This window comes from Stenotrophomonas sp. 22LJNL06-5-1 (genome assembly GCF_056861455.1).
Genome location: NZ_JBSPUE010000011.1, coordinates 1 through 51,480, shown reverse-complemented (window position 1 = coordinate 51,480; position 51,480 = coordinate 1). Strand labels below are relative to the sequence as shown.

The 51,480-nt window shown below is 66.0% G+C and carries 63 protein-coding genes, 4 tRNA genes and 1 riboswitch (1 of these 68 only partly in view); of the genes, 28 read left to right on the top strand and 39 right to left on the bottom strand.

Features of this window, described 5'->3' with window-relative positions; all coding sequences use genetic code 11:
* The 10 genes from truD to AC13GF_RS19755 form a co-directional block, all read right to left on the bottom strand.
* Positions 1 to 422: the 5' portion of a tRNA pseudouridine(13) synthase TruD gene (truD, locus tag AC13GF_RS19800; RefSeq protein WP_483005741.1), read on the bottom strand. It extends 610 nt beyond the left edge of the window; the window shows 422 of its 1,032 coding nt (coding positions 1–422); its start codon is at positions 420 to 422; its stop codon lies beyond the left edge, outside the window.
* Entirely contained in the window at positions 419 to 916 is a 498-nt protein-coding gene (gene ispF / locus AC13GF_RS19795) for a 2-C-methyl-D-erythritol 2,4-cyclodiphosphate synthase (RefSeq protein ID WP_005409005.1), read from the bottom strand. Before ispF ends, truD begins: the two co-directional genes overlap by 4 nt.
* A gap of 34 nt (positions 917 to 950) precedes the next feature.
* Positions 951 to 1,649 carry a 2-C-methyl-D-erythritol 4-phosphate cytidylyltransferase gene (ispD, locus tag AC13GF_RS19790; protein ID WP_014036741.1) on the bottom strand — a complete coding sequence of 233 codons (699 nt, stop codon included), beginning with the start codon at positions 1,647 to 1,649 and terminating at the stop codon, positions 951 to 953.
* On the bottom strand, positions 1,646 to 1,999 hold the full coding sequence (gene ftsB, locus AC13GF_RS19785; RefSeq protein ID WP_032130117.1) for a cell division protein FtsB: 354 nt from the start codon (positions 1,997 to 1,999) through the stop codon (positions 1,646 to 1,648). Before ftsB ends, ispD begins: the two co-directional genes overlap by 4 nt.
* Before the next feature lie 4 nt (positions 2,000 to 2,003).
* Positions 2,004 to 3,296, bottom strand: a complete 1,293-nt coding sequence (eno, locus tag AC13GF_RS19780; protein ID WP_107233103.1) for a phosphopyruvate hydratase — start codon at positions 3,294 to 3,296, stop codon at positions 2,004 to 2,006.
* Between the two features lie 95 nt (positions 3,297 to 3,391).
* A complete protein-coding gene (locus AC13GF_RS19775) occupies positions 3,392 to 3,721 on the bottom strand; it encodes a hypothetical protein (RefSeq protein WP_126927819.1) in 330 nt (109 codons plus the stop codon).
* Complete coding sequence (locus AC13GF_RS19770) at positions 3,721 to 4,068, bottom strand: hypothetical protein (RefSeq protein ID WP_483005740.1); 348 nt, start codon at positions 4,066 to 4,068, stop codon at positions 3,721 to 3,723. Before AC13GF_RS19770 ends, AC13GF_RS19775 begins: the two co-directional genes overlap by 1 nt.
* Positions 4,065 to 4,895, bottom strand: coding sequence for a 3-deoxy-8-phosphooctulonate synthase (gene kdsA, locus AC13GF_RS19765; RefSeq protein ID WP_014036736.1), 831 nt, complete (start codon positions 4,893 to 4,895; stop codon positions 4,065 to 4,067). The genes AC13GF_RS19770 and kdsA overlap by 4 nt, the downstream gene beginning before the upstream one ends.
* A gap of 89 nt (positions 4,896 to 4,984) precedes the next feature.
* A complete protein-coding gene (locus tag AC13GF_RS19760; RefSeq protein ID WP_032130113.1) occupies positions 4,985 to 6,649 on the bottom strand; it encodes a CTP synthase in 1,665 nt (554 codons plus the stop codon).
* Between the two features lie 400 nt (positions 6,650 to 7,049).
* Positions 7,050 to 7,283 carry a hypothetical protein gene (locus AC13GF_RS19755; protein ID WP_005416022.1) on the bottom strand — a complete coding sequence of 78 codons (234 nt, stop codon included), beginning with the start codon at positions 7,281 to 7,283 and terminating at the stop codon, positions 7,050 to 7,052.
* 172 nt (positions 7,284 to 7,455) lie between these two features.
* Between AC13GF_RS19755 and parE the strand changes: the two genes are divergently transcribed.
* From parE to AC13GF_RS19740, 3 genes are all read left to right on the top strand, one after another.
* Complete coding sequence (parE, locus tag AC13GF_RS19750; RefSeq protein ID WP_019338185.1) at positions 7,456 to 9,345, top strand: DNA topoisomerase IV subunit B; 1,890 nt, start codon at positions 7,456 to 7,458, stop codon at positions 9,343 to 9,345.
* A 226-nt stretch (positions 9,346 to 9,571) separates the two neighbouring features.
* Positions 9,572 to 10,150, top strand: coding sequence for a GNAT family N-acetyltransferase (locus tag AC13GF_RS19745; protein ID WP_049421510.1), 579 nt, complete (start codon positions 9,572 to 9,574; stop codon positions 10,148 to 10,150).
* Between the two features lie 109 nt (positions 10,151 to 10,259).
* Positions 10,260 to 11,756: a S10 family peptidase gene (locus tag AC13GF_RS19740; RefSeq protein WP_483005739.1), complete on the top strand. Its 1,497-nt coding sequence runs from the start codon at positions 10,260 to 10,262 to the stop codon at positions 11,754 to 11,756.
* Between the two features lie 372 nt (positions 11,757 to 12,128).
* Here AC13GF_RS19740 and AC13GF_RS19735 read toward each other — a convergent pair whose 3' ends face one another.
* On the bottom strand, positions 12,129 to 13,250 hold the full coding sequence (locus AC13GF_RS19735; RefSeq protein ID WP_006431323.1) for an inorganic phosphate transporter: 1,122 nt from the start codon (positions 13,248 to 13,250) through the stop codon (positions 12,129 to 12,131).
* Positions 13,251 to 13,263: 13 nt separating this feature from the next.
* Entirely contained in the window at positions 13,264 to 13,890 is a 627-nt protein-coding gene (locus AC13GF_RS19730; protein ID WP_004152833.1) for a DUF47 domain-containing protein, read from the bottom strand.
* A gap of 292 nt (positions 13,891 to 14,182) precedes the next feature.
* Between AC13GF_RS19730 and AC13GF_RS19725 the strand changes: the two genes are divergently transcribed.
* Positions 14,183 to 15,487, top strand: a complete 1,305-nt coding sequence (locus tag AC13GF_RS19725; RefSeq protein ID WP_295558195.1) for a hemolysin family protein — start codon at positions 14,183 to 14,185, stop codon at positions 15,485 to 15,487.
* Positions 15,471 to 16,130: an exopolysaccharide biosynthesis protein gene (locus AC13GF_RS19720; protein WP_483005738.1), complete on the top strand. Its 660-nt coding sequence runs from the start codon at positions 15,471 to 15,473 to the stop codon at positions 16,128 to 16,130. Before AC13GF_RS19725 ends, AC13GF_RS19720 begins: the two co-directional genes overlap by 17 nt.
* A 102-nt stretch (positions 16,131 to 16,232) precedes the next feature.
* Here AC13GF_RS19720 and AC13GF_RS19715 read toward each other — a convergent pair whose 3' ends face one another.
* From AC13GF_RS19715 to AC13GF_RS19700, 4 genes are all read right to left on the bottom strand, one after another.
* A complete protein-coding gene (locus AC13GF_RS19715) occupies positions 16,233 to 16,730 on the bottom strand; it encodes a pyridoxamine 5'-phosphate oxidase family protein (RefSeq protein WP_483005737.1) in 498 nt (165 codons plus the stop codon).
* Positions 16,731 to 16,798: 68 nt separating this feature from the next.
* Positions 16,799 to 17,794: an MsnO8 family LLM class oxidoreductase gene (locus AC13GF_RS19710; RefSeq protein WP_197646853.1), complete on the bottom strand. Its 996-nt coding sequence runs from the start codon at positions 17,792 to 17,794 to the stop codon at positions 16,799 to 16,801.
* 191 nt (positions 17,795 to 17,985) lie between these two features.
* A complete protein-coding gene (locus AC13GF_RS19705; RefSeq protein WP_483005736.1) occupies positions 17,986 to 18,753 on the bottom strand; it encodes a sulfurtransferase in 768 nt (255 codons plus the stop codon).
* 360 nt (positions 18,754 to 19,113) lie between these two features.
* The gene (locus AC13GF_RS19700) at positions 19,114 to 19,479 is read right to left on the bottom strand and encodes a DUF6164 family protein (protein WP_483005735.1); all 366 of its coding nucleotides are present in this window, start codon (positions 19,477 to 19,479) and stop codon (positions 19,114 to 19,116) included.
* 70 nt (positions 19,480 to 19,549) lie between these two features.
* Here AC13GF_RS19700 and AC13GF_RS19695 point away from each other — a divergent pair, with 70 nt between their 5' ends.
* Both AC13GF_RS19695 and AC13GF_RS19690 read left to right on the top strand, forming a co-directional pair.
* Complete coding sequence (locus AC13GF_RS19695) at positions 19,550 to 19,984, top strand: FKBP-type peptidyl-prolyl cis-trans isomerase (RefSeq protein WP_049421508.1); 435 nt, start codon at positions 19,550 to 19,552, stop codon at positions 19,982 to 19,984.
* The gene (locus AC13GF_RS19690) at positions 19,971 to 21,218 is read left to right on the top strand and encodes a TIGR03862 family flavoprotein (protein WP_483005734.1); all 1,248 of its coding nucleotides are present in this window, start codon (positions 19,971 to 19,973) and stop codon (positions 21,216 to 21,218) included. Before AC13GF_RS19695 ends, AC13GF_RS19690 begins: the two co-directional genes overlap by 14 nt.
* 66 nt (positions 21,219 to 21,284) lie before the next feature.
* Here the strand turns inward: AC13GF_RS19690 and AC13GF_RS19685 are convergent, their stop codons facing one another.
* The 4 genes from AC13GF_RS19685 to AC13GF_RS19670 form a co-directional block, all read right to left on the bottom strand.
* Entirely contained in the window at positions 21,285 to 21,746 is a 462-nt protein-coding gene (locus AC13GF_RS19685; protein WP_483005733.1) for a GNAT family N-acetyltransferase, read from the bottom strand.
* A gap of 103 nt (positions 21,747 to 21,849) precedes the next feature.
* Positions 21,850 to 23,472 carry an FMN-binding glutamate synthase family protein gene (locus tag AC13GF_RS19680; RefSeq protein WP_483005732.1) on the bottom strand — a complete coding sequence of 541 codons (1,623 nt, stop codon included), beginning with the start codon at positions 23,470 to 23,472 and terminating at the stop codon, positions 21,850 to 21,852.
* A gap of 55 nt (positions 23,473 to 23,527) precedes the next feature.
* Positions 23,528 to 24,814, bottom strand: coding sequence for a nucleotide sugar dehydrogenase (locus AC13GF_RS19675; RefSeq protein WP_483005731.1), 1,287 nt, complete (start codon positions 24,812 to 24,814; stop codon positions 23,528 to 23,530).
* Between the two features lie 142 nt (positions 24,815 to 24,956).
* A complete protein-coding gene (locus AC13GF_RS19670; protein ID WP_032128935.1) occupies positions 24,957 to 25,391 on the bottom strand; it encodes a BLUF domain-containing protein in 435 nt (144 codons plus the stop codon).
* Between the two features lie 131 nt (positions 25,392 to 25,522).
* Between AC13GF_RS19670 and AC13GF_RS19665 the strand changes: the two genes are divergently transcribed.
* Positions 25,523 to 25,609 (top strand) — tRNA-Leu (locus tag AC13GF_RS19665).
* Between the two features lie 23 nt (positions 25,610 to 25,632).
* On the opposite strand, the gene hemN is transcribed toward AC13GF_RS19665, so the two are convergent.
* Together hemN and AC13GF_RS19655 are read right to left on the bottom strand one after the other, a co-directional pair.
* Complete coding sequence (gene hemN / locus AC13GF_RS19660; protein ID WP_483005730.1) at positions 25,633 to 27,042, bottom strand: oxygen-independent coproporphyrinogen III oxidase; 1,410 nt, start codon at positions 27,040 to 27,042, stop codon at positions 25,633 to 25,635.
* A gap of 44 nt (positions 27,043 to 27,086) precedes the next feature.
* A complete protein-coding gene (locus tag AC13GF_RS19655) occupies positions 27,087 to 27,527 on the bottom strand; it encodes a group III truncated hemoglobin (protein WP_483005729.1) in 441 nt (146 codons plus the stop codon).
* Between the two features lie 179 nt (positions 27,528 to 27,706).
* On the opposite strand from AC13GF_RS19655, the gene AC13GF_RS19650 reads away from it, so the two are divergent.
* Together AC13GF_RS19650 and AC13GF_RS19645 are read left to right on the top strand one after the other, a co-directional pair.
* Positions 27,707 to 27,994 carry a hypothetical protein gene (locus AC13GF_RS19650; protein ID WP_483005728.1) on the top strand — a complete coding sequence of 96 codons (288 nt, stop codon included), beginning with the start codon at positions 27,707 to 27,709 and terminating at the stop codon, positions 27,992 to 27,994.
* On the top strand, positions 27,991 to 29,037 hold the full coding sequence (locus tag AC13GF_RS19645; RefSeq protein ID WP_483005727.1) for a 4Fe-4S dicluster domain-containing protein: 1,047 nt from the start codon (positions 27,991 to 27,993) through the stop codon (positions 29,035 to 29,037). Before AC13GF_RS19650 ends, AC13GF_RS19645 begins: the two co-directional genes overlap by 4 nt.
* A gap of 1 nt (position 29,038) precedes the next feature.
* Here AC13GF_RS19645 and AC13GF_RS19640 read toward each other — a convergent pair whose 3' ends face one another.
* Both AC13GF_RS19640 and AC13GF_RS19635 read right to left on the bottom strand, forming a co-directional pair.
* Positions 29,039 to 29,275 (bottom strand): hypothetical protein, encoded by a 237-nt coding sequence (locus AC13GF_RS19640; protein ID WP_088025582.1) that lies wholly within the window; start codon positions 29,273 to 29,275, stop codon positions 29,039 to 29,041.
* 353 nt (positions 29,276 to 29,628) lie between these two features.
* Entirely contained in the window at positions 29,629 to 29,838 is a 210-nt protein-coding gene (locus AC13GF_RS19635; RefSeq protein ID WP_010486042.1) for a helix-turn-helix domain-containing protein, read from the bottom strand.
* A 111-nt stretch (positions 29,839 to 29,949) separates the two neighbouring features.
* Here AC13GF_RS19635 and AC13GF_RS19630 point away from each other — a divergent pair, with 111 nt between their 5' ends.
* Both AC13GF_RS19630 and crcB read left to right on the top strand, forming a co-directional pair.
* Positions 29,950 to 30,351: an XRE family transcriptional regulator gene (locus AC13GF_RS19630; RefSeq protein WP_049447507.1), complete on the top strand. Its 402-nt coding sequence runs from the start codon at positions 29,950 to 29,952 to the stop codon at positions 30,349 to 30,351.
* Between the two features lie 22 nt (positions 30,352 to 30,373).
* Positions 30,374 to 30,437, top strand: a riboswitch (Fluoride riboswitch).
* An 82-nt stretch (positions 30,438 to 30,519) separates the two neighbouring features.
* Positions 30,520 to 30,912 carry a fluoride efflux transporter CrcB gene (gene crcB / locus AC13GF_RS19625; RefSeq protein ID WP_005412844.1) on the top strand — a complete coding sequence of 131 codons (393 nt, stop codon included), beginning with the start codon at positions 30,520 to 30,522 and terminating at the stop codon, positions 30,910 to 30,912.
* A 3-nt stretch (positions 30,913 to 30,915) separates the two neighbouring features.
* Here the strand turns inward: crcB and AC13GF_RS19620 are convergent, their stop codons facing one another.
* Positions 30,916 to 31,749, bottom strand: coding sequence for an AraC family transcriptional regulator (locus tag AC13GF_RS19620; protein WP_126927798.1), 834 nt, complete (start codon positions 31,747 to 31,749; stop codon positions 30,916 to 30,918).
* Positions 31,750 to 31,883: 134 nt separating this feature from the next.
* Here AC13GF_RS19620 and AC13GF_RS19615 point away from each other — a divergent pair, with 134 nt between their 5' ends.
* Complete coding sequence (locus tag AC13GF_RS19615) at positions 31,884 to 32,378, top strand: DUF6265 family protein (protein WP_483005726.1); 495 nt, start codon at positions 31,884 to 31,886, stop codon at positions 32,376 to 32,378.
* Between the two features lie 58 nt (positions 32,379 to 32,436).
* Here AC13GF_RS19615 and AC13GF_RS19610 read toward each other — a convergent pair whose 3' ends face one another.
* Both AC13GF_RS19610 and AC13GF_RS19605 read right to left on the bottom strand, forming a co-directional pair.
* Positions 32,437 to 32,847, bottom strand: coding sequence for an SRPBCC family protein (locus AC13GF_RS19610; protein ID WP_126927796.1), 411 nt, complete (start codon positions 32,845 to 32,847; stop codon positions 32,437 to 32,439).
* A gap of 19 nt (positions 32,848 to 32,866) precedes the next feature.
* Positions 32,867 to 33,886 carry an aldo/keto reductase gene (locus AC13GF_RS19605; protein ID WP_126927795.1) on the bottom strand — a complete coding sequence of 340 codons (1,020 nt, stop codon included), beginning with the start codon at positions 33,884 to 33,886 and terminating at the stop codon, positions 32,867 to 32,869.
* Between the two features lie 103 nt (positions 33,887 to 33,989).
* On the opposite strand from AC13GF_RS19605, the gene AC13GF_RS19600 reads away from it, so the two are divergent.
* Entirely contained in the window at positions 33,990 to 34,907 is a 918-nt protein-coding gene (locus tag AC13GF_RS19600; RefSeq protein ID WP_483005725.1) for a LysR family transcriptional regulator, read from the top strand.
* Between the two features lie 10 nt (positions 34,908 to 34,917).
* On the opposite strand, the gene AC13GF_RS19595 is transcribed toward AC13GF_RS19600, so the two are convergent.
* On the bottom strand, positions 34,918 to 35,436 hold the full coding sequence (locus AC13GF_RS19595) for a P-loop nucleotide/nucleoside kinase family protein (protein WP_483005724.1): 519 nt from the start codon (positions 35,434 to 35,436) through the stop codon (positions 34,918 to 34,920).
* 261 nt (positions 35,437 to 35,697) lie between these two features.
* Here AC13GF_RS19595 and AC13GF_RS19590 point away from each other — a divergent pair, with 261 nt between their 5' ends.
* The 3 genes from AC13GF_RS19590 to AC13GF_RS19580 all read left to right on the top strand — a co-directional run bounded on the left by AC13GF_RS19590 (position 35,698) and on the right by AC13GF_RS19580 (position 37,946).
* Positions 35,698 to 36,774 (top strand): alpha/beta hydrolase family protein, encoded by a 1,077-nt coding sequence (locus AC13GF_RS19590; RefSeq protein WP_483005723.1) that lies wholly within the window; start codon positions 35,698 to 35,700, stop codon positions 36,772 to 36,774.
* An 88-nt stretch (positions 36,775 to 36,862) separates the two neighbouring features.
* The gene (locus tag AC13GF_RS19585; protein ID WP_483005722.1) at positions 36,863 to 37,063 is read left to right on the top strand and encodes a hypothetical protein; all 201 of its coding nucleotides are present in this window, start codon (positions 36,863 to 36,865) and stop codon (positions 37,061 to 37,063) included.
* A gap of 118 nt (positions 37,064 to 37,181) precedes the next feature.
* Complete coding sequence (locus tag AC13GF_RS19580; RefSeq protein WP_483005721.1) at positions 37,182 to 37,946, top strand: thioesterase family protein; 765 nt, start codon at positions 37,182 to 37,184, stop codon at positions 37,944 to 37,946.
* A gap of 15 nt (positions 37,947 to 37,961) precedes the next feature.
* Here the strand turns inward: AC13GF_RS19580 and AC13GF_RS19575 are convergent, their stop codons facing one another.
* Entirely contained in the window at positions 37,962 to 38,231 is a 270-nt protein-coding gene (locus AC13GF_RS19575) for a hypothetical protein (RefSeq protein ID WP_029380059.1), read from the bottom strand.
* 154 nt (positions 38,232 to 38,385) lie between these two features.
* Between AC13GF_RS19575 and AC13GF_RS19570 the strand changes: the two genes are divergently transcribed.
* Together AC13GF_RS19570 and AC13GF_RS19565 are read left to right on the top strand one after the other, a co-directional pair.
* Positions 38,386 to 38,853: a MarR family winged helix-turn-helix transcriptional regulator gene (locus AC13GF_RS19570; RefSeq protein ID WP_483005720.1), complete on the top strand. Its 468-nt coding sequence runs from the start codon at positions 38,386 to 38,388 to the stop codon at positions 38,851 to 38,853.
* Positions 38,850 to 39,593: a class I SAM-dependent methyltransferase gene (locus tag AC13GF_RS19565; RefSeq protein ID WP_483005719.1), complete on the top strand. Its 744-nt coding sequence runs from the start codon at positions 38,850 to 38,852 to the stop codon at positions 39,591 to 39,593. The genes AC13GF_RS19570 and AC13GF_RS19565 overlap by 4 nt, the downstream gene beginning before the upstream one ends.
* Positions 39,594 to 39,686: 93 nt before the next feature.
* On the opposite strand, the gene AC13GF_RS19560 is transcribed toward AC13GF_RS19565, so the two are convergent.
* Entirely contained in the window at positions 39,687 to 40,400 is a 714-nt protein-coding gene (locus AC13GF_RS19560) for an ArsR/SmtB family transcription factor (protein WP_483005718.1), read from the bottom strand.
* 177 nt (positions 40,401 to 40,577) lie between these two features.
* Here AC13GF_RS19560 and AC13GF_RS19555 point away from each other — a divergent pair, with 177 nt between their 5' ends.
* Positions 40,578 to 41,147: a flavin reductase family protein gene (locus AC13GF_RS19555; protein WP_483005767.1), complete on the top strand. Its 570-nt coding sequence runs from the start codon at positions 40,578 to 40,580 to the stop codon at positions 41,145 to 41,147.
* A 4-nt stretch (positions 41,148 to 41,151) separates the two neighbouring features.
* Here AC13GF_RS19555 and AC13GF_RS19550 read toward each other — a convergent pair whose 3' ends face one another.
* Together AC13GF_RS19550 and AC13GF_RS19545 are read right to left on the bottom strand one after the other, a co-directional pair.
* The gene (locus AC13GF_RS19550) at positions 41,152 to 41,715 is read right to left on the bottom strand and encodes a GNAT family N-acetyltransferase (RefSeq protein WP_483005717.1); all 564 of its coding nucleotides are present in this window, start codon (positions 41,713 to 41,715) and stop codon (positions 41,152 to 41,154) included.
* A gap of 27 nt (positions 41,716 to 41,742) precedes the next feature.
* A complete protein-coding gene (locus tag AC13GF_RS19545; protein WP_483005716.1) occupies positions 41,743 to 42,240 on the bottom strand; it encodes a GNAT family N-acetyltransferase in 498 nt (165 codons plus the stop codon).
* A gap of 107 nt (positions 42,241 to 42,347) precedes the next feature.
* Between AC13GF_RS19545 and AC13GF_RS19540 the strand changes: the two genes are divergently transcribed.
* The 5 genes from AC13GF_RS19540 to AC13GF_RS19520 all read left to right on the top strand — a co-directional run bounded on the left by AC13GF_RS19540 (position 42,348) and on the right by AC13GF_RS19520 (position 44,889).
* On the top strand, positions 42,348 to 42,752 hold the full coding sequence (locus AC13GF_RS19540) for an NUDIX hydrolase (RefSeq protein ID WP_126927784.1): 405 nt from the start codon (positions 42,348 to 42,350) through the stop codon (positions 42,750 to 42,752).
* A 225-nt stretch (positions 42,753 to 42,977) separates the two neighbouring features.
* Positions 42,978 to 43,304 carry an ArsR/SmtB family transcription factor gene (locus AC13GF_RS19535; RefSeq protein ID WP_126927783.1) on the top strand — a complete coding sequence of 109 codons (327 nt, stop codon included), beginning with the start codon at positions 42,978 to 42,980 and terminating at the stop codon, positions 43,302 to 43,304.
* Positions 43,301 to 43,741: an SRPBCC family protein gene (locus AC13GF_RS19530; RefSeq protein ID WP_126927782.1), complete on the top strand. Its 441-nt coding sequence runs from the start codon at positions 43,301 to 43,303 to the stop codon at positions 43,739 to 43,741. The genes AC13GF_RS19535 and AC13GF_RS19530 overlap by 4 nt, the downstream gene beginning before the upstream one ends.
* A gap of 105 nt (positions 43,742 to 43,846) precedes the next feature.
* Positions 43,847 to 44,452: a flavodoxin family protein gene (locus AC13GF_RS19525; RefSeq protein WP_126927781.1), complete on the top strand. Its 606-nt coding sequence runs from the start codon at positions 43,847 to 43,849 to the stop codon at positions 44,450 to 44,452.
* A 38-nt stretch (positions 44,453 to 44,490) separates the two neighbouring features.
* Complete coding sequence (locus AC13GF_RS19520) at positions 44,491 to 44,889, top strand: YybH family protein (protein WP_483005715.1); 399 nt, start codon at positions 44,491 to 44,493, stop codon at positions 44,887 to 44,889.
* A gap of 262 nt (positions 44,890 to 45,151) precedes the next feature.
* Here AC13GF_RS19520 and AC13GF_RS19515 read toward each other — a convergent pair.
* The 3 genes from AC13GF_RS19515 to AC13GF_RS19505 all read right to left on the bottom strand — a co-directional run bounded on the left by AC13GF_RS19515 (position 45,152) and on the right by AC13GF_RS19505 (position 45,585).
* Positions 45,152 to 45,225: transfer RNA gene (locus AC13GF_RS19515), tRNA-Cys, on the bottom strand.
* Positions 45,226 to 45,291: 66 nt separating this feature from the next.
* A tRNA-Gly gene (locus AC13GF_RS19510) sits at positions 45,292 to 45,367 on the bottom strand.
* A gap of 142 nt (positions 45,368 to 45,509) precedes the next feature.
* A tRNA-Gly gene (locus AC13GF_RS19505) sits at positions 45,510 to 45,585 on the bottom strand.
* 130 nt (positions 45,586 to 45,715) lie between these two features.
* Here AC13GF_RS19505 and AC13GF_RS19500 point away from each other — a divergent pair.
* Entirely contained in the window at positions 45,716 to 46,117 is a 402-nt protein-coding gene (locus tag AC13GF_RS19500; protein ID WP_483005714.1) for a hypothetical protein, read from the top strand.
* Positions 46,110 to 46,559 carry a hypothetical protein gene (locus tag AC13GF_RS19495; RefSeq protein ID WP_483005713.1) on the top strand — a complete coding sequence of 150 codons (450 nt, stop codon included), beginning with the start codon at positions 46,110 to 46,112 and terminating at the stop codon, positions 46,557 to 46,559. The genes AC13GF_RS19500 and AC13GF_RS19495 overlap by 8 nt, the downstream gene beginning before the upstream one ends.
* A gap of 2 nt (positions 46,560 to 46,561) precedes the next feature.
* Here the strand turns inward: AC13GF_RS19495 and AC13GF_RS19490 are convergent, their stop codons facing one another.
* Genes AC13GF_RS19490 through AC13GF_RS19475 form a run of 4 tightly spaced genes read right to left on the bottom strand, consistent with a single transcriptional unit; the run spans position 46,562 to position 50,817 of the window.
* Positions 46,562 to 47,482, bottom strand: a complete 921-nt coding sequence (locus tag AC13GF_RS19490; protein WP_483005712.1) for an HlyD family secretion protein — start codon at positions 47,480 to 47,482, stop codon at positions 46,562 to 46,564.
* Positions 47,479 to 48,207 (bottom strand): ABC transporter ATP-binding protein, encoded by a 729-nt coding sequence (locus AC13GF_RS19485; protein WP_483005711.1) that lies wholly within the window; start codon positions 48,205 to 48,207, stop codon positions 47,479 to 47,481. Before AC13GF_RS19485 ends, AC13GF_RS19490 begins: the two co-directional genes overlap by 4 nt.
* A gap of 10 nt (positions 48,208 to 48,217) precedes the next feature.
* Complete coding sequence (locus tag AC13GF_RS19480) at positions 48,218 to 49,357, bottom strand: ABC transporter permease (RefSeq protein ID WP_483005710.1); 1,140 nt, start codon at positions 49,355 to 49,357, stop codon at positions 48,218 to 48,220.
* Complete coding sequence (locus AC13GF_RS19475) at positions 49,354 to 50,817, bottom strand: efflux transporter outer membrane subunit (RefSeq protein WP_483005709.1); 1,464 nt, start codon at positions 50,815 to 50,817, stop codon at positions 49,354 to 49,356. The genes AC13GF_RS19480 and AC13GF_RS19475 overlap by 4 nt, the downstream gene beginning before the upstream one ends.
* A gap of 247 nt (positions 50,818 to 51,064) precedes the next feature.
* Between AC13GF_RS19475 and AC13GF_RS19470 the strand changes: the two genes are divergently transcribed.
* The gene (locus AC13GF_RS19470; protein ID WP_483005708.1) at positions 51,065 to 51,355 is read left to right on the top strand and encodes a hypothetical protein; all 291 of its coding nucleotides are present in this window, start codon (positions 51,065 to 51,067) and stop codon (positions 51,353 to 51,355) included.
* Positions 51,356 to 51,480: the final 125 nt, after the last annotated feature.

Below are 51,480 nucleotides of genomic sequence, written 5' to 3'. Positions count from 1 at the left end.
GCTGCAGCATCGCCCTGCACCTCGCGCAGCACCAGCTTGAAACGGTTGCCGGCCAGTGCGCCACGCTGCAGCTTGCGGTTGTGCCAGGTGGCTTCGAGCACTTCGATCTCGTCACTGGCCAGTTCGGCCAGATCCGGCGCGACGCGCTTGGGCAGGTGCACGCTGAAACGCTGGGTGGTGACCGCATGGCGATCCTTCATGCCGGCGTAGCTCACCGCCATTTCCGGCAGGCCCGCCCACTTGGCCAGCACCTTGGCCACATGCACGGTATTGGCACCGCGCTTGCGGATGTGCAGCAGCAGGTGCTCGCCTTCGCCGGTGGCCTCGAACGCCGGCAGCTCGTCGACCTGGAAATCGTCCGGCGTGGTGCGGATGCGCGCCGTCAACAACGGTGCACCAAATGCCAACGGCAGCGGAATCATGCCGCCACCAGCAACACGACCGCCTGTGCGGCGATGCCTTCACCGCGGCCGGTGAAGCCCAGCTTTTCCGAGGTGGTGGCCTTGACGCTGACCGCATCCAGCGGCAACTGCAGCAGGCCGCCGATGCGCTCACGCATTGCCAGCGCATGCGGGCCAACCTTCGGCCGCTCGCAGATCACGGTGATGTCGGTGTTGCCGACGCGCCAGCCGCGCTCACGCAGCAGGCTGTCGCAGTGGCGCACGAAATCGCTGCTGTCGGCGCCCTTCCAGCGGTCGTCACTCGGCGGGAAATGCTGGCCGATGTCACCCAGCGCCAGCGCGCCAAGCATCGCATCGCACAGGGCGTGCAGGATCACGTCGCCATCGCTGTGCGCGAGCACGCCGCAGCTGTGCGGCACGTTCACGCCGCCGAGCATGATGTGATCGCCTTCACCGAAGGCATGGACGTCGTAGCCCTGGCCGATGCGGACGGGCGGGAACGGTGCGGTGCTCATGGATGCAACCCTTGCTACAGGGCCGCGCGGACGGTCAGCCGGCGCGGCGGGAAAGTACGAATTCGAACCGGTCCAGATCGGCCGGGGTGGTGACCTTGAAGTTGTCCTCGCTGCCTTCCACCAGCAGCGGGCGCTGGCCCTGGCGCTCCATGGCCATGGCCTCGTCGGTGACTTCAACACCGGCGGCAGCGGCGTCGGACAGCGCGCGGCTGAGCTGGTGGCGGCGGAACAGCTGTGGTGTCAGTGCACGCCACAGGCGCTCACGCGGCTCGGTGCCATCAATGCCACCGTCGTCGCCCGCACGCTTGAGGGTGTCGCGCACCGGTGCAGCCAGGATCGCCCCGACCGGATCGGCACGACCGACTTCAAGCAGGCGGCCAAGATCGGCCAGGGACAGGTTGGGTCGCGCGGCATCGTGGACCAGCACGAATTCATCAGCGCGCACCGAGTCCGGCAACGCCTGCAGCCCAGCCAGCACCGAGGCGGCACGGGTGGCACCCCCGATGCAGGTCAGCACCGGCTTGCCGGACCACTCACTCCAGCCCGGCCAGTCGGCGTCGTCCTGGCCGATCACCACCATCGCACCGGCCACGGCCGGGTGCGCCAGCAGGGCGTCCAGGGTATGGGCGAGCAGGATCTGCCCGCCCGCCTGCAGGTACTGCTTGGGCAGCGGCGCACCGAAGCGGGCACCACGGCCGGCGGCCGGAACCACCACCCAGATCGCCGCGCTCATGGCACGTCCGCCGGGTGTTCGCCGGCCTGGGCGGTGACGCCCGCAGCAGGCTGCGCCGGGTGGACCGGCGCATCCTCGACCACGCGGTAGAACTTCTCGCCGGGCTTGATCATGCCCAGCTCGCTGCGTGCGCGTTCCTCGATGGCGGACTGGCCTTCCTTGAGGTCCTTCACTTCGGCAGCGAGCGCGTCGTTGCGCTGCTGCAGACCCTCGTTGTCCCGCTCCTGGTTGGCGACCTGGGCTTCGAGCATCATCACTTCACCCGAATTGCCCGGACCGAACCAGAAGCGGTACTGCAGCCAGCCCAGCAGCAGGGCCAGCACCAGCAGCATCCAGCGCCAGTCGCGCATCGGCTCAGCGCTTCAGCGAAACGAACGCGTCACGACCGGCGTAACGCGCGCCGGCGCCGAGGGCTTCCTCGATGCGCAGCAGCTGGTTGTACTTGGCCACGCGATCGCTGCGGCACAGCGAGCCGGTCTTGATCTGGGTGGCGGTGGTGGCCACCGAGATGTCGGCGATGGTGGTGTCTTCGGTTTCGCCCGAACGGTGCGAGACGACGGCGGCATAACCGGCGCGGTCAGCCATCGCGATGGCTTCCAGGGTCTCGCTGAGCGTGCCGATCTGGTTGACCTTGATCAGGATCGCGTTGGCGGTGCCCGAGTCGATGCCTTCCTGGAAGATCTTCGGGTTGGTCACGAACAGGTCGTCACCGACCAGCTGCACCTTCTTGCCGATGCGGTCGGTCAGCAGCTTCCAGCCGGCCCAGTCGTTCTCGGCCAGGCCGTCTTCGATCGTGATGATCGGGTACTGCGCGGCCCAGTCGGCGAGGAAGTCGACGAACTGCTCGGAGGTCAGGCGCTTGTTCTCGCCGACCAGGTTGTACTTGCCGTTCTCGAAGAATTCGCTGGACGCCACGTCCAGGCCCAGCAGCACGTCTTCACCTGCGGTGTAGCCGGCCTTGCCGATCGCTTCAAGGATGGTGTCGAGCGCTTCGACGTTGCTGCGGAAGTCCGGTGCGAAGCCGCCTTCGTCGCCGACCGCCGTGCTCAGGCCGTGGCCCTTCAGCACCGACTTCAGCGAATGGAAGATTTCGGTACCGGCACGCAGCGCTTCCGAGAACGAGGTGAAGCCGACCGGCAGCACCATGAACTCCTGGAAGTCGACGTTGTTGTCGGCGTGCGCGCCGCCGTTGATGATGTTCATCATCGGCACCGGCAGCGACGGGGTCACGCCGGTCTTGGCGGCCAGGTACTGCCACAGCGCCTGCTTGTTCGATGCGGCAGCGGCGTGCGCGGCGGCCATCGAAACACCCAGCAGCGCGTTGGCGCCAAGGCGGCCCTTGTTCTCGGTGCCGTCGAGGTCGATCAGGCGACGGTCGAGGCCGGCTTGGTCGGTGGCCTCAAAGCCCTTCAGCGCGGCGGCAATCGTGGTGTTGACGTTGTCGACGGCCTTGCGCACGCCCTTGCCCAGGTAACGGGTCTTGTCGCCGTCACGCAGCTCGACCGCTTCCTTGGTGCCGGTCGAGGCGCCGGAGGGAACCGCGGCGCGACCGAACGAACCGTCCTCCAGGATGACTTCGGCTTCCAGCGTGGGATTGCCACGGCTGTCGAGGATTTCACGGGCGTGGATGCTGCGGATCGTACTCATGGTCGGGCCGGTTACCTGTCTGGAGAGGGGGCGACAAAACGAATGCCGCGTGATTATCCCCGGCTGCCCGCCACTTGCCAAATGGCGTGGCGGCTTCAGCCCCAGCTGGACCCGATCACGATCAGGACCATCGACACCAGCATCACCAGCAATGCACCAGCAATCGCCGCCAGGATGGGGCCACGCCGCCGTCGCCAGGCCAGTACCATCGCCACCGGGCTGCCCAGGAAGGACAGCACCATCGTGACCAGCGCGCCCAGCAACCACCACTGCGTGGCCTGCACGCCGTTGTTCCCGTCCCCCGGCGGCCGGAAACCGGACGTGAAGGCCAGCACGCCCACCACCAGGGCGATCCAGGTCAACACGGACAGCCCCAGGGCGATCAGGCCCCAGGGCCAGCCACGCGCCGATGTGGTCGTATTCATCAAAGCAATCCGTAGAACAGGGCGCCCAGCCACAGCGAGAGCAGGATGATCGCCAGCCCAGCCGTGACCTTGCCGCGATTCAGCCGCCAGGCCAGCACAGCGGCAGCGACGCATCCCACCGCACCGAGCAGCTCTGCCACCAGCAGCGCAACGAAGTACGCCCGCAGATCGAGTGCGCTGCTGCCATCACCGGGTGGCCGCACGGACGCGGCGCCGATCAGCGCCAGGCCGAACATGCCCACGGTGAACAGCACGGCCAGGCCCAGTGCGATCAGGCCCCACGGCCACTGTTTCCAATGCCGGCGGTGACGCTGGGTTTCCAGCGCCAGCCACGGGTCACGACTCACGCGAAGCGCGAGAAGCCGTGCTTCTTGGTCACCGCATCGAGTTCCATCAGGGTCTCGAGCAGCGCTTCCATCTGGTCCAGCGGCCATGCATTGGGGCCATCGGACAGGGCCTTGGACGGGTCCGGATGGGTCTCGGCGAACAGGCCGGAGATGCCTACCGCCACGGCGGCACGGGCCAGCACCGGCACGTGCTCACGCTGGCCACCGGAACTGGTGCCCTGCCCGCCCGGCAACTGCACCGAATGGGTGGCGTCGAACACCACCGGGCAACCGGTATCGCGCATCACCGCCAGCGAACGCATGTCGCTGACCAGGTTGTTGTAGCCGAAGCTGGCACCACGCTCGCAGACCATGATCTGCTCGTTGCCGGTGGCCTTGGCCTTCTCCACGACCGGCTTCATGTCCCACGGCGCCAGGAACTGGCCCTTCTTGATGTTGACCGGCTTGCCGGCCGAGCACACCTTGCGGATGAAATCGGTCTGGCGGACCAGGAACGCCGGGGTCTGCAGCACATCCACCACCGACGCCACTTCGTCCATCGGGGTGTACTCATGGACGTCGGTCAGCACCGGCACGCCGATCTGCTTCTTGACCTCGGCCAGGACCTTCAGGCCCTCTTCCATGCCCGGACCACGGAACGCGGTGCCCGAAGTGCGGTTGGCCTTGTCGAAGCTGGACTTGAAGATGAAGTTGACGCCGAGCTTGTCGGTGACTTCCTTCAACTTGCCGGCGGTATCGAGCTGCAGCTGCATCGACTCGATCACGCAGGGGCCGGCGATCAGGAACAGGGGCTGGTCCAGCCCGACCTCGAATCCACACAGTTTCATGGCGTTTCCTTGTTGTCCGCGGCACCGGCCGGGCCGGTACGCTGGGGGTTGAAGCGTGCAAGATGGGGGCCGACGGCCCCCATCACAAGTCAGGCGCGGGCTTCCTGCAGCAGCTTGCCGCCGGCCTTGCGCTCGCGTGCGGCACGGATGAAACCGATGAACAGCGGATGGCCGTCACGCGGCGTGGACAGGAATTCCGGGTGCGCCTGGCAGGCCAGGAACCACGGGTGGGCATCGCGCGGCAGTTCGACCACTTCCACCAGGGTGTCGTCCATCGACTTGCCGGCGATCACCAGACCTGCATCTTCCAGCTGGGTGCGGTAGCGGTTGTTGAACTCATAGCGGTGGCGATGACGCTCGGCGACCACGTCCTTGCCGTACAGCTCGCGGGCCAGCGTGCCCGGCTTCAGGCGCTGCTCCTGCAGGCCCAGGCGCATGGTGCCACCGAGGTCGCTCTTGTCATCACGCTTTTCGACGTCGCCGGTTGCCGTGCGCCACTCGGTGATCAGGCCGATCACCGGGTTCGGCGACTGGCGGTCGTTCTCGGTGCTGTTGGCACCCTCCAGGCCGACCACGTTGCGGGCGTAATCGACGACGGCCGCCTGCATGCCGTAGCAGATGCCGAAGTACGGCACGTGCTGCTCGCGGGCGAACTTCGAGGTCAGCACCTTGCCCTCGAAACCACGGTCACCGAAGCCACCCGGCACCAGGATGCCGTCGACATCGGCCAGTGCGGCCATGTCGGTGCCTTCCAGGTCCTGTGCTTCCAGCCACTTCAGGTTGACCTTGGTGCGCTGGCGCAGGCCGCCGTGCTTCAGTGCTTCGCCGACCGACTTGTAGGCATCCTGGTGATCGACGTACTTGCCGACCACGGCGATGGTCACTTCGTCCAGCGGATGCAGGGTCGCATCGACCGCGTCCTCCCACATCGACAGATCGACCGGACCGACCTTGTCGGCCAGCTTCAGCTGGTTGACCACGATCTCGTCCAGGCCCTGCGCGTGCAGGCCCGACGGAATGCGGTACAGCACGTCCACGTCCGGCACGCTGATCACGGCGCGCTCGGAGACGTTGGTGAACTGGGCGATCTTGCGGCGCTCCGAATCCGGCACCGCCTGTTCCGAACGGCACAGCAGCACGTCCGGCTGGATGCCGATCGAGCGCAGTTCCTTCACCGAGTGCTGGGTCGGCTTGGTCTTCAGCTCACCGGCGGCGCCGATGTACGGCACCAGGGTGAGGTGCATGAACAGCGCCTTCTCCGGGCCACGCTCGGTGCGCACCTGGCGGATCGCTTCCAGGAACGGCAGCGACTCGATGTCGCCGACGGTACCGCCGATCTCGACCAGGGCCACGTCGTAGCCTTCGGTGGCTTCGTCAATGCAGCGGCGGATCTCGTCGGTGATGTGCGGAATGACCTGCACGGTCGCGCCCAGGTAGTCGCCGCGGCGCTCCTTGCGGATCACGTTCTCGTAGATGCGGCCGGTGGTGACCGAGTTCTTGCGGCTCAGGCGGGTGCGCACGAAGCGCTCGTAGTGGCCGAGGTCGAGGTCGGTCTCGGCGCCGTCGTCGGTGACGTAGACCTCACCGTGCTGGAACGGGCTCATGGTGCCCGGGTCGACGTTGATGTACGGGTCGAGCTTCATCATCGTGACCTTCAGGCCACGGGCTTCAAGAATGGCGGCCAGCGACGCGGCGGCAATGCCTTTGCCGAGCGAGGACACCACGCCGCCGGTTACGAAAATCAAGGGAGTCATGGCTGCAAGCATCCTGTCTGGAAATGGAAAACGGCAGCACCACGCGCACCCGGAGGGCGGGCATGGTGCTCAGAGGGGGTTTTCCGGTTCGCTGTGGCAGCGAGGGAGGCGCGGATCCGTGCGGCGGCAGGCGCCGGACGGGGACCACCGTGCGAGGTCGGGGCGGCCGTGCCGGTCAAATCGACCGTCACCTGCGACCCGCCATGCTGGAAGCCACGCTTGGCCGCTCCAGCCCATTCGCAAATGGTGGACACGCACTTACTCCCGGAAAGCCATAGTTTACAGATTGATGGCCGCCAACCCAAGAGGCAGATGGCACGTCACTAAAAAGAAACGCCCCGCAAAGCGGGGCGTTCCGGAGCGCAACCCTTGTCGCAAGGGCGCCTGGCAGGTTGCGGGATCAGCGCTTCTTACGCGCTTCTTCCTCTTCTTCCTGCTGCGGGGCCGGCTGGCCCTGCGCCTTCATTTCGGCATTGGCCTGGGCCCGACGCTTGGCCTTGGCATCGGCCTCGGCCTGCGCCTTGTCGGCCTGGTCACCCTGCTGCGGGGCCGGCTGGCCGGCGTTCTGCGCCACCACCAGCGGCACTGCAACAGCGGCAGCGGCCAGGATCGCAATGGTCAGCAACTTCTTCATGAGGTCCTCCTCGCGGTATGGCTTGGATGTTTCGACCCAACAGGGGTCGCCGGCGTTCAGACTCCAGCGGCTGCCATTTTACCCCCTCTGCGTCGCCGAGACTGAACCGCAGGCGTGCAAAATCCCGTGCCAGACCCCACACTTGCCCGTCGCTCCAAGCTTTCGAAGACAGATGAACGCCCGTTATAACGCCGCCGATATTGAAGTCCTGTCCGGCCTTGACCCGGTCAAGCGCCGTCCCGGCATGTATACCGACACCGCGCGCCCGAACCACCTGGCGCAGGAAGTGATCGACAACTCGGTGGACGAGGCCCTCGCCGGCCACGCCCGCTCGATCGAGATCACCCTGTACAAGGACGGCAGCGTGGAGGTCAGCGATGACGGCCGTGGCATGCCGGTGGACATCCATCCGGAAGAGAAGATCCCGGGCGTCGAGCTGATCCTGACCCGCCTGCATGCCGGCGGCAAGTTCAGCAACAACAACTACACCTTCTCCGGCGGCCTGCACGGCGTCGGCGTCAGCGTGGTCAACGCGCTGTCGACCCTGGTGGAAGTGCACATCAAGCGCGAAGGTGCCGAACACCGCATCACCTTCCGCAACGGCGACCGCGCCACCCCGCTGGAAGTGGTCGGCAGCGTCGGCAAGAAGAATACCGGCACCCGCGTGCGCTTCTGGCCCGACCCGAAGTACTTCGACACGCCCAAGTTCGCGGTGCGCGCGCTCAAGCACCTGCTGCGCGCCAAGGCCGTGCTGTGCCCGGGCCTGACCGTGAAGCTGACCGACGAAGCCACCGGTGAAGTCGATACCTGGTACTACGAAGACGGCCTGCGCGATTACCTGAAGCTGGAGCTGGGCGATCGCGAGATGCTGCCGGCCGAGCTGTTCGTCGGCAACCTGAAGAAGGACACCGAGATTGTTGACTGGGCCGTGGCCTGGCTGCCGGAAGGCGAGCTGGTGCAGGAAAGCTACGTCAACCTGATCCCCACTGCCCAGCACGGCACCCACGTCAACGGCCTGCGTACCGGCCTGACCGAGGCGCTGCGCGAGTTCTGCGACTTCCGCAACCTGCTGCCGCGTGGCGTCAAGCTGGCCCCGGAAGACGTGTGGGACCGCGTGTCGTTCGTGCTGTCGCTGAAGATGACCGACCCGCAGTTCAGCGGCCAGACCAAGGAACGCCTGTCCTCGCGCCAAGCGGCCGGCTTCATCGAAGGCGCCGCCCACGATGCGTTCAGCCTGCTACTGAACCAGAACGTGGAACTGGGCGAGAAGATCGCGCAGATCGCCATCGAGCGCGCCAGTGCGCGCCTGAAGACCGAAAAGCTGGTCGTCCGCAAGAAGGTCACCCAGGGTCCGGCCCTGCCCGGCAAGCTGGCCGACTGCATCAGCCAGGACCTGTCGCGCACCGAGCTGTTCCTGGTGGAGGGTGACTCGGCAGGCGGCAGCGCCAAGCAGGCGCGTGACAAGGACTTCCAGGCGATCCTGCCGCTGCGCGGCAAGATCCTCAACACCTGGGAAGTGTCCTCCAACAGCGTGCTGGCGTCGGAAGAAGTGCACAACCTGGCCGTGGCCATCGGCTGCGACCCGGGCAAGGACGACATTGCCGGCCTGCGCTATGGCAAGGTCATCATCCTGGCCGACGCGGACTCGGACGGCCTGCACATCGCCACCCTGCTCACCGCGTTGTTCCTGAAGCACTTCCCGGCGCTGGTCGATGCCGGCCACGTATTCGTGGCGATGCCACCGCTGTTCCGCATTGATGTGGGCAAGCAGGTGTTCTACGCCCTGGACGAGGAAGAAAAGCGCTCGATGCTGGACAAGATCGAACGCGAGAAGATCAAGGGCGCGATCAACGTCACCCGCTTCAAGGGCCTGGGCGAGATGAATCCGCCACAGCTGCGCGAGTCGACCATTCACCCCGATACGCGCCGCCTGGTGCAGTTGACCGTGGACGATGGCGAGCAGACCCGCTCGCTGATGGACATGCTGCTGGCCAAGAAGCGCGCCTCCGACCGCAAGGGCTGGCTGGAGTCGAAGGGCGATCTGGCTTCGCTGGAAGTCTGATACCGGCGCGGGGGTCGGATCCGTTTCCTGCCGGGAAACGGCTCTGACCCGGTTGCCCGGTTGCCCGGTAGTGCCGGCCGCTGGCCGGCAACCTCGACATCCGCGTGATCCAGGCAGAACTGCCGGCCAGCGGCCGGCACTACCGGTTCATGCGCCCTTGGCATTACGCCCCCATCGGCAAACCCGGCGGCGCCATAATGCGCGTCCATCCGCGTGGACCATCGTATTGGCCAGCCACTCGCTGCTGTTCCCGGGCCTGCCGCTGCACAGCGCGCGCCTGGTCCTGAGCCCGATCCGCCGCGACGATGCGGCCGCCCTGTTCGCGATCCAGTCCGATCCGGACGTGATGCGGTTCTGGAACCACCCGGCGTGGACGCGACCGGCCGAGGCGCGCGCGCAGATCGACGATGACCTGGCCGCACAGGCCACCGGCACCCAGCTCAAGCTGGCCGTGCGCGAAACGCTGGACGGCCCGTTGCTGGGCATCTGCGTGGTGTTCGCCCTGGACCGCGATGCCGCTCGCGCCGAGATCGGCTATCTGCTGGCCCCCGACAGGCAGGGCCAGGGCTACATGCACGAAGCGCTGCAGCACCTGCTGGACTACCTGTTCCAGACCCTGCGCCTGCATCGCGTGGAAGCTGAAGTCGACCCGCGCAACCGGCCCTCGGCACACGTGCTTGAACGGCTGGGCTTCCACCTGGAGGGCGTGCTGCGGCAGCGCTGGCGCATCCAGGGCGAACTGTCCGATTCGGCGGTATACGGCCTGCTGGCTGACGACGACGTGCGCACACCCCTGCCCGCTTGACCCAATCTGGCCAGTGGCGGCCTCGACGCGCGGCCATGCCTTTGGACACATACGGCCTGCCCGCCACCGGCCTAGCATCGAAACCCCCTTCCGCTGCCAATCCGGTGCCATGAAGTCCCTGCTGCATACTGCCGCGCTCTGCGTCGGCCTGCTCATCGCCCCTGCCAGCGTGCTGGCCGCGCCTGACGCCGAGGCCAAGCCCGACCCGAAAGACGACAAGACCGAGGCGCCTGCGCTGCCCGCCGATGCGTCGGCCCGCCAGAGCATGCGCCTGGCCGGCCGCACCCTGGACTACACCGCCACCGTCGGCACCCTGCCGGTGCGCGATGCCAAGGGCAAGGTGATCGCCGATGTGGTGTTCACCGCCTATACGATGCCGGGCAAGGACCGGCCGGTGACCTTCGCGCTCAACGGCGGCCCGGGTGCATCGTCGGTCTATCTCAACATGGGCGCGATCGGGCCCAAGGTGGTCACCTTTGGTTCGGAGGGTGACAGCGCCTCGGCACCCGCCACCCTGCACGACAACCCGGGCACCTGGCTGGACTTCACCGACCTGGTGTTCATCGACCCGGTCGGCACCGGCTTCAGCCGCGCGCGCATCGGCGATGACGAGGCGAAGAAGCAGTTGTACAACCCCAGCGCCGACATCGAGTACCTGTCGCGCTCGATCTACGACTGGCTGCTGCGCAACCAGCGCATGGGCGCACGCAAGTACCTGACCGGCGAAAGCTACGGCGGCTACCGTGGCCCGCGCATCACCCACTTCCTGCAGACACGGCTGGGCGTGGCGATGAACGGCCTGGTGCTGGTCTCGCCCTACCTGAGCCCGACCCTGGAAGACAACGTCGATGTCTCGCCGATGGCCTGGATGCAGACACTGCCGTCAATCGCCGCCGCGCACCTGGAGCGCCAGGGCAAGCTGACCGATGCGGCGATGCGCGAGGTGGTGGAATACACCCGTGGCGACTACGCCACCGCGCTGATGAAGGGCCGCAGCGATCCGCAGGCGACCGAGGCGATGCTGCGCCGGGTGACCGCGCTGACCGGGCTGGACCCGCAGTTCGTGCGCCGCGCCGGTGGCCGCCTGGAGACCCAGGCCTATCTGCGTGAGGTGTTCCGCGACAAGGGCACGCTGGGCAGCCGCTACGACTCGAACGTGACCGCGTTCGATCCGTTCCCGAATGATCCGGAGCAACGCGCCAATGATCCGCTGTTGGACAGCATCATTGCGCCGACCACCACGGCGATGGTCGACTTCGTGACGCGCGTGGTGGGCTGGAAGGTCGATGCGCGCTACCAGGCGCTGAACTACGACGTGAACCGGCTGTGGGACCGCGGTGGCGAGCTGCGCCAGGGGGCGGTGACCCAGCTGCGGCAGGCGGTGGCGATCGATCCGCATCTGCAGGTGCTGATCGTGCATGGCTGGAATGACCTGTCGTGCCCGTTCATGGGGTCGATCCTGACGGTGGACCAGATGCCGGCGATGGGCAGCAACCCGGATCGGGTGCAGGTGCGCAGCTATCCGGGCGGGCACATGTTCTACAGCCGGGCGGACAGCCAGGCGGCGTTCCGTAAGGATGTGCAGGCGCTCTTCCAACGTAATTGAGGGGTTCGGCCGGGCCTGGCGGCCCGGCACCCGCCGGATCAACGGCGACTGCAACGGCAACATCAAAAGCCGGGTTTCCGTGGGCTGGCGAGGTGGGGTGGGATTGCAGGACACGCCGTAAACCCATCCCTGGGGGCTCGATGGCGCCATCCATGGCGCCAACGGTCCTGCAACCCCACCCCACCCCGCCGCTGACAGGTTCCTGCTGCTGTTGGTGGGTGCCGACCGTTGGTCGGCACGGGATCGGATCCCTGTTTCTGCTCTGGTAGGTGTCGACCTTGGTCGACACGATGTGTCCGGAAGAATTCTCTGCCCATGAAAAAAGCCCGCCGGTATCCGGCGGGCTTCTTCGTGTGCACCTTGGCGCGACGATCAGGTCCAGCCGAACAACTCGAACAGCTTCAGGATCAGGTACGCACAGCCGCCGGCTGCCGGGATGGTCAGGATCCAGGCCCAGACGATGCGTTCGATCACGCCGAACTTCAGCGAGCGCGGGTTCTTGGCGAAGCCGACGCCCATGATCGCGGTGGAGATGCTGTGCGTGGTCGAGACCGGCATGCCGAAGTGGGCGGCCAGGGTCAGGATGGTGGCCGAGCTGGTCTCCGCGGCGAAGCCGTGGATCGGGTGCAGCTTGACCATCTTGTGGCCCAGGGTCTTGATGATCTTCCAGCCGCCCGAAGCGGTACCGGCAGCCATCACCACCGCACAGGTCAGCACGATCCACATCGCGATGCCGTCACCGGCATGCGCGTCCGGGTGCATGAAGGCCAGCCAGGACGGCAGGTCGTTCAGTGCGCCGGTAGCTTCGGCACCGATCAGTGTCATGGCGATGATGCCCATGGTCTTCTGCGCGTCGTTGTGGCCGTGGGCGAAGCCCATGTAGGCCGCCGAGGCGATCTGGGCCTTGCCGAAGAACGCGTTGACGATGCGCGGGCGGGCCAGGCGGCCGATGGCACCACCGATCTTGGCCAGGCCGGCGATCAGGCCCCACAGCAGCACCATCACTACGATGCCAAGCAGGAAGCCGGCGATCGGCGAGGTGATCATCGGCACGAACACCTTCCACAGCAGGCCCTTGTTCTGCGCCCAGCTGCCCAGGCGTTCAGACCAGATCAGAGCGTCCCAGTTGTTGTGGGCCGCGGCCAAGCCGGCGCCGCAGAGGCCACCGATCAGGGCGTGCGAGGACGAGGACGGCAGGCCCTTCCACCAGGTGATCAGGTTCCAGATGATGCCGCCCAGCAAGGCGCACAGGATCACCTGCGGGGTGACGTCGACCACGTTGGTGTTGAGCAGGCCCGACGCGATGGTCAGCGCCACCGCGGTACCGGTCAGTGCACCGATGAGGTTCATGAAGGCGGCCAGCATCACCGCCCAGCCGGGCGAGAGCACCTTGGTCGCCACCACGGTGGCAATGGAGTTGGCGGTGTCGTGGAATCCGTTGATGAACTCGAAGACGAGTGCGGCCAGGATCACCACCAGGACAAGGGTCAACATGCGGCGGCGTCCGTCAGCTGTTCTTCAACACGATCTGGTACGCCACCACGCCGGCCTCGCGGCAACGGTCGATGGCCTTTTCCAGGATCTCGAAGAATTCCTTCAGCAGGAACATCTGCAGGTTGTCCAGGCGACCGGAGTAGATGTCGCGGTACAGCTCCAGCATCAGGCGGTCGGCCTCGTTCTCCAGCGAGCGCAGCTTCTCGTTGAGCGCGGTCATCCGGTCCAGGTTCATGTGGCGCAGGTCGGCCACCATCTCCACCACCACGCCGGCAGCCTGTTCCAGCATCGCCGCGCGCGGCGCGAAGTCGATGTGCTCCAGGTGGGTCGTGGCCAGCGAATAGCGATCGGCGAACTTCTCGATCTGCTTGGGAATCTTGTACAGCGCCGAGCCCAGCGCTTCGATGTCTTCGCGCTCGATCGGGGTCATGAAGCTGTCCACCAGCGCCTGGCTGATCTTGTCCGAGGCCGCGCGTTCGCGCAGGCGGGCCAGCTTGAAGGCGTCCAGCGCGGGCTGGCGGTCGGCCTCGCGCAGCATGGAATGCAGCGCCTTGGCGGCGTCGGAAGCCGCGACAGCAGCCTCATCGAGCAGGGTGTAGAACTGTTTGCCGGAACCGAAAATGGTCTGCAGAGAGAACATTGAGAAACCTGTCAGCCGTCGCGGGAAGGACGGCACCAGACGGAATTATGACGGCTAGATGACCATCACGGGTATCCCCGCCCCCTTTCGGGGCTCTGGAACCCTCAACCTGAACAGGCGGTTGCCACCCTGCCACGCCCCTTTGCTAAGATGCCAGCGCGCCTTCGGGCGCACCTTATGGACGACGACCCTTATCCCCCAGCGCCGCGCCGGACCCTGTTCCTGAGCGCCAGCCGCCATCGCCAGCACCCGCCCTCCCTGCCACCAACCGGGGACGACGCCCGTGTTTGAAATGATCCTGATTGTCTTCGCGCTTGTTCTGCTGAACGGCTTCTTCGCCATGTCCGAGATGTCGGTCATGACCTCGCGCAAGAGCCGCCTCAAGCAGATGGCCGCCACCTCCAAGCGGGCCGCCAAGGCGCTGGAGCTGTCGGAGAAGCCGGAGAGCTTCCTGTCCACCGTGCAGATCGGCATCACCGTGATCGGCGTGCTGACCGGCTACCTCGGCGGTGAGGCGCTGGGCGAGGCCTTCGGCGGCTGGATCCAGGGCCTGATGCCGGGCTTTGCCTATGCCGGCAACATCGGCACCGCGCTGGCGGTCAGCCTGATCACCTTCATCACGCTGATCTTCGGTGAACTGGTACCCAAGCGCCTGGCGCTGACCCGCTCGGAGGCCATCGCCGGCCTGGTCGCGATGCCGATGAGCTGGCTGGCCAAGCTGGCGCTGCCCTTCGTCTGGCTGCTGTCCAAGACCACCCAGCTGGTGCTGCGCCTGTTCGGCCTGGGCAAGGATGAAGTCGCCTCGGTGACGGAAGAAGAGATCCGCATGCTGGTGGCCGAAAGCCACGAGGCCGGCGTGATCGACGCCCACGAGCGCGACATGATGAACCGCGTCATGCGCCTGGGCGACCGCACCGCCGACAGCCTGATGACGCCGCGCAACCGCATCGCCTGGCTGGATACCCAGGGCGGGCTGGAGCGCAATCTGGAAATCATGGCCGAGCACGAGTTCTCCCGATACCCGGTGTACCGCGACAACGACATGGACGTGGTCGGCGTGCTGGAACTGAAATCGCTGGCCACGCGCATGGCGCGCGGCGACAACGCGTTGTTCCAGACCCTGCGCGAGCCGCTGTACGTTTCCGAATCGACCCACGCGATGAAGCTGCTGGAGATCTTCCGCGAGGAACAGCAGTCGATGGCGCTGGTGGTGGACGAATACGGCGAGATCCAAGGCCTGGTGACCATCAGCGACCTGATGGGCGCCGTGGTCGGCCGCCTGCAGGCGGTGGAGAACGCCGACGAGGATGCGCTGGTGGTGACCCGCGAGGACGGCTCGCTGCTGGTGGACGGCTCGCTGCCGATCGAGGACCTGCGCGAGCTGATCGGCAGCAACGACCTGCCCGATGCCGAGGATGGCGACTACTACACGCTGGCCGGCATGTGCATCCACTACTTCGGCCGCATTCCGCACGCCGGCGAATACTTCGACTGGGCCGGCTGGCGCTTCGAGGTGGTCGACCTGGACGGTGCGCGGGTGGACAAGCTGCTGCTGCGCACGCTGTCCGACGAGCAGGCCGATGAGCTCACCGCCTGAGGCCGGCCAGGGTCCGGGCCAGCAGCGCCCGGCCTACCGTAACGAGGGCATCCGCACCCTGCTGGAGATGTTCGCCTCCGGCGATCCCACCGAGCACATGCCGCTCGGCCAGATCCTGTGCAACCTGCAGCAGGGCGCATTCGGCGTGTTCCTGTTCGTGGCGATCCTGCCGTCGTTCATCCCGATCCCGGGCATGGGCGGTGCAGTCAGCGGTCCACTGGTGATCCTGATCGGCCTGCAGATGCTGTGCTGCCTGCGCCGCCCCTGGCTGCCCGGCTTCATCGCCCGCCGCGGGCCAAAGCGCAGCACCATGCACCGTTTCCTGGACCGCATCGACCGCCCGCTTCGGCGCCTGGACAAGATGCTCAAGCCGCGCCTGCCGCAGCTGCTGACACCGCTGCCGGCGCACGCCTTCAGCGGCCTGCTGCTGGTGTTGCTGGGCCTGCTGCTGTCGCTGCCGATTCCCTTCACCAACTTCCTGTTCGGCTTCCAGCTGCTGCTGTTCTCGCTGGCGCTGCTGGAACGCGATGGCGCGCTGATGCTGTTCAACTGGATCGCGGCGCTGGCGGCGATCGCGTTCTTCGGTTTCAGTTCGGGGCAGCTGGTGGGCTATATGGTGGAGTTGTTCCAGCGCTGGTTCTGAGCCGGAATCCACCGGGGTCGCCCCATCCACGCATGGCGTGGATCTACTGGGAAACACGCGTGCCTGGAATCAGTAGATCCACGCCATGCGTGGATGAAGCTCTCAGCGCAGATCGATGAACCCGTTGTCGGCCAACGCCGCCGGTTCGTCCTGCACCGCCGACAGCACGAAACTCAGCGCCGTGCCCAGCAGCGTGCCCGGCCCATCCCAGTACTCGGCCGAGTCGGCGCGCACTTGGATCAGGCGCAGGTTCGGGTCGTCCTTGCCGCCTGGGAAGAACAGCTTCATCGCCGGCGACCACAGCGCCTCGATCTTCGCGCGATCATCGACAACCCGCGCGCGTCCCGCCACAGACACATAGGTATTCTTCGATGGCGAGGCATAGGCCACGTTGACGCGCGGATCGAGCGCGATCTCGGCCACCTTCGGGCTGTCGGCAGTGATGACGAACCACAGGTCACCGTCGAAAGTGACCTGCTGGGTGGCCAGCGGCCGGCTGTAGAGCCTCCTGTCGACGCCGGTGGTGGTGAACATCGCCACCTCCACGTCCTTGATCAGATCTGCCAGCTGGGCAATGTGTTCGGCGCGGGTGTCGGCCATGAGGGGGCTCCTTCGATATGAGCCCCCATCAGACGCGGTTCGGCCGCAATGGGCCGTGACGCAATTGTTCAGCCCGCGTGGCGGGCGTGCCAGGCCTGCATCGCCAGTTCGAACGAGCGCAGGCGCGCGCGATGGTCATACAGGTTGGCGGTGAGCATCAGCTCGTCGGGCTTGTGCCGTTCAACGAAAGCGGCGATGCCATCGGCCACCTGCTGCGGATCGCCGAGGACGGTGCAGGCCAGCGCCCGCTCCACGCCCAGTTTTTCATGCGGCTCCCAGAAGGACTCGATGTCGTCGATGGGTGCCGGAATCTTGCCCGGGCGGCCGCGACGCAGGTTCACGAAACTCTGCTGCTGGCTGGTGAACAGGCGCCGCGATTCGGCCTCGCTGTCGCTGGCGACGACGTTCAGGGCCAGCATCGCGTGCGGCTGCTTCAGCGTGGCCGAGGGGCGGAACTCGCGGCGATACACCGCCAGCGCTTCGTCCATCACGTCGGGCGCGAAGTGCGAGGCGAATGCATACGGCAGGCCCATCGAGGCGGCCATGCGCGCGCCGAACAGGCTGGAACCGAGGATCCAGGTCGGCACCCGCAGGCCACCACCCGGAACCGCCTGCACCGCCTGCCCGGGCTGTACCGGCTCGAAGTAGTGCAGCAGCTCGCGCACGTCCTGCGGGAACTGGTCGGCGCTGTCGAAATAGCGGCGCAGTGCACGCGCGGTCGGCTGATCGGTGCCCGGCGCACGACCCAGGCCGAGGTCGATGCGGTCCGGATACAGCGAGGCCAGCGTGCCGAACTGCTCGGCCACCTGCAGCGGGGCATGGTTGGGCAGCATGATGCCGCCGGCACCGACGCGGATGCGCTTTGTGCCACCCGCCACGTGGCCGATCAACACGGCGGTGGCCGCGCTGGCGATGCCAGGCATGTTGTGGTGTTCGGCCAGCCAGTAGCGGCGGTAGCCCAGCGCATCGGCGTGCTGGGCAAGTTCCAGCATGTTGGCGAAGGCAGCGGTGGTGTCACTGCCCTCGCAGACCGGGGCCAGGTCAAGGATCGACAACGGGATCATCAGGCGTTTTTCCGTCACAGGATCCCCCATGCATGGGGTCGGCCGGGCGCGGCGGCCAGTGTCGGTGGCGGGATGCTGATTCCCGTGGGGCGGGTTCAGGGCTGGCCGGGCTTGATCCGGTAGTGCCGGCCGCTGGCCGGCAGGCAACGTGCGCTGGCAGCCGGCCAGCGGCCGGCTCTACCGGGGAAGCATCAGAACGCGCTGGGGCGCGGCTCGGCCAGCGGCTGGTCAACCATCGGCTTCAGCTCGGCATCCAGTGCCACGCGCTCATCGAACACGAAGCAGCGGCCTTCGTAGCCTTCGCCGCCCACCTCCTCGAAGTAGCCGAGGATGCCGCCATCGAGCTGCAGCACATTGTCCATGCCGTCATTGACCATCCACAGGGCGGCCTTCTCGCAGCGGATGCCGCCGGTGCAGAAACTGACCACGGTGCTGTCCTTCAGCGCTTCGCGGTGCGGCGCCAGCGCCTCGGGCAGGTCGGTGAACTTGTGGATGGGCAGCACCAGCGCATCCTTGAAGGTGCCGTACTCCACTTCCTGCAGGTTGCGGGTATCGAGCATCACCACCGGCTTGCCGGCGTCGTCATGCCCCTGCCGCAACCAGCGCTGCACCGTGGCCGGATCGATCGCCGGTGCGCGTGGATAGTCCAGCGGCTGGCCGTCGTCACGGCGGAAGCTGATGATCTCGTCCTTCACCTTGGCCTTCAGCCGCGCGAACGGCTGATGCTCGCTCAGACTGGTCTTGACACGCACATCGGCAAAGCGCGCGTCAGAACGCAGTGCCACGTAGAAACCCTCGACCGCCTCCGGTGCACCCGCCAGGAACAGGTTCAGCCCCTCGCCCGCCACCAGGATCGTGCCGCGCAGCTGCGCAGCCTCGGCGCGCGCCAGCAGCTGGTCGCACAGGGCCTGGGGAGCGTCGATGACGGCGAAATGGTAGGCAGCAGTATTGGCGATCATCCTGGCATTTTAGCGCCAGACCGCCCCAGGGTCAGATTTTCACGTTCATCCACGCATGGCGTGGATCTACTGAAGATCTGCAGATTCAGCGGTCAGAGCCCTCTGCGCATCGGAGGGATCCGCCCCCAGCGCCAGCAGATCGCGTGAAACTGTCGAAGGCGGGGCGGTGTGGATTTGCGGGGTGTGAGCCGCATGGATGCGGCGACCAAGCCCCCAGGGACGGGTTCACGGCGGCCCCGCAAACCCACACCGCCACGCCATCCCACGGAATGCCTGCTGTTGCTGTTGCTGTTGCTGTTGCTGTTGCCGGCCAGCGGCCGGCACTACCGCGGGTGCCGGGTGCAACCCGGCCGAACCCCCTTATCCCCGCAACAGCACGAACGGCAGCAATACCAGCGCCGCCGCACCGGCCATCGCCAGCAGCACCAGCACCACATACCCCGGTCGGCGCCGGAACAGGCTGCCGAAGGTCTCCGCCGTGCCCTCGCGCAACGCCTGCTCGCGCTCGGCACGGATGCGCGGCCCGCGTTCGGCCTGGTACTCCGCCATCAGCGCCTTCGCACGCAGATGATCGGTGTCCTCACGCAGCCACAGGCCGCCGTTGGAAATGCCCCAGGGGCTGGGTTCGGTGCGATACCAGGCGATGCCATGCTGGTCGAGCAGCGTGCAGACATCGGCATACTCGTCGTCACCGACATTGCGCAGATTGAGCAGGAGTTTTGCCATGCCCCCATGATACCCGGCGCCGATGCGCTACCCTTGCCGCCCTCGCCCTGCGCCCTTCCGGAGACGCCCGATGCGCCGCCTGCTGCTTCCCCTGCTGCTGTCCCTCGCCGCCGTTGGCTGCTCTACCGAACCGTCCGGCCCGCCGCCGGGTGGCACCCTGACCACCTTCGAGCGCATCGATACCGTCCCAGGCACCGGCGCCGAAGCCGTTGCCGGCAACAAGGTCACCGTGCACTACACCGGCTGGATCTACGACAACCGCACCGAAACCAAGCACGGCAAGACCTTCGACAGCTCGGTCAGCCGTGGCGAACCGTTCACCTTCGCGCTCGGCGCCGGCCAGGTCATCCGCGGCTGGGATGAGGGCGTGGCCGGCATGAAGGTCGGCGGCAAGCGCACGCTGATGATCCCGCCGGACTATGGCTACGGCGACCGCCGGGTTGGCCCGATTCCGGCCGGCTCGTCGCTGGTGTTCGATGTCGAGCTGCTCGATGTCAAACCGTAATACCACAACGCCCCATCGGGTCGCCGTCATCGGCGGTGGCCCGGCCGGCCTGTTCGCCGCCGAACGCCTGCGCGCCGCTGGGCTGGACGTTGACCTGTACGAGGCCAAGGGTTCGCCCGGCCGAAAGTTCCTGATCGCTGGCAAGGGCGGGCTCAACCTCACCCATTCCGATCCGCGCCCGCTGTTCGACAGCCGCTACCGCGAGCAGGCCGAAACGGTCGGTCGCTGGCTGGATGGCTTCGACGCGCAGGCACTGCGTGACTGGGCCGCTGGCTTCGGCGTGGAAACCTACGTCGGCAGCTCCGGCCGTGTGTTTCCGGTCGACCGCAAGGCAGCGCCCTTGCTGCGCAGCTGGGTGCGCCGCCTGAAAGAACAGGGGGTGCGCCTGCACGCCAACCACCGCTGGATCGGATGGAGTGACGACGGCGCGCTGCGATTTGAAACCGAAGCCGGCACCGTTGAAGTACATGCCGATGCCACTCTGCTGGCCATGGGCGGCGGCAGCTGGCCGCAGCTGGGCAGCGACGGCGCCTGGGTCACGCCACTGCAGGCCCGTGGCGTGGACATCGCACCGCTGCAGTCGGCCAACTGCGGTTTCGACGTGGACTGGACCGCGTTCTTCGCCCAGCGCAATGCCGGTGCGCCGTTGAAGCCGGTGGTCGCGCACTGGATCGACCTGGCCGGACAGCCACAGTCGCTGCAGGGCGAATGCGTGGCCAGCGAGTACGGCATCGAAGGCAGCCTGATCTATGCGTTGGCGGCGGACCTGCGCGAGACCATCAACCGCGATGGCCACGCGATGCTGTGGCTGGACCTGGTGCCGGGCCGCGACGAGGCGCGCCTGCTGGCCGATCTGTCACGCCCGCGCAAGGGCCGCAGCTTCGGCGAGCACCTGCGCCGCCAGGCCGGCCTGGACGCAGTGAAAGCCGCACTGGTGTTCGAGATCCTGGGTAAAGAAGCGGGCAACGACCTGCCTGCCGTGGCGGCTACGCTCAAGCGCCTGCCGCTGTGCCTGCAGCGTCCCCGGCCGATGGCCGAGGTGATCAGCACCGCCGGTGGCGTGCGCCTGGATGCGCTGGATGATGGCCTGATGCTGCGGGCAGTGCCCGGCGTGTTCTGTGCCGGCGAGATGCTGGACTGGGAGGCACCGACGGGTGGCTACCTGTTGACCGCGTGCTACGCCAGTGGCCTGCGTGCTGCGAACGGCGTGATCGGGTGGCTGGCGGAGCGGTGACGCCTGCCTTGTAGAGTCGAGCGTGGCTCGACTCTACAAAAGCCGTCGAGCACGCTCGACGCTACATCACCATGGCCTGCGCATGCTCACCGAAGCCAGCGCCACGCCGCTGGGATGCGGGTAGGCCTCTTCGCGCACGCTGATGAACCCCTGCCGTTGATAGAACGGCACGGCGTTTAGCGAGGCCGACAGCACCACCTCACGCTCAGGATCGGCCATCGCCAGCAGACGCTGCATCAGTGCCTGGCCGATGCCCTTGCCGCCACGATCCGGATCGACGAACAACGCATCGACTTCATTGGCATCGGCATCGAACACGCCGAAGCCGAGCAGGACACCCTGCCCGTCCTCGGCCACCACGCAGCCGCCCTGCCCCAGCAGCCGTGCGTACTGCGACGGCGGCGGAGAAGCCGACCACGGTGCGATGACCTCCACCGGATAGTGGCTGCTGCAGGTCTCGCGAACGCAACGCGTGCGCAGTGCCCACAGCGTGGCCACGTCATCCATGGTGCCGATCCTGAACTGCATGATGCCTCCTTGTAGCGTCGAGCCATGCTCGACTGTTCTTCGTTCCGACGTCGCGATGCCTGATCGAAAGGCAGTCGAGCATGGCTCGACTCTACAACAACGGTTATCGCGACTTGCTGGCGCGCAGTGCCTGGATCTTCGGCGGCGGCTGGAACGAGTCACTGCGTGCATCTGCCCAGAACGCATGGAACACCGCATGGTCGGGCACCTTGTGCAGCAGCTCGCCCGGTTCCAGGTAGCGGTACAGCGAGGCCAGCGAACGGATTTCCACCGGCGAAACACGGCGCAGGATGTGCTCCGGCCCCAGTTCAGCCGGATCGTTCAGGCCCGCGGCACACAGCAGTTCCTTCAAGGCATGCAGCGTGTGCTCGTGGTAGCTGTACACACGGGTGGCCTTGTCCGGTGCATCCAGATGCTTCCAGCGCGCAGGATCCTGGGTTGCGATGCCGGTCGGGCACTTGTCGGTGTGGCAGCTCAGCGACTGGATGCAGCCCAGCGCGAACATGAAGCCTCGGCCGGCATTGCACCAGTCGGCACCCAGCGCGATGGTCCGCGCGATGTCGAACGCGCTGGTGATCTTGCCGGCCGCACCGATGCGGATGCGATCGCGCAGGTCGAGGCCGACCAGGGTGTTGTGCACCAGCAGCAGCGCCTCGTGCATCGGCACGCCGACATGGTCGACGAACTCGGCCGGTGCCGCACCGGTGCCGCCCTCGGCGCCGTCGACTACGATGAAATCCGGCAGCAACCCGGTTTCCTGCATCGCCTTGGCAATGCCGAACCACTCCCATGGGTGGCCGATCGCCAGCTTGAAACCGACCGGCTTGCCACCGGACAGCTCGCGCAGGCGGGCGACGAACTGCAGCAGCTCGACCGGCGTCGAGAACGCCGAGTGACGCGACGGCGACACGCAGTCCACCCCCATCGGCACGCCACGCGTCACCGAGATTTCGGCGGTCACCTTCGGCGCCGGCAGCACGCCACCGTGGCCGGGCTTGGCGCCCTGCGACAGCTTGATCTCGATCATCTTGACCTGATCATGGGTGGCATTGGCAACGAAGCGCTCCTCGCTGAAACCGCCCTTCTCGTCACGGCAACCGAAGTAGCCCGAGCCGATCTCCCATACCAGATCACCGCCCATCTCACGGTGGTAGGGCGAGATCGAACCCTCGCCAGTGTCGTGGTAGAAGCCCCCTCGGCGTGCGCCTTCGTTCAGCGCGCGGATGGCATTGGCCGACAGTGAACCGAAGCTCATCGCCGAGATGTTGAACACGCTGGCCGAATAGGGCTTGGCACAGTTCGGGCCGATCAACACGCGGAAATCATGCTTGGCGATGGCGGTCGGCGCCAGCGAATGGTTGATCCACTCGTAGTCCACCGCGTAGGTGCTGCGCAGGGTGCCGAACGGCACTGTGTCCATCTCGTTCTTGGCGCGCTGGTAGATCAGTGCCCGCTGCTGGCGCGAGAACGGCACGTCTTCCAGGTCACTCTGCACGAAGTACTGGCGGATCTCCGGGCCGATCGATTCCAGCCCGTAGCGGAAGTGCGCCATCACCGGATAGTTGCGGCGCAGCGTGCTGCGCTTCTGCAGCAGGTCCCAGGTCCCCAGCGCCACCATCGCAGCAGTCAGGCCGACGCCCCAATACCAGGCCGGCCAGATCGTGGCCATCCACAGGCATATCGGGAACATCAGGATGGCGAGCAGGTAGACGATATACCGGTGCATGGCTTTCCTCGGTTGCAACTGCCCCCGAGTCTACCGCGCCGCTCGCTGCCCGGGCTTACAAGCGATCGTCAACCACGTTGCGCGGCCAGGCCGATTTCACGTCGTAGACCAGGCCACCCGGCGCCAGCAGCCCCCGGATTGCGGATTCATCCATCGCCTTGAAACGGGCGTGGGCCACCGCCAGCACCACCGCGTCATAACGCCCCGCCCCGGGCTCGGCCAGCCAATCCAGGCCCTCGCCGGTCAATGCCGCCGGGCCGACCCACGGGTCGCTGACCTCCACCTGTGCACCAGCATCGCGCAGCCGTTGTGCCAGTTCCAGCGCGCGACTGTTGCGCAGGTCCGGGCAATCCTCCTTGAAGGTCACGCCCAGCACCAGGATGCGTGCGTCCGCCGGCGCACGGCCACGCTCGGCCAGCATCTCCAGCACCCGCGTCGCCACGTGCTCGCCGACGCGGTTGTTGACCTGTCGTGCGGTGTGGATCAGGTCCGGGTGGTAGCCCACGCTCTCGGACTTGTGCAGCAGATAGTACGGATCGACACCGATGCAGTGACCGCCAACCAACCCTGGCCGGAACGGCAGGAAATTCCACTTGCTGCCAGCGGCGTCCAGTACGTCCTGGGTATCGATGCCGAGCCTGTCGAAGATCAGGGCCAGCTCGTTGACCAACGCGATGTTGACGTCGCGCTGGATGTTCTCTACCACCTTGGCTGCTTCGGCCACGCGCATCGACGGTGCCGGGAACGTACCGGCAGCGATGATGCGCTGGTAGAGACCATCGATTACCGCAGCGACTTCCGGTGTCGAGCCGGACGTGATCTTGCGGATGTCGGCCAGGCGCCGCTGGCGGTCGCCGGGACTGACCCGTTCCGGGCTGTAGCCGCAATAGAAGTCTTCGTTGAAGCGCAGGCCCGAACCCTGTTCCAGCAGCGGCACGCACACTTCCTCGGTGGTGCCGGGGTACACCGTGGACTCGTAGACCACCAGATCGCCGGCGCGAAGATGACTGGCAATCAGCCGTGTCGCCGAACGCAGGGGCTCCAGGTCGGGCTGCTCGTAAGCATCGATCGGGGTCGGCACGGTGACGATGTAGACATTGCAGGCATCGAGCAGTGCAGGATCGCTGCCGTACTGCAGCAGCTGCGCACTGGCCAGCTCGTCGGCTTCCATTTCCAGCGTGTGATCCTGGCCGCTGCGCAGCTCGGCGATGCGACCGGCATCGATATCGAAGCCCAACGTCGGCCACTGCCGGCCAAACGCCACCGCCAACGGCAGACCGACGTAGCCCAGGCCGATCACCGCAAACCGGGGTGCGCTGGCCGCCGCAACCGGCGCACTCATCGGCACATCCCGTGCAACGGATGCGATCGCACATACGCTGCCATGGCTTCGGCCAACACACTCATCTGCTGTACCACTCCGGAAAACCTGCGCCAGAAAGGCTACAGCCTACCGGCCCCGGCGCCCTGCCGCCAAGGCGGGCTCAGGACCCCAACGCCACCGCGGCCGGTTCCAGTTCACCGTCGGCGCCGGTCCAGGCCTGCAGCAGGCGCTCGAATCCACCGCTGCCAAGCAGGAAGCCGGGCCACGCGGCATCGACAATCTGCGCCAGCAGCTCCGGCTCGATCCGCCGCGTGCCCATCGACCAGCGTGGAAATGCGCGCTGCACCACGGGTGCACGGCACAGCACTTTCAGCTGCCCGTGGCTGCGCGCGTTGAGGATGCGCTGGAACACCGAATCGATGCCGTCCTCCGGGCCTTCCAGATACTGAAGGAAACGTGCTCCGTCGAACATCAGGACACCGGTGACACCGGCTACACGATTGAATGCCGTGGCGTCGGCCAGCAGGCGGTCAAGATCGGTTGTCTGCAGATCGGCGCGGGCTTCACTGGCATAGGCAATCGCGTGCAGCGACATCAGGTGGCTCCCCCCCTGGGAACGATGGCAGGGACTATGACATGAATGCGATCGACAGTTAAGCACGCCGCCGCCGAGATGCAATCCGGTCGCAGTACCGCAGGTGGGCTACAATCGGCGCCGCGCTGCAGGCCCGGATGGCGAAACTGGTAGACGCATCGGACTTAAAATCCGCCGGGGGCAACCCCATGCCGGTTCGATTCCGGCTCCGGGCACCACACGCACGCAGCACAAGCCAGCTTCAGATCGCCCGCGAGTAGCGCGGCTGCTCGTGTGCGGCACGCAGATACGGGTCGAAGCACATCGCCAGCAACCGCAGCAACGGTCGCCCGGGTTCGCTGGCACGCACCACGCCATCGCGGTATTCGGCCAGGCCATCTTCCTGCAGCCGCTGTACCGAACGCAGGTCCTCGGCGAAGTACTGCTCGAAATCCACACCGTGACGCTGCCCCAGCAGCACGCCATCCACCTCGCCCTGGCACATCAGCTGCTGGATCAGTTCCGCACGCAGCTGGTCGTCGGCACTCAACGCCACGCCGCGCCAGACCGGCAGCTGGCCCTGGTCCACCGCATCCTCCCACGACGGCAGGTCGCGCGGATTCTGGCTGTAGGTGGCACCGATGTGGCTGATCGCACTCACGCCCAGGCCGAGCAGATCGGTATCGGCGTGGGTGGTATAGCCCATGAAGTTGCGATGCAGCTGGCCGGCGCGCTGTGCGCGCGACAGATCCTCTTCCGGCAGTGCGAAGTGATCCATGCCGATGTACTGGTAGCCCGCGGCAGAGAGCTTCTCCACCGCCAGGCCCAGCAATGCCAGCTTGTCTTCCGTCGAAGGCAAACGGCTTTCGTCGATCTGCTTCTGCGCGCGGAACAGATGCGGCAGATGCGCGTAGCCATACACCGCCAGGCGATCCGGGCGCAGCGCCAGCACCAGTTCAAGGGTGCGGCCGAATCCTTCCAGGCTCTGTCCCGGCAGGCCATAGATCAGGTCGACGTTGACCGAACGCATGCCGCTGTCGCGGCAGGCGCGCAGGATGTCCAGCGTCTGCTGCACGCCCTGTATGCGGTTGATCGACTCCTGCACCTGCGGGTCGAAATCCTGCACGCCCAGGCTGGCCCGATTGAAGCCCAGCCGCGCCAGCATGGCGACGTCGCGGGTGTCGATGAAACGCGGATCGAGTTCGATCGAGAAATCGCGCTGCGGCGAATCACTGAAATCGAAGCGTCGGCGCAACCCTTCCACCAGCGTGGTCATCGCCTCGGCGTCGAGGAAGTTCGGCGTACCGCCGCCCAGGTGCAGCTGGATTACCTCGCGGCCGTCATCGAACTGCGGCGCCAGCAGGTCGGCCTCGGCCAGCACGCGCGAGACGTAGCTGTGGCCACGGCCGCGGTCGCGGGTGATCACCCGGTTGCAGCCGCAGTAGAAGCAGGGGCTGGAGCAGAACGGCACATGCACGTACAGCGACAGCGCGCGGGCCAGCTGGTTGCTGTCGGCGATCGCCTGGCGCAGCGCCGGCGCGTCGAAGCCATCATGGAAATGCGGCGCGGTCGGGTACGAGGTGTAGCGCGGGCCCGGCCGGTCGTGCCGGCGCAGAAGGTCGGGGTCGAAGGTCCAGGCCAGGCCACCGGCGGCGGGAGAGAACGTGTCCATGCCGCCAGCATCGCGCCGGGCGGCCTGCGCCGCCTTGACCCAGATCAATCCTTGCCGGGGATCCCCAGCACCGGCAGGCCGACCTGCGGCCAGCGCAGCATCTGGTAGCGCTTCCAGAAGGTGTCACCGATGCGCGCGGCCACGTCGTTGGCCAGCTCCTGCATCGGCGGGTTGTTGCATTCGGCGGTGGTGATCCGGAACAGCACCAGCCAGCGGTCGAACAGATCCTTGTCCAGCTCGATGGCCATGTGCTTGGACATCGGCGAGCCCTTGAACCGGCGGGTGCCGCGCAGCATCGCCGACCAGAAGTCGACCAGTTGCGCCAGGTGCTCGGGCCAATCGTGGACGTGCGCCCCGAACACCGGTCCCAGCCGATCTTCCTCGCGCACGCGGGCATAGAAATCGTGAACCAGGCGGGTCACTTCCTGCTCGGTGCACAACTCGGGCGAGGCGACGGGGAGGACAGGCGGCGGTATTGCGTTCATCGGGGTACCCAAAGCGTGCCGGCAGTGTGCCGCACCCAGGCGGCAGCGCCGTTGATCCAGATCAATGTCGGCGCAGTCCGCTGCACCTAGGCTGGCACGCTTGCAGGAAGCATGCCCTGCGGATGCTGCGCCAGCCTTGGCGAAGTATACGCGCCGCCCACTTTTCGATCCGGGACAGCATGAACAGACCTTCTCCCAACCGCCGCCAGCGGCTGATCCAGCAGTGGGGCGCCATCCTCTGGCCCAGCTTCATCGCCGCCGGCGTGGCCAGCGTGGTGTTCTTCGCCTTCGTCGATCCGTTGCGCCTGCAGGCCATCAGTTTCCCGGGCACGGCCATCAGCCGCGAACTGGGTTATACGGCGGGATTCTTCATGTTCTGGTCGGTGACGGCACTGTCCAGCGCGGTCACCTGGTACCTGCAGCGGCCGGTGCCGAGCGATGACGACGACGAGCTGCCGCTGGGATGAGCACACCCTGCACAACAACGCGCCCGCGGCATTGGCGCGGCACACTCAACGCTGTCCTGCTGGCCCTGTTCTACGCGCTGCCGTGGTTGCGCTGGGACGGACGTCAGGCATTGCTTCTGGACATCAATGCCCGGCGCTTCGACCTGTTCGGCTGGACGTTGTGGCCCAACGACGTCGGCGTGCTGATCGGCCTGTTGGCGGTGCTTGCGGTGGGCCTGGCGCTGCTTACCCATCTCGCCGGCCGAGTGTGGTGCGGCCACGCCTGCCCGCAGACGCTGTGGAGGCGCGCCTTCGACGGGATCGCCCGTGCCGCGTCCCGAGTGCTTCCCGCCTCGGCTGTACGCCCGGGCACCCAGCTGGCATGGGGACTGCTGTCCGTGTGGACCGGCATTACCTTCGTCGGCCTGTTCAGCCCGATCACCGGATTACTGGCCGCTGCGCCAAACGCTGGCTGGAGCGGTTGGGAAACGTTCTGGGTGCTGTTCTATGCGGCCGCCACCTGGGGGAACGCCGGCTTCCTGCGCGAACAGGTCTGCCGTTCGCTGTGCCCGTTCGCACGCATGCAGCCGCTGCTGACCGATCCACATACACCACGCATGCTGTACGACGCGCGCCGCGGCGAGCCACGCGGACCGCGCCCATCCGGCCTGGGCGGCGTGCTCGGTCGCGGTCGTGGCCTGCTCGATCCAACAACTGCGCAGGACTACGTGTTCCGCGCAGCGCATCCGCTGCTGGCCGGACCGATGCCGACCTTCAGCGCCGATCGCCTCGGTGACTGTACCGACTGCTCTGCTTGTGTCAGTGCCTGCCCGATGCAGCTGGACATCCGCCAGGGGCCGCAGGCCGATTGCCTGGCCTGCGGCGCCTGCCTGGAGGCCTGCGCACTACAGCAGCACCGGGCCGGTTTCGGTCCGGGGCTGGTGCGTTACTGCAGTCCGCAGGCGATGGCCGGACAACCGAAGCGCCTGTGGCGACCCCGGACCCTGGCCCTGCTGTCCTTGTTGCTGGCGCTGCTTGCCTGCGGCGCCTGGCGCCTGCTTTGAATCAACGCGGCCCGCTGGCGTGCGGCGGAACCAGCTGCGCACGTCGCACGATGCCCAACTGCTCGATGATCAGCGCCATTTCGTTGGTGACTTCGGTACGCTCGGTCCCCTGCGGGACCAGGCGGTCCAGCACCTGCTGGTAGGTATCCCAGAACGCCGGACCGCATCCGTGTTTGTGGTAACTGGCTTCCAGTTCGCGGCGTACCCGTTCAGCCAAGCCATGCATGCCGTATTCCATACGACCTCCGTTGGACTTGTTCTGCATTGTTGACGGTCTACCGACTCACTTGCGTGCTACTGAAAGACTCCCAGGCTTCACGCCCGGTTGATGCCAATTAGTCATAGATTTCACGACAGGTCAATTACATGCAGCGACTTTCGTGATTGAAATTATTAATCGTTCACGAAACTACATACGGGGACATGGGTCCCCCGGATGGGGTGAAGCCGACAGGTCGCGGGAACCCTGGACCGACTCCTCCAGTAGATGACACCGATTGCGACCTTCAGATCGATCGATTTTGCCTATTTTGCCAAGCATACTTAGCAAAATCCGCTTAGCGTGCTAGATGCGACAAATGGCGGCGCAAGTCAGATGGATTCGCCCGCCGACGCTTCTGTCGTGGGGAACAGGTTCGGATAGCGCTGATGCAGGATGTACTGCCGCAGGGCCGGAATCGGAAAGTCCCTAGGCCATTGCGACACTGCGGAACGGCTGATGCCAAAGAAGCGGGCCAGTTCGGCGTCGGTGCGGAATCCCAGCCGGGTGCGCACCTGCCGTTTGCTCCAGAATTCGGTCACGGTCGGTCCCTCTGTTAACCAACCTTATTCTTGTGACAAGGCTTCTTCGCATTCCACGCGTTAAGCTGGCTTGCATAGATGAATACTCTCGGCCAACGACTCGCTATCGCCATGAAGAAAGCCGGGCACCCACGCCCGGCCGCTCTGGCCCGCGCCGCCAAATCAACGACGGCAACCATCAGCAACTGGCTCAACGACCATGTGAGCGCTTCGCATGTGAAGGCCGAACAGCTGTTCCGTATCGCCGATGCGGCCAAGATGGACGCGCGCGAACTTCTGTACGGAGTGAGCGGGCTTGGCGTCGGCGAACCTGGCAGCGCCTACATCCCCAGCCAGGCCCATCTGGATGTCTGGCAGGACGCCTACGAGCTGGTCAGCCATCTGGTGGCCGAGAACGGCCTGGAGATCGACCATCGCCGTCATGCGGCGCTGGATCTGCTCGCGTTCGAACTGCTGATGGATGGCTTCAGCCGCAGCAAGGTGGCCCGCGTGCTGACGACCTCGATGACGTGAATGCACCGCCGCTGGTAGCATGGACCGCGATGGGGATGGGGCTCCCCCGATAACCGCCTGAGAAGGCTGATGGCTCCTGCCAGGACGAACCCGGTGTTCGTAGACGGCAGGTCGTGCCTGCCCTCGGCGTTCGCCATTGACCCTGCGAACCCGCATTCGAGGCACGCCATGCAAGCATTGAACAATTATTTCCTGGTCTTCGTCGGCGGCGGCATCGGCGCCTGCCTGCGCCACGCCTGCAACCTGATCGGCGCGCGGGTGGCGGTCGGCAGTCCCTGGCCCTGGTCGACCTTCCTGATCAACATCAGCGGTGCGCTGCTGATGGGCGTTGTGGTCGAGGTCTTCGCCATGCGCAATGGCGCCTCGCCGCAGCTGCGCCTGCTGCTGGCCACCGGCATCCTCGGCGGCTACACCACATTTTCCACCTATGCGCTGGAGATCGGCCTGCTGCTGCAGCGTGGCCAGCATGGGCTGGCGGCACTGTATGCCGGTGGCTCGGTGGCGCTGGGCCTGGCCGGTCTGTTCGGTGGCATGAAGCTGGCCCGGCTGGTGCTGGGCTGACGCTCAGGCCGCGTTGGCGCGGGCCTGTCCACGCCATTCCCGTGGCGACTGCCCGGTGTGCGCCTTGAACGCCCGTGACAGCGCCGCCTCGCTGCCATAGCCCACATCATCGGCGATCCGCTTCAGTGGCCGCCCCTGTCGCAGCGCCTGCTGTGCGAGCCCGACCCGCCACCCCTGCAGGTACTGGCCCGGCGTGGTGCCCATCGCCTCGCGGAAGCTGGCGGCGAACACGCTGCGTGACATCCCGGCAACCTCGGCCAGGTCTTCCAGGGTCCAGGACTGTGCGGGCGCTTCATGCATTGCCACCAGCGCCAGCCGCAGCCGCGGATGACCCAGCCCGGCGAACAGGCCGCCGCGCATCTCGCCGCCTTCCATCAGCTGGCGCAGCACCTGGATCATCACTACCTCGAACAGCCGGTTGACCATCGCCGCCCGCCCGCAGCGCTGCTCGAAGGCCTCTTCGAACAGCAGTTCCAGCGCCGCGTTGCCGCCATACAGATCGGCCAGCGGCAGGCAGATGAAATCAGGCAGCGCGGCGCTGATCGGATTGAGCCGGCCGCCCTCGAAATACAGGTTGGCGCAGGCCATGTCGGCGCCCTGCTGCGGGTCGGTACTGAAGCGATGCGGCATCGGCCGCGGATACAGCAGCAGGCTCGGCACTTCGACCTGCACGGTCTGTTGCCCGTGGCTGACCTGCAGCGGCCCGCGCCGCACCAGGTGCAACTGACCTGCCTCGTCCTCGCCGTCCAGCGTGTTGATGCCGCACAGCGCGCCGGCATGGAATACCGAGGCGGTGACCGCAAAACGTTCAAGCAGAATGGCGAGACGGTCGACCATGACAGGACTCCGGGTCAAACGAGGCGGGCTCAATGCGACAGATCGTATCGGAATCAATACTGGAAAGGACGGCACTGGCCGCGTGATCCCGCGGGCGCTATACAGGCCGCACATTCCCGCGCATGGAGGCACCGATGTCACTCCGCATCGCCCTGGCCCTGTTGCCGCTGCTGCTCGCGGCCCCGCACGCCTCGTCCGCCTCACCCTCGAAGATCGAGCACCTGGCCTGGCTGGCCGGTTGCTGGCAGCTTGATGGCCAGCCGGCCGGAGCCGGCGAGCAATGGTCCAGCCTGGCTGGAAACACCCTGTTCGGCAGCAGCCGCAGCCTGCGTGACGGCCGCACCGTGGGCTTCGAGTTCATGCAGCTGCGCCAGCATGACGACGGCCGCCTGGTACTGACCGCCCTGCCCTCTGGCCAGAACGCCACAGACTTCAACGCCACCCGGGTCGATGGCAATGAAGCCGTGTTCGAGAATCCCGCCAACGACTTCCCACAGCGTATCCACTATCGGCGCCTCGACGACCAGCGCGCGCATGCGCGCATCGAGATCGCGCAGGACAATCCGAAGCAGGCAATGGACTTTCCCATGCATCGCGTCGCCTGCGGTGGACCGACGCCCGCACCCTGACACGCAGACGCCCCGGGCCGGCCGGGGCGTCTGCATGCGATCAACGCCACACGGGCATTCACCCGGCCAGCGTGGTTTCCAGTGCCTTCAGGCCATCGCGATAGATGCCCTCGAACAGCGCGGACGCTTCTTCGTTGCTGACGCCCACCGGAGTGAACTCACCGGACCAGTCAATCCGCGAACCGCCGCCCTGCTCGACCACACGCAGGGTGGAGCGGTAGCCGGTGACCGGGAACGGGGCCTGCAGGATCGAGTAGGTGTAGCTGCGATCGGCCTGATCGAAGGCTTCCAGGCGCTCGACGATGGCATCGCCATCGGGATTGGCCAGATGGCGCACGCGACCACCTTGGCTGAGCGTGCTCTGGGGAATGTACGGAAGCCAGTCGGGCAGCGAATCGAAGCCGCCGATGAGGTTCCAGACCTGGTCAGCCGGGGTCGGCACGGTGATGGATACGGATGCAGTTGCCATGGGAAGGTCTCCTTGGGACTCAGATGTTGTCGATCGGCAGCGGGGCGTTGGCAGCGACCAGGCCCTGGGCACGCAGCTCCTGCCAGAACCCGGCCGGGATGATTTCCTTCAGTGCGGCGTAGTCCTCGGCGATGCGTTCGGGACGGCTGGCGCCCGGGATCACCGCAGCCACCGCCGGGTTGGCCAGCGAGAACTGCAGGGCAGCCGCCTTGATGCTGATGCCGTACTCGGCCGCGATGGCCTTGATGCGCTCGACCTTGGCCAGGATCTCCGGCGACGCCTTCTGGTACTCGAAGTGGCTGCCACCGGCCAGCACGCCGGAGCTGTACGGACCGCCGACCACGATGCCGGTGTTGCGCTCGGCCGCCTTCGGCATCACCCGCTGTAGCGCACGCTCATGGTCGAGCAGCGAGTAGCGGCCCGCCAGCAGGAAGCCGTCTGGACGGGCTTCGTCCAGGTCCAGGGTCAGCTCGATCGGCTCGACACGGTTGACGCCCAGGCCCCAGGCCTTGATCACGCCTTCCTCGCGCAGGCGGGTCAGGACCTTGAAGGCGCCGCGGCGTGCGGTCTCGAAGTACGACAGCCACTCATCGCCGTAGAAGTCCTGGGCGATGTCGTGCACCCAGACGATATCCAGGCGATCGGTCTTCAGACGCTTGAGGCTGTCATCGATCGAGCGCAGGGTGGCATCGGCCGAGTAGTCATTGACCAGCTTGTTGGGGCGACCGGCGACGAACAGGCCGCCCTTCTCGCCAAGGTCGCGGGCGCTGGTGTCTTCCACTTCGTCCAGGATCAGGCGGCCAACCTTGGTGCTGAGCACGAAATCGTCACGGTTGCGCTTGGCCAGCGCGTCGCCGAGCCGGATCTCGGCCAGGCCGGCTCCGTAGAACGGGGCGGTATCGAAGTAGCGGGTGCCCTGTTCCCAGGCCGCGTCCACCGTGGCCTGGGCCTCGGCTTCCGGGATGTCACGGAACATGTTGCCCAGCGGCGCGGTACCGAAGCCGAGGGTCTTGCCAGCCAGCAGAGTGTTGATGCTCATGGGGTTCCCCTTGAGGAGGTTGTTGAGGTTGAGGCATAGGCTAGGTTTGCCCAATCAGACTGTCCAAGACATAATTTATCCATCTTGAGTCCCGAATGGTCTTATGCTCGATCTCCGCCAACTGCGCTATTTCGTGGCCGTCGCCGAAGATGAACACGTCGGCCGCGCCGCCGAACGCCTTCACATCTCCCAATCCCCGCTCAGCCGACAGATCGCCCAGCTGGAGGAACGGCTGGAACTGCAGCTGTTCGAACGCTCGCAGCAGCGCATCCGGCTGACCGCCGATGGCCGCACCTTCCTGGCCGAGGCGCGCGCCCTGCTGACCCACGCCAACAGGCTGGAATCGCTGGCGCGCCGGCTCGGCCGCGGCGATGAAGGCGGCCTGTGCATCGGCTATCTGGAATACGCGATGCACTCCGGCGTATTGCCCACCGCCCTGCGCGAACTGCGCGGCGACCGTCCTGCCGTACACATCGCGCTGTACAACCAGCAGTCGGACGTGCAACTGGAAGGCCTGCGGCAACGCAGCCTGGACATCGCCCTGGTCTGCGAACCACCCGCGTTCGACGATCCGGACCTGGAGGCCACGCAGGTGCTGAACGACCCGATGCTGCTGGCCCTGCCGGCCGGCCACCCACTGGCCAACGCAGAGACCATCACGCCCGAAGATCTCGCCAGCCAGCAGTGGATCGGCGTGATGCACAAGGAAAGCGCGCTGCGCCATGACACCTTCATCGCCGCCTGCGCGAAGGCCGGTTTCACCCCGACCATCGCCATGGAGGCAACCGAACCACTGGCCGCGCTTGGGTTGGTCGCCGCTGGGCTGGGCCTGACCACCATCCAGCACAGCCTGGACCACCAGGCACCAGAAGGCGTGGTGCTGCGCGAGCTGCCGTGGTTCAGCTACCGCACACCGCTGTGGGCGGCCTGGCACCGCATCAACCTGCGCCCTCTGGTCGAGACCTTCCGCAGGACGCTGGTGCAGACCGCTACCGAGGGCAAGCCGGGCTTCGTCGACTGAACCGACCGCGCTATGCGGGGCCTGCCTCGGTGTAGCGCATCACCACGAAGCCCTCTTCCACGGCAGGTGCAACGAAGTGGCAGGTGATCTGTTCGAAGGCCTCGTCGCTGGCCTGGAACGGATGCTCGCCGAGTGCATTGCGCGCGCGCAGCCGCGCCTTGCAGACCTCGTCGGCAACGTCGAGAAAATGCAGCCGGTGCGCAGCACCCACTGGCTCGAACACCTCGCGCGCCCATGCCCGCGCGGCCGGCGTGTTGAAGGGGAAATCGAGCACCACCGAGACGCCCACGCGCAACAATGCACGCAGATGATCGGTCAGCACACTTCGCAGCGTGGCTGCACGCTGCAGGTAATCGGAGATGGAGTGGATGTCGCCCGGATGCAGCGTGGCCAGCCATGCGTCTTCGCTGATCAGGACGTGGCGCGGCTTCGCCGCCAGTTGCTGCGACAGGGTCGATTTGCCTGCACCGATCTTGCCGCACAGCAGGTGCAGGGTCGGGGCTTCGTCGGTCGATGAAAGAGGTTGCATCTGCGTTCTCCTCGGTGGATTCCAGTGCCCGGGAGAGCGCCATGTGCAGCCCGCCTGCCCGGGCGGGTTGCTTGGCCGTGACGACCGCGCGCTATCCCGCCTTCCCCTGGGGAATCCGGATAATCGACGCGGTGACGTGCAGGACCATGCGGCCAGCGTAGAGCGCAGCACGGTCGACCCACAATCCCCTGCGGCAGTGCAGCGCGCGCAACGTTTCGCTGGCATCTATGCTCGGCGCCATTCCTGCATGGAACGACCCCGATGCGCCCCTTGCTTCGATGTGCCCTCGCCCTCGGCCTGCTGTTGCCATCGACGGTCCTGCTGGCGGCACCGCCGACGGCGGCACGCACGCTCAGCGGCGAGCTGCGGGATGCACCGTGGCGGCTGGATGTACCAGCGAACTGGAATGGCGATCTTGTAATGCTGGCCCATGGCTATGAACCGGTCGGCGTGCCGCGCACCGTACCCATGGCAGTCAATGACAGCACCGCACCACTGCTTGCAGCAGGTTACGCCGTCGCGCAGAGCGCCTACGCCAGCCAGGGCTGGGCGGTGGCCGATGCGATCACAGATACGGAACGCCTGCGCCAGCAGGCAGTGGGTGAACTCAAGCATGTCCGCCACACCTGGATGCTGGGATTCTCGATGGGCGGTGCCGTGACCATCGGCAGCCTCGAGCGTTTCCCGCAGCACTACGCCGGTGGCGTGTCGCTGTGCGGCGCCAATCTCAGTGGCGAACAGATCGCGACCGATCTGCTGACCACGCTGGTCGCATTCGACTATTTCTTCCCCAAGGCCGATGGGCTGCCGCCTACCGGCCTGGTATCGCGCGAAGCGGCGGCGCTGCCGCAGGGCGAGTTGTACCAGGGCATTGCCAATGCACTGCAGCACGAACCGTCGCACGCCGCAGTGCTGGCGCGGCGGCTGCAGGTCTCCGCTGATGCACTGGCCGCCACGATCAGCCTGCACGCGCTGGTCCTGCACGAACTGGCTACACGGAGCGGCGGCATGCCGGTCGGCAACATCGGCGTGGTCTACAGCGGATTCGGTGACGACGCCGCGTTCAATGCCGGCGTGCAGCGCATCGATGCCGTGCCTGCGGCACAGGCGCATGTCCGCGACACGCTGGCAATGACCGGCGCGCTGAAGCGACCGCTGGTGATCCAGTTCAATCACAACGACCCGACCATCGTGCCGCACATGCAGGCGGTGTATCCGCAGATGGCTGCACGAGCCGGCGCGCGGCCAGTGCCGCGCGTGCTGCCGCCAGTGGGCGAAGGGCATTGTGGCTTCTCTGAAGCACAGGTTGTCGACGCCTTGAAAGCAATCCAGCGTTGAGCTCAACGCGTCGCAGCGCATCAGGGGCGTGCCATAAGGACTGCTATGGTGGCCGGGCCCACTGACGGGCACACAAAGGACTGACGTGATGATCAAGACGACCTTGAAGACCGTGATGTTCCTTGGCATGGCCGTGACCGGGCTGGCCTTCGCCGCAGGCCCCTGTGAATTCTGCAGTCAGCAGTACGAATATTGTCTGCGTGGAACCTCAGGCCCACTGGCCAAGACACCCGCAGAATGCCTGGCCCAGTACAAGATGTGCCGCGAAATGGATTGCCAGTCCTCCTGACCGGCATCCGGCCGGCTCCTGCGGGAGCCGGCTCAGCCGGCCACGCCGCCAAACGCTTACGATGCAGAGACCGGTGGAGATCCTGCCGCCTCCCCTCCCTGCTGAAGCAACGCATACGATGGCCTTCTTCGAACGACTGAGCGACACCCGCTACCTGCCGACCGAACACACGGGCGGCGCCTGGAACATCCGCGAGCAGCACATCGCACCGGCGATCGGGCTGCTGGCGCACCACCTGGAACGCGACGCTGCGGCACGCGGCCACGGCTTCCTGATCGCGCGCCTGTCCTACGACATCCTCGGCACCATCCCGATCGAAGCGATGGAGGCCGACGTGCAGGTGCTGCGCGGCGGTCGCACCATCGAACTGGTCGAAGCCACGCTGCGCCATGACGATCGCCCGGCGCTGCGCGTGCGTGCATGGCTGATGCACCCGAACGATACGCAGGCCATGGCCGGCACGCCGATCGCAGCCATCGCACCACCGGAATCAATGCCCGCGTGGGATCCAGGTACGGTGTGGCCAGGTGGTTTCATCAAGAGCGTGGAGATCCGCCGGCACGACCAGGGGCCCGGCCGTGCCACCTACTGGGCGCGCGCGAAGCACGCGCTGCTGGACGGCGAGCCGGTCAGTCCACTGGCCCGTGCCGCCACCCTGTTCGACCTGTCCAATGGCATGGCCGTGCGCGCCGATCCGAAGGAGGTCGCCTTCCCCAACCTCGATCTGACCGCGCACCTGTTCGGCATGCCCGAAGGCGAGTGGCTGGGCTTCGACACATCGGTATCGTTCGGCCGCCAGTGCCTTGGCCTGACCAGCACGGTGCTGCACGATGCACGCGGCCCGATCGGCACGCTCGGCCAGGCACTGACCGTGCGCCCGTAACCCCAACGGGCGGCGTCAGCCGCCCAGCGTGCCCATGGTGAAGGTGTAACCAGAGCTCATCAGGAATTCGCGCATGCGCATCTCCGCGCGCCGCGGCGAGGCCAGGTTGGCCGGTGCATACAGCGCGTAAACCACGCCCGCACCTTCGATGGACTCGCGGCGCACCCCGCAGTGGCGGGTCTCCGAAGCAATCACCCATCCATCCTTCAGCCGATCCGGTCCGATCGACTGGCCGTTCATCAGCCGGAACGTCAGCCAACGTACTTCCACAGAAGATTTGCTCATTGCTGGCGTACCGCCAGCGTGCCGCGATCGTTCATGTCCTTGCTCGCCATTGCAGCTCCCTAAGACTTGGAACTCGACCATAGCGCCTTGCCATGTCGCAGGTGGCTGAGACTGACCCTTGAAACTCCATTAGCCCTAATGCATATTGGCGGCCATGAGACACACTGCCGGACTGGGCGAACTGCTCCGCTACACCGCCGAACTCGTGGACCAGGGAGCCGAACAGGTCTACCGGGACATGGGCCTGAACTACCGCGCACGCTATACCCCGGTGATGCGCGCCCTCGCTGGCGGCGCGCGCACCGTGGGCGAAATCACCGACGCCAGCCGACTCACCCAGGGCGCGATCAGCCAGACCGTGGGCCTGATGATCGAGCAGGGCCTGCTACGGCGGCAGCCGATGGCCGAAGACGCGCGCAAGAGCGCATTGGTCCTCACTGCCGAGGGCGAGGATCTGCTGCGCCGCCTGGAACCGCACTGGTCACTGATCTTCGAAGCCATCGGCACGCTGGAAGCCGAGATCGGCCATCCGCTGCTCGATGCCCTCGAAGCTACCGCACGCGCGCTGGAACAGCGCGGCTTCGCACAACGCCTGACCGAAGTACGAGGACTACATCGATGAGCCCACAGAACTGGTTCGACCAGGGCGGCCGCAACTACGCCGCGCACCGCCCCGACTATCCCGCTGCATTGGCGGACTTCCTCGCGTCCTCGTGCAGCGCGCGCGCACTGGCGATCGATGTGGGGTGTGGCAACGGCCAGCTCACCCGCCTGCTCGCCCCGCACTTCGATGCCGTACTGGGCATGGACCCGAGCGCCGACCAGATTGCCAACGCTGCGCCCGCCGCAGGTGTCAGCTACCAGCAGGCCTCGGCCGAACAGCTGCCATTGGCCGATGCCAGTGCCGACCTGATTGCCGTCGCCCAGGCCGCGCATTGGTTCGATCTGCCCGCGTTCTACGCCGAAGTGCGCCGCGTTGCCGCGCCCGGTGCCGTGCTGGCGCTGGTCAGCTACGGCACACCGCAGCTGGAGGCCGACCTGCAACCGCGCTTTGCCCGCTTCTACGGTACCGACATGGGCCACTACTGGCCGGCTGAGCGTCAGCTGGTCGACAGCGGCTATGCCGACCTGGCGTTCCCGTTCGAGGAGTTCGCCTACCCCGCATTGGCGATCGAGCGCGACTGGAACCTGGCCGGGACGCTGGGCTACTTCAGCACCTGGTCGGCAGTGCGGCGTGCTCGCGAAGCCGGCCAACAGACACTGCTGCAGGACTACGCAGACGAACTGGCCGCGCACTGGGGCGATCCGCAACAGCCTCGTGCGATCCGCTGGCCGATCAACATGCGGATCGGGCGGGTATGAACGCGCCGGCCGCTCTGGAACTGAAGGTGGGCCTGCGCCACGAGGAATCGCAGATTGTCAGCGCGCGCCAGCTGGTACCGAATGTCGCGCCTGTCAGCCGCCGAAGCCGTGGATCGAAAACAGGCGCGCAAAAGCCGCCTGCCCTGCCGGCGTGATCCGCAGCTCTCGCCGGTTCTCCACCCTTCGCAGCCAATCGTTGTGCAGGAAGCTGTCCAGCATCGCTTCGCCGACCATACCGGCCAGGTGCGGTCGTCGCTCGGTACAGTCCAGGCAGCCCCGGCAGTGCCGCGCAGGCTTGGCCGCCCTCGGCTGCTGCAGCAGGTCGGCCAACGGTTGCCCGATCTGCCGCAGGAACACCGCACCGGCATCGGTCACCTCCCAATGTGCCGCCTGCATGCGCACATACTCCGCGTGCAACAGATGATCAGTGATCGCCACCGCGTGCACGCCGGCCAGATGCCGATAGCAGGAACGCGCCTGGCGCAACGCCGGCATGCTGCGCGATGCGGAAGCGGTGCAGGACGGCGTGCGGTCGGCAACGCGCAGGATGCCCTCCAGCATGTCGGCAACTTCGTGCGAGGCGAGCCGGTGGTAGCGGTGGCGCCCCTGCGCGACGGCGACCAGCAGATCGCCCTCGACCAGCCTGCGCAGATGCGTGCTCGCCGTCTGCGGTGTCACCCCGGCCACGCGGGCCAGCTCCATCGCGGTATAGGCACGCCCATCCATCAGCTGCAACAGCATGGCCGCGCGCGCCTGGTCACCGACCAGGGCACCGACACTGACAAGGGAACCAGGGGAGTGGACCATGCCCGCATTGTGGCACGCCGCTGCGGGCCGACAGTTCGATGCAGGCCGAAGCGTCGGCACCCGCTGCCCAGGCACAGTGGCCGCCCCGATAGCGCAAGGCCTGCCGTGAAAACCACCCCGCCCCTCCGCCGCCGCATCACCCCTTCGGTCCTGTACCCGGGCACACCGGTGCTGCTGATGACCACGCTGAACGACGATGGCAGCAGCAACATCAGTCCGCTGTCTTCGTTCTGGGCCTTGGGCAACCGGGTGGTGCTGGGCCTCGGCGTGCAGGGTCAGGGCTATCGCAACCTGCAGTTGCGCAACGAGTGCGTACTGAACTTCCCGTCCTGCGCGCAGGCCGCACAGGTCGAGGCGATCGCGCGGGTGACAGGCCGCGACCCGGTGCCCACTGCCAAACAGGCGATGGGCTACGAGCACGTCCGCGACAAGTTCACACTGGGAGGCTTCAGTGCGATCGACTCGACCCACGTCGCGCCGGTGGCGATTGCCGAGTGCCCGCTGCAGGTGGAAGTCAGCGTGATGGCGATGCACCCGCCCGGCGAGGATGACGGCCAGGGCTTCGTGATCGTCGAAGGACGGATCCGTTGCGTGCATGCGCACGAAGCGATCACCGTGGCTGGTACCCAGCACATCGATGTCGCCCGCTGGAAGCCGCTGATCTACCTGTTCCGCCACTACCTGGGCGTGAGCGAACCGGTCGGGCGCAACTTCCGCGCGGACACCCCTATGGGCGCTTCTGCCTAGCGATCTAGACCGTTTCGCCCTGCAGATCGAGCACGGCGGTGGTCCAGCGGCGCTCTCCCAGCGCGGCCACCATGCCGCCTCGATAGACGAAACGGCGCGCGTGACCGTCTTCGATGAAGCAGGTCTCGTTCTGCATCGGTGCATATCCGGCCGAGGCGTAGTGCCGATGATCCAGGGCGAACAACACCGCGAAATGGATCCCGCGCTGGCGCAGTTCAGCATGCGCAGCTTCGATCAAGCGTGACGCGACACCCTTCCTGCGAACGTCAGCACGTACCACCACGCCGCCGATCAAGCCTATGCGTTCCGGCTCGCCGTCCAGCAATACGCTGCGTTCGTACAGTGCAAGGTGAGCGACCACGTGATCGCCTTCCATCGCCAGAACCAGAGCGACCGGCGCCGGAATGGCGTAGCCGTCGCCCTGCATGTCCGGGAATGCCTGGCGGAGCAGATCCACCGCCTGCTGACGGTGATCCGACGTTACGCTTTGCCAGCGGTATACCTGAACGTGCATTGCCCAGTCTTCGTTGAATAGACATGTGTCCAGCCCATCGTGCCACGAAAACATGACCGCGCCCGCGGCAACGTTTCACTGTCAGTGCAGAGTGATCGAGTACGAGACGATATCCGTGTAGCTGCCCGCGCGTTTGACTGCCCGCGGCTCCGTGCCAAATATGCTGAAGCCCAGCGATTCATACAGCGCGCGTGCAGCAGTATTGTCCGCCAGCACAGTGAGGGTGAGCGATTCAATGCCTTCCGCGCGCGCAGCCGCGAACGCTGCAAGAAGAAGCTGACGGGCGATGCCCTGGCCACGATGGCCAGCACCCACGTGGACACTGTGCACTTCCGCCGTATGCCGTCGCGCCATCCGCACCGGGCGCACGTAACGCAGGAAACCCACCAGCATGCCGTCAACGAACGTGCCGAAGTAGCGCGTACCAGAATCAGCAAGCTGGGCGCGCATCACGTCCGCCGAGTCATTCTGCGCCTCGGCCAGAGTGGACAGGAACGCAGCGGGCGACTCGCGAAGCGCCTGCAACCGTGCTTGCCAGAGAATGTCAGCGTCGTCAGCGCTGAGTTGCCGGATAAGCATGCGATACACCCGTGAGGTTGCTGATGCACAGGTGCCCAGCCTAGCGCGGGTTCGCCTGATGCGGTGTGCATGCAAGAATGAAGACAACCCCTTCTTCATTCTCCGCCATGACTGAACTGCAGATTCCCCGCGTTGGATGCGGCGCCGTCGTCCGTGATGCCGACGGCCGCATCCTGCTGATCCAGCGCGGACGCGATCCGGAGCGCGGGCATTGGGGCCTGCCCGGCGGCAAAGTCGACTGGATGGAAACGGTGGAGGCTGCTGTGGTCCGCGAAGTCTGCGAGGAGACCGCCTTGGAAGTGCAGCTGCTGCGCCTGCTGTGCGTGGCCGATCATTTCGAGCCGGCGCTTGCGCAGCACTGGGTCGCGCCGATCTTCGAGGCACGGGCACCTGCGGGTGCCCAGGCTTCCATCCAGGAGCCGGGTGTGCAGACCGGGCTGGGCTGGTTCGCACTGGATGCCCTGCCCCAGCCGCTGACGCAAGCCACGGTGCAGGCGCTGGCCCGGCTGTAGCCATCGTTGGATGCCGGTCCAGGTCACGGAGAACCGGATTGAAGCGCCCTGAGCAATCTCAGCACCCTCCTTGAGCGGTGAACGCCAACCCTGTACGGCCGGGTTCAGGCTGAACGGTCGGACTTGTTTTACTCGGACGCTGCAACCGCCTATTGACGACTCATAACTCCATGGTTATAAATTAACGCATAACCAACCGGCTATGTATCGAGATGAGAGCGGGCGATGGAACATGACACAACCCATGCGCTGTTCAGCGCACTCGGGGAATCCACACGGCGCGGAATCTTCCAGCGCCTGGCCCGGGAGGGAGAACAGACGGTGGGCAACCTCACCGAGTTCGCGGGCATTTCCCAGCCCGCCGTCTCCAAGCATCTGGCCGTGCTCAAGCAGGCAGGGCTCGTCGAGGGCCGCAAAGACGGGCGCGAAACCTATTACCAGATTGCACCTGGCGGGCTTTCTCCTCTGGTGGACTGGCTCAAGGTGTACAGCGACTTCTGGAACGGACGTCTCGATGCCCTGTCCAGCCTGCTGGACAGGATGGACTCATGAACACGTCGCCGGATGTACATAGCCTGGTCTTCGAACGGACGCTACCCCATCCCCCGGAAAAGGTATGGCGCGCGTTGACTCAGTCCTGGCTTATCGAAGAGTGGCTGATGGCCAACGACTTCGTTCCCGAAGTCGGTCGCCGTTTCACGTTGCGCGCAACGCCCCTGCCAGGGTGGTCGGGAGTAACCCATTGCCAGGTCGTCGCGGTAGAGCCTCCCCGGCTGCTGGTGTATCACTGGGGAGATGGGTCGGAGTCCACAAGCGGCCTGAAGACCACGGTGACCTGGACACTCCTGCCTGAAGGCAACGGGACACGTCTGCTCATGGAGCAGTCCGGTTTCCCCTCCACGTCTGCGCTCAGTTACACACGTATGGGCGAGGCGTGGCGTCGCTTCCTCTATCGCCTTGAAATTGTCGCAGGCGCTTTCGCCAGCTGATTTCAAGCCGTTCTGAATCTTTCCTGCTGAGGCTTCCACTCGAAGCCTCATCGGTCCCGTGCGCCTTGCAGAAACGCAAGGGGTTCATTTTCCTTGGAGTTCAAGATGTCCAGCGTTCGAATAGCCGTTGTCTACCACAGCACCTATGGCCACACAGCACGGCAGGCCAAGGCCGTGCGAGAGGGAGTGGAGCAGGTGCCAGGCGCCGAAGCCGTTCTGTACACCGTCGAAGAAGCACAACGTCACTGGGATGATCTGGCCCTGGTGGACGGGATCATCTTCGGCACGCCCACCTATATGGGCAACGTCTCAGCTGCCTTCAAGGCATTTCAGGAAGTGACCTCACCCGAGGTGATGTCCAAAGGCGCCGCGTGGCAGAACAAGATCGCCGCGGGTTTCACCAACTCCGGCGCGCATGCGGGCGACAAACTCGGAACGTTGATCCAGCTGGCTGTTTTCGCTGCACAGCACGGCATGCACTGGGTCAACATGGCTTTGCCCGCCTCGAACAACTCAGCGAGTGGCTCTCCGAATGACCTCAATCGCCTCGGATTCTGGCTGGGCGCTGCGGCGCAGTCCAATGTCGATGAAACGGCGGAAACCGCGCCACCGGAATCTGATCTGGCTACGGCGCGCCATCTTGGCGAGCGCGTTGCTGTTCTGGCCCTGCATGTCAGCCACGGACGCAGCGCCTTCCGTTCCGCAGCGTAGCCGTCAGATTCCCAATGACAGCAACAGGAAGTCCACCAATGACAGCAGCAAGCTTTGCTTCATTCCTTTCCCGACGTGCCTGCGCAGCGTCCGCGTTCTGCAACGGCGATGCGGCCCCGTTGGACGCTCTTCTGAGCAAAGACGGGCAAGCCACATTTCACAGCCCCAGCGGAGACAGCATCTCCGGCGCCGAGGACGTTGCAGCACGATATGCGCGCGATTCGACGCTGTTCCAACCAGGGGGGACAAGCCGAATCGATGTCCTGCACCAGGCCGAGGGTGATCTCGCCTTCTGGACAGGACACCAGATTGCAGCCGTCAAACTGGCCGGCCGTGATGCCACAACCAAGATGACCATCAGAGTGACCGAGGTCTTCCGCAACGTCGACGACGAGTGGAAGTTGATCCACCGCCATGCCGACTTTCCAACGGGCTGACAGGTTCAGTCCGGCGACTGGCGCACGAACGTCCACATGCTCTCTCTCTCGTGGGGCCTGTGCAACACCTCACTTTCACGTATTTCAGGGCGGCAGGGACTGCTGCCCTGTCTTTTCGTACTGCCAGCCCTCGACTCTGCCCATGGCATTGCACCTCGGGACCTTTCGACCCGGGCTCCAGCTCCTGACCCGTCGCCCAAGCTGGCAGAGTCGGCATCCATCAAATACAAAAAAGCCCTGACCGGAGTCAGGGCTTTTCAATTGGAGGCCTCAAGCGGAATCGAACCGCTGTAAACGGATTTGCAATCCGGTGCATAGCCACTCTGCCATGAGGCCAACGTACTGCACGCCAGGAACGGAGCCCTGACAAGACAAAACCCCATGATGGGGCCTGTCGGAACATGGAGCGGGAAACGAGACTCGAACTCGCGACCTCAACCTTGGCAAGGTTGCGCTCTACCAACTGAGCTATTCCCGCATAAGCCGCCATGGTACCGGAAACCCGGAACACACACCAGCGATTTCACCTTTCTGACTGCGCGTAAAGCCTTGTGGCCCAACGTGCCCCGCCTTGCCGTGGCGGGAGACAAACAAGGCCCCTACCGGGGCCCTGTAGAATCTGGAGCGGGAAACGAGACTCGAACTCGCGACCTCAACCTTGGCAAGGTTGCGCTCTACCAACTGAGCTATTCCCGCAGATTCCGTTCGACCTGCGTCGAAGGAGCGCTATTGTGTCCAAATTCCTTCACGCCGTCAACAGTCTTCACATCATGCGGTCACGGGCGTCCGCACTGGGGTACGCTGCCCCGCCCAGCCCCGTGCGCCCATGCTCCTTCGCGGCAAGCCCCTGTTGATCGCCTTGGCGCTGCATCTGCTGGTAGCGCTGCTGTACTGGGCACTGATTCCGCTGGGGATGAACTGGTATCGCGACAACTTCGGCTTCGCGTCCCATCGCGACATCGGGCTGGGCATCGCCCAGTTCTATCTGTTCTGGATGTTCCTCTGCGCGCAGCCGCTGATCGCGGTGTTGCGGCCGCTGTTCGCCAAGCTGTTGGTGCTGGCGATCCCCTTGGCGTTCGCCAGCTGGACGCTGATGCACAACCACCCGCTGCGCCTGCTGTACTTCACCCTCGGGCCCGGCCTGCTGGCACTGGCCGCGATCGTCACATCCGCATGGTATGCATCACACAACCGCCTGCCTGCCACCACGGACACCGCCGATGCCTAGACGCTACGTCCGCCTGTTCTGGTTGCTGGTCGCGCTGACCTGGCTGGCGCTGATCGCCGCACTGGTCAATGCCGGCTTCACCCCGGACTACTGGTTGCTGCACCGCCTGGAAGGCGCCGAGCTGCCCTACCCGACCAGCACCGTCATCGTGTTCGCGTTGCTGGGCACGGTTGAACTGGTCGTGGCCGCCTTGATCGTGCGGCCGTGGAAACTGAAGCGGCTGTGGCTGCGCCTGCTGATTGCCTTCGCCCTGCTGCTGGCATGGTCGGTGCCGTGGATGCTGTCGGCCATGCACCAGCCGCCGGTGCACGGCATGCATCTGCTGTGGTTGCTGCTGCTGGACGTGGGACTGCTGCTGGCGCTGTGCGTGCTATCGGCGGTGAGCGCATGGCGGGCGCTCAGGCGCCGCGGGCGTGCGGAGGCGGCCCCGCTGCAACGCTAGGCCTACTTCCGAAACTCCACCCGCACATGCTGGCCGAAGCGCGCCTTGGCCTCGCCATCGAACTCCAGCACGCACTCCACCACCTTGGCCACGCCGCGCCCTGCGTCTTCAGGCAGGCGTGCCTGCGCGAACACCGGGCTGATGCGCACCACGCGCGCAGCAGGCAGCGTGCCGGTGTTTTCGGCGCCATCGCTATCCGGCACGACGGTAGCCTTCATGCCGACCTGCACGGCATCGGCATAGGCGGCGCTCAGTTCTGCACGCACCTGCAGCGGACGCGCCGGTAGCAGCGAGATCGCCGGCTTGCCGGCCTGCACGAATGCGCCAAGGCCCGGCACCTGGCCGACCACGGTGCCGGCTTCCGGTGCACTCAGCGACATCTGCTGCAGTTTCAGCCTGGCGTTTTCCAACTTGTGCTGGGCCATGTCGACCTGCGCACCGGCCACGTCGACATCGGCGCGTACACCGGCCAGCTGCTGCTTGGCTGCATCGGCCTGCTGGTTGGACGACACGCCCTCGCTGGCCCCCGTGGACAGGCGGGTGGCGTTGCGCTCCAGTTCGCGCAGCTGCGCCTGGCTGCCCTTCAGGCGATCATTGGCCAGGGCCAGATCGGCGGTGGCCATCGCCACCTCCTGCTGCAGCAGAGCGCCGTCCAGCGACAGCAGCAGCTGCCCCTTCTTCACCGTGGCGCCCTCCTTCACCGGCGCGGCAGTGATCGAGCCATCCACCGGCGGCGCCAACGCGATCAGCCCGCCCTCGACATCGATGATGCCGCGCGCGACCGCAACCTTGCCAGCGGCGGTTGCACCGGCCTTGCCCGAAGGCGGCTGTGCAGGCGCGGGTGCCTCCTTGGAACAGGCGCCGAGCAGCAGTGCCGCGGACAGGGCCAGGCTGAGGGGAAGCAGGTGCGACGTCTTGGTCATGGGGCGGACTCTACAGTTTCGTTCTGGCGGCGGTCATCACGGACCAGGCCGTCTTCCATGGCGATCACCCGATCGGCATGCCGGATCAGGCGCGGATCGTGGCTCACGCACAGCACGGTGGCGCCACGCGCGCGTGCGTAGCGATGCAGGATGTCGATCACGCGCTGGCCGTTCTCGGCGTCCAGCGCGCTGGTGGGTTCGTCGGCGAAGATCAGCGTCGGCGACTTGGCGAAGGCGCGGGCAACGGCTACACGCTGCTTCTCACCGCCGGACAGCTGCGCCGGTCGCATGTGGCTGCGATGGCTGAGGCCCACTTCTTCCAGCGCCTTGCGGGCCAGCGGCTCGCTTTCGCGATTGCTCATGCCGCGGTAGCCCAGCGGCAGCTGTACCTGCTCCAGCGCGGTCAGCGCCGGGAACAGGTTGAAGCCCTGGAACACGAAGCCGACATGGTGCAGGCGGAAGCGCTCCACCTCGCTGCGGGTCATGTGTCCCACGTCCTGGCCGAGTGCGTGCACGCGACCGCCATCGGGCGCGGACAGGCCGGACAGCAACGACAACAGCGTGCTCTTGCCACAGCCGGACGGGCCCGATACCAGAGTCAGTTCACCGGGATAGATGTCCAGCGACAGGCCGCGCAGCACCGGCACCTGCACATCGCCGGACATGAAACCTTTTTCCAGTGCGTCGGCCTGCAGGGTCGGGGCGACGGCGCGTGTAGAAGTCATCAGCCGGTCCTCAACGCAGCAGCAACGATGGATCGGAGCGGACGACACTGCGCACCGCCATGATGCTGGAGAGCATGGCCATCACCGCAACCAGCGCCACGCAGCCGAGGATCACCATCGGTGTCAGCTGCACCGGAACGCGCTGGGTCTGCGCGATCAACAGCACCACGGTACTGAACGCCGCCGCCAGCAACATGCCGACACCGCCGATCAGCAATGCCTGCTCGAACACCACCCGTGCCAGCGCATAGCGGCCTGCACCGAGTGCATTGAGCGTGGCGTACTCGCGCACTGAGCCGGCCACCACCGACGCGAACGACTGGTTAGTGATCACCGCGCCGACGAAGCAGACGATGACCGCCATGAACAACACCGCGATACCTGCGCCGGTATCGAACAGCCAATACTGCTGCGAGCGGCTGGCGAACTCCGGCGCGGTCCAGAACTCGACCGGCGTGGCCCGGCCCATCGACGCGGACAAACGGTCACGCACGCGATCGGCCAGGTCCGGCGAGCGCAGGCCCGCCACGAAATAGGTACTGCCCTCGTGTGGGTCGGTGCCGGCGATGGCACGCGCGGTATCCAGCGAAGCCAGTACGTTGACACCACCAAGGCCACGCAGGCCCGGTTGTGCAGCGACCACGCGCACCGCCTTGCCATTGATCCAGGCACGGTTGTTCTGCAGGTCCACACCCAGCGTATCCAGATCGGCGCTGTCGACGATCACCGCACCCGGCTCACGCAGTTGTGCGCGCAGGTCGACGGGCAGGATGCGCGCGAACATCATCGCGTCGTCGCGGGTGGAAATGCCGGACACGTACACCGACACGTTGCCAGTGCCCTGCGCGCTGGAACGCCATTCGCCATCGACCCATTCGTAGGGTTCGACGCGGGTGACATCCGGGTCCATGCGCAGATGGCTTTCGACATCCGCGCTGATAGCGTGTCCGTAGTTGACGCTCTGGGTGCCAGGGAAACCGGCCCAGATGTCGGCCGAAGATGCCTTCACGTAGATCGCGGCGGTACCGAAGATGCCCAGCACCAGCGCCGCCTGCACGATCAGCAGCACGCCGGCGAAGCACATCGCCAGCACCACCGGCAGGAACCGGCGCCACTCATAGGCCAGGGTCTTTCGGGCCAGCGCGATCATTGCTGTTCGCCCTCACCCTCAGCCGGCAGCGGTGCACCACCAAGTGCGCGGTACAGCGAAGCAAACGCGAGCACGCGTGCGCCCTGCGCACCAATCAGATCAGCCTGCGAGGCGAGCGCGGCGCGCTGCGTGTCCAGTCCATCGAACTCGCTGGACAGGCCCAGCTGCACCTGCCGCGCCTGGCGCTTGACCTGCTGGCCGGCGGCATCATTGGCCACACGCAGCGACTGGATGCTGCTGTCCTGGCGTGCCAGGCTGCCGAGCGCGCCTTCCACTTCGCTCACGCCTTCCAGCACGGCCTTGCGATACCCGAGCAATGCGGCGTCCAGTTGCTTCTCATCGGCATGGAAACGCGCACGGCGTTGGCCCCAATCCCACAGTGGAATATCGACGTACGGGCCGATCGATGGACTGGAGTCGGAATTGGAGCGGGCGTTCTGGGTAAGGTTGTAGGCATACAGGATGGAGCCGCCAAGGCTGACCCGCGGATACATCGCGGCGCGCGCGGAGCCCTTGCTGGCCGCAGCCTGCATCACCTCCGATTCGGCCAGCAGGATCTGCGGACGGTGGCGCAGCAGATCGGCGGGCACCTGCTGCAGCGAGAACGTGCCCAGCTTCGGCGGCGTGCGATAGGCGCGCCAGGCCGGATCCGGACCGTCACGACCAAGCAGCAATGCCAGCGCGCGGGCCGCGTTGTCGGCGTTTTCCCGCGCCTGTGCGATGGCGGCGCGGGTGGCGGCCTGGCGTGCACGCAGGCGATCCAGCTCACCCGGCTCATCCAGGCGCAGGCGCTGGCGGACCAGGGCCAACTGTTCGCCACGGTCATCCACGGTCTGCTGCCGGGCCAGCAGATCCTGCTGGGCCTGCGCCACGGTCAGGTCCAGATAGCTGCGCACCACGTCGGCAATCACCGCGACCTGCGCGGCATTGCGCAGCGCCTCGGCATTGCCGGCCGAGGCCTGCGCGCTCAGCTGCGCGCTCTCGGCGGCGCCGAACAGGCCCAGGTCCCAGATCGCTTCGATGCCGGCATGGAAGTAGGTATCGACGGCGGCGGCGTCCTGCACCTGCTTGGCGCTGGCCGAGATTTCCGGCAGGAAACGCGAATCTGAGGTGCCGGCGACGATCCGAACGGCCTGCAGGCGAAGAGTCGCCTGCTGCAGGTCGAAGTTGCCAGCGATGGCCTGATCGACCAACCCGTCCAGCGCCGGGTCGGACAGCACTTTCCACCACTGCCTGGCATCCACCGCTACGCCCTGCCCCTGCGGCACCTGGGTCCAGGTGCTGGGCGTGCGGTCAGGCAGGTCTGGCACCGGCACCGACATGCAACCGGCCAGGGCCAGGCTTGCCAACAACGCACCGGGGCGCAGCACTGCATGCAGGGAGAGTCCGCGCCCGGTCCTGGGCACTGCCACTGAAGTGATACGCCTGACCACCAGCCCGCCAACGTGTAGAAGGAGCATGAAGGCTACCGTGCGATTGTGGAGCGAACATGGAGAAATCGTCCGAAAAAGGTCACAGCACGCGTGCGGTTCAGGCAACGCTGACCCAGCCTTTCACTACGCTTTCAATGCGTTCCCGGCACGGAACACTGGACGACCTTTGCGGCGTATTGCACATTGCGGCATTGCCTTGCTTCGACGCTGCCCGACCGTGAAACGCCCCCGCCGCTGGCTCTTGATTGGCTCGATCACGACAGCGACTGTCGGTGTGATCGCGCTCGTCCTGACCACCCCACTGGTCTCGAACGCCCTGCAGTTACGGATGGAACGCAGCAACTTCATCCCCGGTGAATCCTCGATCCTCACCTTCGAGCCGTATGCCATCAACCAGGGCTCGTCGAACTACTGGTTGTACGGAAAGGATCGCACCTACTACTACCACTTCACCTACGAAGATGACGTTCCCTACGTCTACATTCCGCAGGACAACCGCTGCCCCGGTTTCGACCGGCAGGATGCCCGGACCTGGTGCAGCGCCCTGCCCGGCAAGCCACGCTAGCGCGGCAGTGGTGCAACCGGTGTGACAAACGAAAAACGCCCCCTTGCGGGAGCGTTTTTCTTGAATCTGGAGCGGGAAACGAGACTCGAACTCGCGACCTCAACCTTGGCAAGGTTGCGCTCTAC

Coding starts and splice junctions, on each gene's coding strand:
- AC13GF_RS19655 (WP_483005729.1), bottom strand. CDS start 27,527: ATGAACGCAATACCGCCGCCTGTCCTCCCCGTCGCCTCGCCCGAGTTG.
- AC13GF_RS19595 (WP_483005724.1), bottom strand. CDS start 35,436: ATGCAACCTCTTTCATCGACCGACGAAGCCCCGACCCTGCACCTGCTG.
- AC13GF_RS19700 (WP_483005735.1), bottom strand. CDS start 19,479: ATGGCAAAACTCCTGCTCAATCTGCGCAATGTCGGTGACGACGAGTAT.
- ispF (WP_005409005.1), bottom strand. CDS start 916: ATGAGCACCGCACCGTTCCCGCCCGTCCGCATCGGCCAGGGCTACGAC.
- AC13GF_RS19725 (WP_295558195.1), top strand. CDS start 14,183: ATGATCCTGATTGTCTTCGCGCTTGTTCTGCTGAACGGCTTCTTCGCC.
- ispD (WP_014036741.1), bottom strand. CDS start 1,649: ATGAGCGCGGCGATCTGGGTGGTGGTTCCGGCCGCCGGCCGTGGTGCC.
- AC13GF_RS19520 (WP_483005715.1), top strand. CDS start 44,491: ATGACAGCAGCAAGCTTTGCTTCATTCCTTTCCCGACGTGCCTGCGCA.
- ftsB (WP_032130117.1), bottom strand. CDS start 1,999: ATGCGCGACTGGCGCTGGATGCTGCTGGTGCTGGCCCTGCTGCTGGGC.
- AC13GF_RS19610 (WP_126927796.1), bottom strand. CDS start 32,847: ATGGCAACTGCATCCGTATCCATCACCGTGCCGACCCCGGCTGACCAG.
- AC13GF_RS19570 (WP_483005720.1), top strand. CDS start 38,386: ATGAGACACACTGCCGGACTGGGCGAACTGCTCCGCTACACCGCCGAA.
- AC13GF_RS19495 (WP_483005713.1), top strand. CDS start 46,110: ATGCCTAGACGCTACGTCCGCCTGTTCTGGTTGCTGGTCGCGCTGACC.
- AC13GF_RS19685 (WP_483005733.1), bottom strand. CDS start 21,746: ATGCAGTTCAGGATCGGCACCATGGATGACGTGGCCACGCTGTGGGCA.
- AC13GF_RS19525 (WP_126927781.1), top strand. CDS start 43,847: ATGTCCAGCGTTCGAATAGCCGTTGTCTACCACAGCACCTATGGCCAC.
- AC13GF_RS19645 (WP_483005727.1), top strand. CDS start 27,991: ATGAGCACACCCTGCACAACAACGCGCCCGCGGCATTGGCGCGGCACA.
- AC13GF_RS19620 (WP_126927798.1), bottom strand. CDS start 31,749: ATGGTCGACCGTCTCGCCATTCTGCTTGAACGTTTTGCGGTCACCGCC.
- AC13GF_RS19500 (WP_483005714.1), top strand. CDS start 45,716: ATGCTCCTTCGCGGCAAGCCCCTGTTGATCGCCTTGGCGCTGCATCTG.
- AC13GF_RS19760 (WP_032130113.1), bottom strand. CDS start 6,649: ATGACTCCCTTGATTTTCGTAACCGGCGGCGTGGTGTCCTCGCTCGGC.
- AC13GF_RS19555 (WP_483005767.1), top strand. CDS start 40,578: ATGACCACGCTGAACGACGATGGCAGCAGCAACATCAGTCCGCTGTCT.
- AC13GF_RS19480 (WP_483005710.1), bottom strand. CDS start 49,357: ATGATCGCGCTGGCCCGAAAGACCCTGGCCTATGAGTGGCGCCGGTTC.
- AC13GF_RS19475 (WP_483005709.1), bottom strand. CDS start 50,817: ATGCTCCTTCTACACGTTGGCGGGCTGGTGGTCAGGCGTATCACTTCA.
- AC13GF_RS19775 (WP_126927819.1), bottom strand. CDS start 3,721: ATGAATACGACCACATCGGCGCGTGGCTGGCCCTGGGGCCTGATCGCC.
- AC13GF_RS19585 (WP_483005722.1), top strand. CDS start 36,863: ATGATCAAGACGACCTTGAAGACCGTGATGTTCCTTGGCATGGCCGTG.
- AC13GF_RS19740 (WP_483005739.1), top strand. CDS start 10,260: ATGAAGTCCCTGCTGCATACTGCCGCGCTCTGCGTCGGCCTGCTCATC.
- AC13GF_RS19550 (WP_483005717.1), bottom strand. CDS start 41,715: ATGTTTTCGTGGCACGATGGGCTGGACACATGTCTATTCAACGAAGAC.
- AC13GF_RS19530 (WP_126927782.1), top strand. CDS start 43,301: ATGAACACGTCGCCGGATGTACATAGCCTGGTCTTCGAACGGACGCTA.
- hemN (WP_483005730.1), bottom strand. CDS start 27,042: ATGGACACGTTCTCTCCCGCCGCCGGTGGCCTGGCCTGGACCTTCGAC.
- AC13GF_RS19590 (WP_483005723.1), top strand. CDS start 35,698: ATGCGCCCCTTGCTTCGATGTGCCCTCGCCCTCGGCCTGCTGTTGCCA.
- AC13GF_RS19605 (WP_126927795.1), bottom strand. CDS start 33,886: ATGAGCATCAACACTCTGCTGGCTGGCAAGACCCTCGGCTTCGGTACC.
- AC13GF_RS19670 (WP_032128935.1), bottom strand. CDS start 25,391: ATGTCGCTGCACGCGATTGCCTATGCCAGTGAAGCCCGCGCCGATCTG.
- AC13GF_RS19735 (WP_006431323.1), bottom strand. CDS start 13,250: ATGTTGACCCTTGTCCTGGTGGTGATCCTGGCCGCACTCGTCTTCGAG.
- AC13GF_RS19640 (WP_088025582.1), bottom strand. CDS start 29,275: ATGGAATACGGCATGCATGGCTTGGCTGAACGGGTACGCCGCGAACTG.
- kdsA (WP_014036736.1), bottom strand. CDS start 4,895: ATGAAACTGTGTGGATTCGAGGTCGGGCTGGACCAGCCCCTGTTCCTG.
- AC13GF_RS19565 (WP_483005719.1), top strand. CDS start 38,850: ATGAGCCCACAGAACTGGTTCGACCAGGGCGGCCGCAACTACGCCGCG.
- AC13GF_RS19600 (WP_483005725.1), top strand. CDS start 33,990: ATGCTCGATCTCCGCCAACTGCGCTATTTCGTGGCCGTCGCCGAAGAT.
- AC13GF_RS19560 (WP_483005718.1), bottom strand. CDS start 40,400: ATGGTCCACTCCCCTGGTTCCCTTGTCAGTGTCGGTGCCCTGGTCGGT.
- AC13GF_RS19695 (WP_049421508.1), top strand. CDS start 19,550: ATGCGCCGCCTGCTGCTTCCCCTGCTGCTGTCCCTCGCCGCCGTTGGC.
- AC13GF_RS19575 (WP_029380059.1), bottom strand. CDS start 38,231: ATGAGCAAATCTTCTGTGGAAGTACGTTGGCTGACGTTCCGGCTGATG.
- AC13GF_RS19540 (WP_126927784.1), top strand. CDS start 42,348: ATGACTGAACTGCAGATTCCCCGCGTTGGATGCGGCGCCGTCGTCCGT.
- crcB (WP_005412844.1), top strand. CDS start 30,520: ATGCAAGCATTGAACAATTATTTCCTGGTCTTCGTCGGCGGCGGCATC.
- AC13GF_RS19675 (WP_483005731.1), bottom strand. CDS start 24,814: ATGAGTGCGCCGGTTGCGGCGGCCAGCGCACCCCGGTTTGCGGTGATC.
- AC13GF_RS19705 (WP_483005736.1), bottom strand. CDS start 18,753: ATGATCGCCAATACTGCTGCCTACCATTTCGCCGTCATCGACGCTCCC.
- AC13GF_RS19680 (WP_483005732.1), bottom strand. CDS start 23,472: ATGCACCGGTATATCGTCTACCTGCTCGCCATCCTGATGTTCCCGATA.
- AC13GF_RS19545 (WP_483005716.1), bottom strand. CDS start 42,240: ATGCTTATCCGGCAACTCAGCGCTGACGACGCTGACATTCTCTGGCAA.
- parE (WP_019338185.1), top strand. CDS start 7,456: ATGAACGCCCGTTATAACGCCGCCGATATTGAAGTCCTGTCCGGCCTT.
- AC13GF_RS19630 (WP_049447507.1), top strand. CDS start 29,950: ATGAAGAAAGCCGGGCACCCACGCCCGGCCGCTCTGGCCCGCGCCGCC.
- AC13GF_RS19730 (WP_004152833.1), bottom strand. CDS start 13,890: ATGTTCTCTCTGCAGACCATTTTCGGTTCCGGCAAACAGTTCTACACC.
- eno (WP_107233103.1), bottom strand. CDS start 3,296: ATGAGTACGATCCGCAGCATCCACGCCCGTGAAATCCTCGACAGCCGT.
- AC13GF_RS19615 (WP_483005726.1), top strand. CDS start 31,884: ATGTCACTCCGCATCGCCCTGGCCCTGTTGCCGCTGCTGCTCGCGGCC.
- AC13GF_RS19650 (WP_483005728.1), top strand. CDS start 27,707: ATGAACAGACCTTCTCCCAACCGCCGCCAGCGGCTGATCCAGCAGTGG.
- AC13GF_RS19490 (WP_483005712.1), bottom strand. CDS start 47,482: ATGACCAAGACGTCGCACCTGCTTCCCCTCAGCCTGGCCCTGTCCGCG.
- AC13GF_RS19690 (WP_483005734.1), top strand. CDS start 19,971: ATGTCAAACCGTAATACCACAACGCCCCATCGGGTCGCCGTCATCGGC.
- AC13GF_RS19710 (WP_197646853.1), bottom strand. CDS start 17,794: ATGATCCCGTTGTCGATCCTTGACCTGGCCCCGGTCTGCGAGGGCAGT.
- AC13GF_RS19485 (WP_483005711.1), bottom strand. CDS start 48,207: ATGACTTCTACACGCGCCGTCGCCCCGACCCTGCAGGCCGACGCACTG.
- AC13GF_RS19715 (WP_483005737.1), bottom strand. CDS start 16,730: ATGGCCGACACCCGCGCCGAACACATTGCCCAGCTGGCAGATCTGATC.
- AC13GF_RS19755 (WP_005416022.1), bottom strand. CDS start 7,283: ATGAAGAAGTTGCTGACCATTGCGATCCTGGCCGCTGCCGCTGTTGCA.
- AC13GF_RS19720 (WP_483005738.1), top strand. CDS start 15,471: ATGAGCTCACCGCCTGAGGCCGGCCAGGGTCCGGGCCAGCAGCGCCCG.
- AC13GF_RS19580 (WP_483005721.1), top strand. CDS start 37,182: ATGGCCTTCTTCGAACGACTGAGCGACACCCGCTACCTGCCGACCGAA.
- AC13GF_RS19535 (WP_126927783.1), top strand. CDS start 42,978: ATGGAACATGACACAACCCATGCGCTGTTCAGCGCACTCGGGGAATCC.